The organism is Desertimonas flava, from assembly GCF_003426815.1.
Classification (GTDB): Bacteria; Actinomycetota; Acidimicrobiia; order Acidimicrobiales; family Ilumatobacteraceae; genus Desertimonas; species Desertimonas flava.
Genome location: NZ_QKYK01000014.1, coordinates 1 through 56592, shown reverse-complemented (window position 1 = coordinate 56592; position 56592 = coordinate 1). Strand labels below are relative to the sequence as shown.

The 56592-nt window shown below is 70.2% G+C and carries 58 protein-coding genes (1 of these 58 only partly in view); 31 read left to right on the top strand and 27 right to left on the bottom strand.

What is annotated here, in order from left to right; genetic code table 11:
- The 3 genes in view from DN771_RS16610 to DN771_RS16600 are tightly spaced (at most 43 nt apart) and all read right to left on the bottom strand, a layout consistent with a single transcriptional unit that may run on beyond the window.
- On the bottom strand, window positions 1-250 hold the start of the coding sequence (locus DN771_RS16610) for a hypothetical protein (protein WP_116998664.1). It extends 1397 nt beyond the left edge of the window; the window shows 250 of its 1647 coding nt (coding positions 1-250); its start codon is at window positions 248-250; the stop codon falls past the left edge of the window.
- Entirely contained in the window at window positions 247-1035 is a 789-nt protein-coding gene (locus DN771_RS16605) for an enoyl-CoA hydratase (RefSeq protein WP_116998663.1), read from the bottom strand. The genes DN771_RS16610 and DN771_RS16605 overlap by 4 nt, the downstream gene beginning before the upstream one ends.
- A 43-nt stretch (window positions 1036-1078) precedes the next feature.
- Window positions 1079-1702: a hypothetical protein gene (locus DN771_RS16600; RefSeq protein WP_116998662.1), complete on the bottom strand. Its 624-nt coding sequence runs from the start codon at window positions 1700-1702 to the stop codon at window positions 1079-1081.
- A gap of 80 nt (window positions 1703-1782) precedes the next feature.
- Between DN771_RS16600 and DN771_RS16595 the strand changes: the two genes are divergently transcribed.
- A complete protein-coding gene (locus DN771_RS16595) occupies window positions 1783-2553 on the top strand; it encodes an enoyl-CoA hydratase (RefSeq protein WP_116998661.1) in 771 nt (256 codons plus the stop codon).
- A 138-nt stretch (window positions 2554-2691) separates the two neighbouring features.
- Complete coding sequence (locus tag DN771_RS16590) at window positions 2692-3009, top strand: hypothetical protein (protein WP_116998660.1); 318 nt, start codon at window positions 2692-2694, stop codon at window positions 3007-3009.
- A gap of 48 nt (window positions 3010-3057) precedes the next feature.
- On the opposite strand, the gene DN771_RS16585 is transcribed toward DN771_RS16590, so the two are convergent.
- The 5 genes from DN771_RS16585 to DN771_RS29595 all read right to left on the bottom strand — a co-directional run bounded on the left by DN771_RS16585 (window position 3058) and on the right by DN771_RS29595 (window position 6260).
- A complete protein-coding gene (locus DN771_RS16585; protein ID WP_116998659.1) occupies window positions 3058-3693 on the bottom strand; it encodes a GNAT family N-acetyltransferase in 636 nt (211 codons plus the stop codon).
- Window positions 3693-4601: a DUF501 domain-containing protein gene (locus DN771_RS16580; protein WP_116998658.1), complete on the bottom strand. Its 909-nt coding sequence runs from the start codon at window positions 4599-4601 to the stop codon at window positions 3693-3695. The genes DN771_RS16585 and DN771_RS16580 overlap by 1 nt, the downstream gene beginning before the upstream one ends.
- A 63-nt stretch (window positions 4602-4664) precedes the next feature.
- Window positions 4665-5393, bottom strand: a complete 729-nt coding sequence (locus DN771_RS16575) for an SRPBCC family protein (protein ID WP_116998657.1) — start codon at window positions 5391-5393, stop codon at window positions 4665-4667.
- Window positions 5330-5968, bottom strand: a complete 639-nt coding sequence (locus tag DN771_RS16570) for a nucleotidyltransferase family protein (protein ID WP_162942035.1) — start codon at window positions 5966-5968, stop codon at window positions 5330-5332. Before DN771_RS16570 ends, DN771_RS16575 begins: the two co-directional genes overlap by 64 nt.
- Before the next feature lie 4 nt (window positions 5969-5972).
- Window positions 5973-6260, bottom strand: coding sequence for a hypothetical protein (locus DN771_RS29595; RefSeq protein ID WP_162942034.1), 288 nt, complete (start codon window positions 6258-6260; stop codon window positions 5973-5975).
- A 29-nt stretch (window positions 6261-6289) separates the two neighbouring features.
- Between DN771_RS29595 and DN771_RS16565 the strand changes: the two genes are divergently transcribed.
- Window positions 6290-7042, top strand: coding sequence for a C40 family peptidase (locus tag DN771_RS16565; RefSeq protein ID WP_162942033.1), 753 nt, complete (start codon window positions 6290-6292; stop codon window positions 7040-7042).
- Between the two features lie 58 nt (window positions 7043-7100).
- Here the strand turns inward: DN771_RS16565 and DN771_RS16560 are convergent, their stop codons facing one another.
- From DN771_RS16560 to DN771_RS16530, 7 genes are all read right to left on the bottom strand, one after another.
- Window positions 7101-7871: a DUF4386 domain-containing protein gene (locus DN771_RS16560; protein ID WP_116998726.1), complete on the bottom strand. Its 771-nt coding sequence runs from the start codon at window positions 7869-7871 to the stop codon at window positions 7101-7103.
- 5 nt (window positions 7872-7876) lie between these two features.
- Window positions 7877-8125 (bottom strand): hypothetical protein, encoded by a 249-nt coding sequence (locus DN771_RS16555; RefSeq protein WP_205528627.1) that lies wholly within the window; start codon window positions 8123-8125, stop codon window positions 7877-7879.
- 72 nt (window positions 8126-8197) lie between these two features.
- Window positions 8198-10870 carry a winged helix-turn-helix domain-containing protein gene (locus DN771_RS16550; RefSeq protein WP_116998653.1) on the bottom strand — a complete coding sequence of 891 codons (2673 nt, stop codon included), beginning with the start codon at window positions 10868-10870 and terminating at the stop codon, window positions 8198-8200.
- A gap of 13 nt (window positions 10871-10883) precedes the next feature.
- Window positions 10884-11687, bottom strand: a complete 804-nt coding sequence (locus DN771_RS16545) for an XdhC family protein (protein ID WP_116998652.1) — start codon at window positions 11685-11687, stop codon at window positions 10884-10886.
- Between the two features lie 10 nt (window positions 11688-11697).
- Window positions 11698-12015, bottom strand: a complete 318-nt coding sequence (locus DN771_RS16540; RefSeq protein ID WP_116998651.1) for an XdhC family protein — start codon at window positions 12013-12015, stop codon at window positions 11698-11700.
- Window positions 12008-13135, bottom strand: coding sequence for a vWA domain-containing protein (locus DN771_RS16535; RefSeq protein WP_116998650.1), 1128 nt, complete (start codon window positions 13133-13135; stop codon window positions 12008-12010). Before DN771_RS16535 ends, DN771_RS16540 begins: the two co-directional genes overlap by 8 nt.
- Window positions 13132-14052 (bottom strand): AAA family ATPase, encoded by a 921-nt coding sequence (locus DN771_RS16530; protein ID WP_227462383.1) that lies wholly within the window; start codon window positions 14050-14052, stop codon window positions 13132-13134. Before DN771_RS16530 ends, DN771_RS16535 begins: the two co-directional genes overlap by 4 nt.
- Before the next feature lie 230 nt (window positions 14053-14282).
- Here DN771_RS16530 and DN771_RS16525 point away from each other — a divergent pair, with 230 nt between their 5' ends.
- Entirely contained in the window at window positions 14283-16151 is a 1869-nt protein-coding gene (locus DN771_RS16525) for an alpha-amylase family glycosyl hydrolase (RefSeq protein ID WP_162942032.1), read from the top strand.
- Here DN771_RS16525 and DN771_RS16520 read toward each other — a convergent pair.
- Window positions 16073-16528 (bottom strand): hypothetical protein, encoded by a 456-nt coding sequence (locus tag DN771_RS16520; protein ID WP_162942031.1) that lies wholly within the window; start codon window positions 16526-16528, stop codon window positions 16073-16075. The two genes, DN771_RS16525 and DN771_RS16520, sit on opposite strands and share 79 nt — an antisense overlap.
- Before the next feature lie 285 nt (window positions 16529-16813).
- On the opposite strand from DN771_RS16520, the gene DN771_RS16515 reads away from it, so the two are divergent.
- From DN771_RS16515 to DN771_RS16505, 3 genes are all read left to right on the top strand, one after another.
- Entirely contained in the window at window positions 16814-17785 is a 972-nt protein-coding gene (locus DN771_RS16515) for an HNH endonuclease signature motif containing protein (protein WP_338032645.1), read from the top strand.
- A 101-nt stretch (window positions 17786-17886) separates the two neighbouring features.
- A complete protein-coding gene (locus DN771_RS16510) occupies window positions 17887-18432 on the top strand; it encodes a sigma-70 family RNA polymerase sigma factor (protein ID WP_205528626.1) in 546 nt (181 codons plus the stop codon).
- Window positions 18433-18572: 140 nt separating this feature from the next.
- Window positions 18573-18968, top strand: a complete 396-nt coding sequence (locus tag DN771_RS16505) for a peptidoglycan-binding domain-containing protein (RefSeq protein WP_205528625.1) — start codon at window positions 18573-18575, stop codon at window positions 18966-18968.
- Between the two features lie 17 nt (window positions 18969-18985).
- On the opposite strand, the gene DN771_RS16500 is transcribed toward DN771_RS16505, so the two are convergent.
- Window positions 18986-19420 (bottom strand): DUF1801 domain-containing protein, encoded by a 435-nt coding sequence (locus DN771_RS16500; RefSeq protein ID WP_116998644.1) that lies wholly within the window; start codon window positions 19418-19420, stop codon window positions 18986-18988.
- Window positions 19421-19497: 77 nt separating this feature from the next.
- On the opposite strand from DN771_RS16500, the gene DN771_RS16495 reads away from it, so the two are divergent.
- The 6 genes from DN771_RS16495 to DN771_RS16470 all read left to right on the top strand — a co-directional run bounded on the left by DN771_RS16495 (window position 19498) and on the right by DN771_RS16470 (window position 27493).
- The gene (locus DN771_RS16495) at window positions 19498-20766 is read left to right on the top strand and encodes a DUF2254 domain-containing protein (protein WP_116998643.1); all 1269 of its coding nucleotides are present in this window, start codon (window positions 19498-19500) and stop codon (window positions 20764-20766) included.
- A 137-nt stretch (window positions 20767-20903) separates the two neighbouring features.
- Window positions 20904-21947: a LacI family DNA-binding transcriptional regulator gene (locus DN771_RS16490; RefSeq protein ID WP_205528624.1), complete on the top strand. Its 1044-nt coding sequence runs from the start codon at window positions 20904-20906 to the stop codon at window positions 21945-21947.
- A 69-nt stretch (window positions 21948-22016) separates the two neighbouring features.
- Complete coding sequence (locus DN771_RS16485; protein ID WP_162942029.1) at window positions 22017-23300, top strand: extracellular solute-binding protein; 1284 nt, start codon at window positions 22017-22019, stop codon at window positions 23298-23300.
- A gap of 38 nt (window positions 23301-23338) precedes the next feature.
- On the top strand, window positions 23339-24277 hold the full coding sequence (locus tag DN771_RS16480; protein ID WP_162942028.1) for a carbohydrate ABC transporter permease: 939 nt from the start codon (window positions 23339-23341) through the stop codon (window positions 24275-24277).
- On the top strand, window positions 24270-25097 hold the full coding sequence (locus DN771_RS16475; RefSeq protein ID WP_116998723.1) for a carbohydrate ABC transporter permease: 828 nt from the start codon (window positions 24270-24272) through the stop codon (window positions 25095-25097). Before DN771_RS16480 ends, DN771_RS16475 begins: the two co-directional genes overlap by 8 nt.
- 8 nt (window positions 25098-25105) lie before the next feature.
- Window positions 25106-27493 carry a glycoside hydrolase family 3 N-terminal domain-containing protein gene (locus DN771_RS16470; protein WP_205528623.1) on the top strand — a complete coding sequence of 796 codons (2388 nt, stop codon included), beginning with the start codon at window positions 25106-25108 and terminating at the stop codon, window positions 27491-27493.
- A 31-nt stretch (window positions 27494-27524) separates the two neighbouring features.
- Here the strand turns inward: DN771_RS16470 and DN771_RS16465 are convergent, their stop codons facing one another.
- The 7 genes from DN771_RS16465 to DN771_RS16435 form a co-directional block, all read right to left on the bottom strand.
- Window positions 27525-28886 (bottom strand): ABC transporter ATP-binding protein, encoded by a 1362-nt coding sequence (locus DN771_RS16465; protein WP_116998640.1) that lies wholly within the window; start codon window positions 28884-28886, stop codon window positions 27525-27527.
- The gene (locus DN771_RS16460) at window positions 28886-29818 is read right to left on the bottom strand and encodes an ABC transporter permease (protein WP_116998639.1); all 933 of its coding nucleotides are present in this window, start codon (window positions 29816-29818) and stop codon (window positions 28886-28888) included. The genes DN771_RS16465 and DN771_RS16460 overlap by 1 nt, the downstream gene beginning before the upstream one ends.
- Window positions 29805-30938 (bottom strand): ABC transporter permease, encoded by a 1134-nt coding sequence (locus DN771_RS16455; RefSeq protein WP_116998638.1) that lies wholly within the window; start codon window positions 30936-30938, stop codon window positions 29805-29807. Before DN771_RS16455 ends, DN771_RS16460 begins: the two co-directional genes overlap by 14 nt.
- Before the next feature lie 32 nt (window positions 30939-30970).
- Window positions 30971-32803 carry an ABC transporter substrate-binding protein gene (locus DN771_RS16450; protein ID WP_116998637.1) on the bottom strand — a complete coding sequence of 611 codons (1833 nt, stop codon included), beginning with the start codon at window positions 32801-32803 and terminating at the stop codon, window positions 30971-30973.
- 47 nt (window positions 32804-32850) lie between these two features.
- Window positions 32851-33933 (bottom strand): ABC transporter ATP-binding protein, encoded by a 1083-nt coding sequence (locus DN771_RS16445; protein ID WP_116998636.1) that lies wholly within the window; start codon window positions 33931-33933, stop codon window positions 32851-32853.
- Window positions 33934-34108: 175 nt separating this feature from the next.
- Window positions 34109-35506: a sensor histidine kinase gene (locus DN771_RS30700; protein WP_116998635.1), complete on the bottom strand. Its 1398-nt coding sequence runs from the start codon at window positions 35504-35506 to the stop codon at window positions 34109-34111.
- A complete protein-coding gene (locus DN771_RS16435; RefSeq protein WP_227462382.1) occupies window positions 35503-36213 on the bottom strand; it encodes a response regulator transcription factor in 711 nt (236 codons plus the stop codon). The genes DN771_RS30700 and DN771_RS16435 overlap by 4 nt, the downstream gene beginning before the upstream one ends.
- A gap of 206 nt (window positions 36214-36419) precedes the next feature.
- Here DN771_RS16435 and DN771_RS16430 point away from each other — a divergent pair, with 206 nt between their 5' ends.
- A complete protein-coding gene (locus DN771_RS16430; RefSeq protein ID WP_116998634.1) occupies window positions 36420-37037 on the top strand; it encodes a LysE family transporter in 618 nt (205 codons plus the stop codon).
- Window positions 37038-37059: 22 nt separating this feature from the next.
- Complete coding sequence (locus DN771_RS16425) at window positions 37060-37680, top strand: HAD family hydrolase (RefSeq protein WP_116998633.1); 621 nt, start codon at window positions 37060-37062, stop codon at window positions 37678-37680.
- On the opposite strand, the gene pyrF is transcribed toward DN771_RS16425, so the two are convergent.
- Together pyrF and DN771_RS16415 are read right to left on the bottom strand one after the other, a co-directional pair.
- The gene (pyrF, locus tag DN771_RS16420; protein ID WP_227462381.1) at window positions 37681-38529 is read right to left on the bottom strand and encodes an orotidine-5'-phosphate decarboxylase; all 849 of its coding nucleotides are present in this window, start codon (window positions 38527-38529) and stop codon (window positions 37681-37683) included.
- Window positions 38530-38537: 8 nt separating this feature from the next.
- Window positions 38538-38951: a sunset domain-containing protein gene (locus DN771_RS16415; RefSeq protein WP_116998632.1), complete on the bottom strand. Its 414-nt coding sequence runs from the start codon at window positions 38949-38951 to the stop codon at window positions 38538-38540.
- 291 nt (window positions 38952-39242) lie between these two features.
- On the opposite strand from DN771_RS16415, the gene DN771_RS16410 reads away from it, so the two are divergent.
- On the top strand, window positions 39243-40523 hold the full coding sequence (locus DN771_RS16410) for an HNH endonuclease (RefSeq protein WP_116998631.1): 1281 nt from the start codon (window positions 39243-39245) through the stop codon (window positions 40521-40523).
- A gap of 36 nt (window positions 40524-40559) precedes the next feature.
- Here DN771_RS16410 and DN771_RS16405 read toward each other — a convergent pair whose 3' ends face one another.
- Window positions 40560-41459 carry an LLM class flavin-dependent oxidoreductase gene (locus DN771_RS16405; protein WP_116998630.1) on the bottom strand — a complete coding sequence of 300 codons (900 nt, stop codon included), beginning with the start codon at window positions 41457-41459 and terminating at the stop codon, window positions 40560-40562.
- Between the two features lie 225 nt (window positions 41460-41684).
- Between DN771_RS16405 and urtA the strand changes: the two genes are divergently transcribed.
- From urtA to DN771_RS16330, 15 genes are all read left to right on the top strand, one after another.
- Window positions 41685-43004 (top strand): urea ABC transporter substrate-binding protein, encoded by a 1320-nt coding sequence (gene urtA, locus DN771_RS16400; protein WP_116998629.1) that lies wholly within the window; start codon window positions 41685-41687, stop codon window positions 43002-43004.
- Window positions 43005-43015: 11 nt separating this feature from the next.
- The gene (gene urtB, locus DN771_RS16395; RefSeq protein ID WP_116998628.1) at window positions 43016-43915 is read left to right on the top strand and encodes an urea ABC transporter permease subunit UrtB; all 900 of its coding nucleotides are present in this window, start codon (window positions 43016-43018) and stop codon (window positions 43913-43915) included.
- A gap of 11 nt (window positions 43916-43926) precedes the next feature.
- A complete protein-coding gene (urtC, locus tag DN771_RS16390) occupies window positions 43927-45063 on the top strand; it encodes an urea ABC transporter permease subunit UrtC (protein ID WP_162942027.1) in 1137 nt (378 codons plus the stop codon).
- Complete coding sequence (urtD, locus tag DN771_RS16385) at window positions 45060-45863, top strand: urea ABC transporter ATP-binding protein UrtD (RefSeq protein WP_116998719.1); 804 nt, start codon at window positions 45060-45062, stop codon at window positions 45861-45863. Before urtC ends, urtD begins: the two co-directional genes overlap by 4 nt.
- The gene (gene urtE, locus DN771_RS16380; protein ID WP_116998626.1) at window positions 45860-46570 is read left to right on the top strand and encodes an urea ABC transporter ATP-binding subunit UrtE; all 711 of its coding nucleotides are present in this window, start codon (window positions 45860-45862) and stop codon (window positions 46568-46570) included. The genes urtD and urtE overlap by 4 nt, the downstream gene beginning before the upstream one ends.
- 10 nt (window positions 46571-46580) lie before the next feature.
- A complete protein-coding gene (locus DN771_RS16375; protein WP_116998625.1) occupies window positions 46581-46883 on the top strand; it encodes an urease subunit gamma in 303 nt (100 codons plus the stop codon).
- Window positions 46880-47206, top strand: coding sequence for an urease subunit beta (locus tag DN771_RS16370; RefSeq protein ID WP_116998624.1), 327 nt, complete (start codon window positions 46880-46882; stop codon window positions 47204-47206). Before DN771_RS16375 ends, DN771_RS16370 begins: the two co-directional genes overlap by 4 nt.
- Complete coding sequence (locus DN771_RS16365; RefSeq protein WP_116998623.1) at window positions 47203-48909, top strand: urease subunit alpha; 1707 nt, start codon at window positions 47203-47205, stop codon at window positions 48907-48909. Before DN771_RS16370 ends, DN771_RS16365 begins: the two co-directional genes overlap by 4 nt.
- A gap of 138 nt (window positions 48910-49047) precedes the next feature.
- A complete protein-coding gene (locus DN771_RS16360) occupies window positions 49048-49728 on the top strand; it encodes an urease accessory protein UreF (RefSeq protein ID WP_227462380.1) in 681 nt (226 codons plus the stop codon).
- 29 nt (window positions 49729-49757) lie between these two features.
- Window positions 49758-50477: an urease accessory protein UreG gene (gene ureG / locus DN771_RS16355; protein WP_116998622.1), complete on the top strand. Its 720-nt coding sequence runs from the start codon at window positions 49758-49760 to the stop codon at window positions 50475-50477.
- 22 nt (window positions 50478-50499) lie between these two features.
- A complete protein-coding gene (locus DN771_RS16350) occupies window positions 50500-51225 on the top strand; it encodes an urease accessory protein UreD (protein ID WP_162942026.1) in 726 nt (241 codons plus the stop codon).
- Between the two features lie 48 nt (window positions 51226-51273).
- Entirely contained in the window at window positions 51274-52563 is a 1290-nt protein-coding gene (locus tag DN771_RS16345; RefSeq protein ID WP_116998620.1) for an MFS transporter, read from the top strand.
- Between the two features lie 117 nt (window positions 52564-52680).
- A complete protein-coding gene (gene mscL / locus DN771_RS16340) occupies window positions 52681-53049 on the top strand; it encodes a large conductance mechanosensitive channel protein MscL (RefSeq protein ID WP_116998619.1) in 369 nt (122 codons plus the stop codon).
- 45 nt (window positions 53050-53094) lie between these two features.
- Window positions 53095-54720: an SGNH/GDSL hydrolase family protein gene (locus DN771_RS16335; protein ID WP_116998618.1), complete on the top strand. Its 1626-nt coding sequence runs from the start codon at window positions 53095-53097 to the stop codon at window positions 54718-54720.
- 133 nt (window positions 54721-54853) lie between these two features.
- A complete protein-coding gene (locus tag DN771_RS16330; protein ID WP_205528622.1) occupies window positions 54854-56470 on the top strand; it encodes an ABC-F family ATP-binding cassette domain-containing protein in 1617 nt (538 codons plus the stop codon).
- Window positions 56471-56592 lie beyond the last annotated feature (122 nt).

Below are 56592 nucleotides of genomic sequence, written 5' to 3'. Positions count from 1 at the left end.
GTGGCGTGACCGCCACCGAGTTCTGCCAGAGGAAGCGGTTGTCCGTGATGACCTGGGCGACGTTGCCCTCGAACAGGCTGCGGGCCTGGTTGATGTAGAGCGCGAAGTCGTCGCCGAGTCCGTGCCCGTTGCGATGGAGGCGCAGGGCCACGACGGCCGCGGCGATGACGACCGCGGCGAGCATGCCACCAGAGATCAACCGCGTGCGGTCGCGGTGCCGGGCAGGGCCGGCGTCGCCGGCTTCGCTCATTGAGTGCGGCCGCGGTCGATGATGGCGGCGCGCCGGGCCGCCACGCGTTCGGGGCTGAACGTCGTACGCAGCCAGGCCCGACCGTCCCGGGCCTCGGTCTCCCACGCGTCGTCGTCGTGGGTGATGGCCGCGTACGTGGCGCGGATCTGGCGCACGCCCGGCTGATCGTTGCCGATGATGTCGGCGGCGATGGAGCGGGTGAACGGGATCAACTCGTCGTGGGGGACGACGTGGTTGACCAGCCCGAAAGCGAGAGCCTCCTCGGCGCCCATGAAGTTCCCGGTGAAGCTCATCTCCCGCGCCCGGCGCACCCCGATCGCCTGGGGTAGCAGCACCGTGAGTCCCCATCCCGGCATCACGCCGACGCGCGAGTGGGTGTCGCCGAACTTCGCCCGTTCCGACGCGATGAGGAAGTCGCAGTTGAGCGCCAGCTCGAACCCGCCCGTGATCGCCACGCCGTTGACGGCACCGATCAACGGCTTGGTGTGGCGCGGGAACGGCCCTCGAACCTGGTGGCCACCTCGCGAGGTCTCGGTGGAACTGGAGCCGACGAGCGAGTTGCCCTCCAAGCCGAGCTCCTTGAGGTCGAGCCCGGCGCAGAACGCAGGGTCGGCGCCGGTGAGGATGATGACGTCGACGTCGTGGTTGTGCTCGGCCGCGATGATCGATTCGGCGAGGAGTCGCATCACCTCGCTCGACAGCGCATTGCGCGCCTCGGGCCGGTTGAGGGTGATCGTGGCGATGCGCTCGGCCACGTCGAGCAGCACAGGGGTACCGGCAGTCATCGAGGGCGATTCTTGCAGGCTCGACGCGTCGCGACGAGGCGGTCTACTCGGCGGTGCTGTCGTCGGCGGGGAGGAATGCGAAGCGCAGGTCGCCCAGGCGCACGAGCGTCGACGCCACCCAGCCGCCGAGCGCACCGAAGTGGTCGTCGAGCACCGACGACGTACCGTCGGCGAGCGTCTCCTCGGCCAGCTCGTAGAGCCCTTCGTAGGTGACCTCGACGGCATACGACAGCTCGATCTCGGTGGGGTCGCTGGGGTCTGGGTGGATGACCTCGACGGTGAGCCCGGCGCGCTCGAGGCGGCCTTCGCCGACGAGTGGGCTGGCCGTCGGGATCGACTCGTAGATGCGGTTGATGTCGGGGGTCTCGGCGAGCCGCTGCACGCGCAGGACGATCTCCATCTCGATCGCCGGCGGGCTCTCCAGCTCCTCGTCCACGTACCACCGGCGGTAGGCCGTCTGGCTCCAGGTCGGCCAGTCGAACGTGACGTGGGCGACCACCCGCGGGGGTTGCCCCTCACCGGGAAGGCCGTAGCTGGTCTCCCAGGTGACGTCGCCGAGCAGCACGTCCACCTGGAAGTGCTCCTCGAATGCCTGCCGTTCGAGGAACGCCGCCTCGAACGCGTCGCGGAGCGCGCTGATGGCATCGGTGAAGACGTGATCGAGCATGTGGAATTGAGGCTACTGGGGAGAGCATGGAGGCAGCGTCGGATAGGACCGAGAGAGGGTGTCCTGACAGACTCGGCGGCATGAGCAGCCCTGACTCGAGCCTGGTCCTGACCGACGTCGCAGACGGGGTCGGCACGCTGACGTTGAACAATCCCGACGAGCGCAACACGCTCACGGCCCCGATGGTCGAGCAGATCGTCGCCGCGATGGATGGTTTCGAGGCCGACGAGTCCGTGGGTGCCGTGGTGGTCACGGGGACACCGCCCGCCTTCTGTGCCGGCGCCAATCTCGGCAACCTCGCCGAGGCGGACGGATCGAGCCTCGGTCGCATCTACGAGGGGTTCCTGCGCATCGCCCGCAGCACGCTGCCCACGCTGGCTGCCGTCAACGGTGCGGCGGTCGGGGCCGGCATGAACCTCGCGCTCGGGTGCGACGTGCGCTTGGCCGCCCGGCGGGCGAAGTTCGACACCCGTTTCCTGCAGCTCGGGATCCATCCCGGCGGTGGGCACACGTGGATGTTGCGCCGGATCGCCGGGCCGCAGGCGGCGGCGGCCGCCGTCCTCTTCGGCGACGTGCTCGACGGGGCCGAGGCCGAGCGGGTCGGGCTCGCCTATCGCGTCGTCGACGACGCCGACCTGCTGGCCGCAGCCCACGACATGGCGGCCCGGGCGGCCTCGGTCCCGCGTGAGCTCGCCATCGAGACCAAGCGCACGCTGGCGACCATGGCGGGCGTCACGTCGCACGACGAAGCGGTCGCCACCGAGCTCACACCGCAGCTGTGGAGCACCCGTCAACCGTGGTTCGCCGAGCGCGTCGCGGCCCTCCAGGCGCGCATCTCGTCGAAGCGCTGAACGTCACGATCTCGTCACCAGAATCACACCCGAGGTGGCCCCTATCGGTCAGCTGCTGGGCTATGGTGAACCTGCAAGGGCCAACCAGCTCTCATCCAGGAAACGGCGTCCGAACAGGACGTAACAAGGAGGTAGAGAATGAGCCAGCGGCATCGAGATGCCGAGCTGCCGATGCAGCCCAAGCAGGAGCTTCGGGCGCACGCTCACAGCGAGCGGCACCGGATCCACGTCCAACTGTCGAACGTGGCGACGCAGGTCAGTGCCGGTCTCGACCCGGCCGACCTCCACGAACCGGGAGCGGCTTGGAAGCCCGAGCATCATCGGGATCCCGACGTCGCCCGCTCCAAGCTGGCCAAGCGCTCGCGTGCCAAGCGGCACTGGAAGACGAAGATGTGGAAGCGCCGTTCGGCGCTGCGTCAGGCTCGCGCCGCCGCCTTCAAGCTCGCCGCCGAGTAGTCGTTCGAGTCACCTCCCCGGCCCGTCGGGCCGGGGAGGCGACCGCGTTCATTGAGGGATCAACCAGGCCTCGCGCAACTCCGTGGCGCGCTCATTCCATTCCTCCACGGTGAAGCCGTACCGCATGTGGTCCTCCCACACGCCGTTGATCTCGACGAGCCGCTGAGCGATCCCTTCCTCTCGGATCGCCAGCTTCTCCATCACTCGCCTGCTCTTGTGGTTGCGCGGGACGATGCAGATCTCCAAGCGGTGGAGCCACAGCGTCTCGAAGGCGAACTCGGCCAACACGACGACGCTCTCGGCGATGAGTGACTGGCCGGCCGTGCGCTGGTCGATCCAGTACCCGATCGTGCCGGTCTGCACCGCGCCGCGCTGCACGTTGTTGAGGTTCACCTCGCCACGGAAGCGCTGATCGACGAACACGCCGAAGCCGTAGGACAGGCCGTTGGTGGCGTCGCGGTCGCGCGCGGTGCACCGCGCGGCGAACGCGCTGCGGTTCGACGTGGGGTCGAACTCGGGGAGAGGGCGACGCGGTTCCCACGGCGTGAGCCACGACTCGTTGTGCTCCCGGACCTCGCGCCATGCCCCGAAGTCCTCGAGCACGAGTGGTCGGAGCAGCACCCGCTTGCCGTACAGGCGCAGGGGAGAGGGCACCGTCGGCCGCCCGGACGGATGTCGCAGCATCACGCGCTCCTGGAGGAGAAGGTGGCGGCGTCCAGGTGGAGGCGCCGCATGAGACCGAGTGTGACGCAGCAGGTGGCCACGATCGAGTCGATTCGCGCCGGGTCGATCGCCGGGTTGTGCAGCCGGTCGGCGCGCGTCTCGGCGACGATCGTGCGGAACAGGTCCTCGAGATCGTGGCGATCGATCACCACCGCCTCGTCCAGGACCGTCGTGCCCCGCTCGACCTGGGCCAGGTGCCAGGCCTCGTCGCCGCGGAACGTCGCGCGGTCGACGCCGATGACGTCCGGGTGATCGCGGACCAGGTCGTCGACGGCGTCGCTGACGGTGCCGAGGCAGTTGGTGAGTGCCTCAGGCCGGGGCGGGTCGCCGTCGCCGAGGAACTCGGCGAGCAGATCGCTCGGGGTGGTCGCGAGTGTCGCCGAGATGTCGAAGTGACGGACGGTCACGCGGTGCTGGGAGAGCGTCACGTCGAGGCGGCCGCGCAGCTCGTCGGCCACCCACCGGCCGACCGGATCGTCACCACCGGCCAGGTGCCAGGCGTAGTGGGCGTGGAGGCACTTGACCCCCTCACGCGTGCCGCCGACGCCGCCACTCGGCCGGTGGACCGCGTCGGGCGGCACCGCTGCGTCGCGTTCGGCGGCGTAGCGATCGTGCGCGGCACGGATGGAGGCGGGGTCGATGGCCGACTCGGCGGCGCGCACACCGCCGTCCGCCTCCAGCCGGCTCACAGCCACGTTCTCACGGCGCCCGACGAGCCAGTAGCGAGTCGGCATCGGCGTGCCGTCGGCGAGCAGAGGTGCGTTGCGGATGACGACCGGGTCGCCGCTGGCATCGCGTACCACGACGTCGAAGTCCCCGTCCGGCACGCGGCCGAGCAACGCCGCGACGCGTTCACGGTCGCTGTTCATGGGCCCGGCTGCACAGTGTGACTCGGGGCTGATGTTCGTGGTGCGAACTGGACGTCGACTCGGTCAGCGCCGCCGCCGCAGCACGAACAGGAGCAGGAGGATGGCCGCGAGGGCCGGTCCGAGCCGCTTGAGGACCGCCGGTCCACCGACGCCCGCCAGGTCGACCGGCTCGGTGGCCGGGCTGTCGATCTTGCGCACCCGCGGCGCCGATTCGGCGGCCGTCGACCCGGCATCGCCACCGGAGGACGCGGCGTCCGACGCGGCTGGCGCCTCGTCGCCGTCGGCGGACGGGGCGGCGGCCGCCACCGGTTCCTCGGCCGGTGCCGGATCGCCGGTGCCCTGGTCATCGAGCATCGTGTTGAGATTGGTGGCGAACTGGGCCATCAGCTTCTTCGACACGTCGCCGACGACGCCTCGGCCGAACTGGGCGACCTTGCCGGTGATGTGGAGGTCGGTGGTGACGACGACCTTGGTGCTCGTGGGCGAGAGGCTCTCGGCCTGAGCGGTGATCTCGGCCGCAGCGTTGCCCCGGCCGCTGGTGTCGCGGCCCTCCGCCTTCAGCACTCCACGGTGGGCCTGGTCGTCCTGTTCGATGAACGTGGCCTGGCCCTTGAACTGCATGGTCGCCGGACCGAGCTTGATCTTCACGACGCCGCGGTACGTCTCACCTTCGATCTCCTGGAGTTGCGCTCCGGGAAGGCAGGGCGCGATGCGCTCGACGTCGGTGATCACGGTCCACGCCTCGTCGATCGGGCGGTTGACGGTGAACTCGTTGACGAGCTGTTCTGCCATCGGTGAAGATCCTCCAACGTGTCGATGTCCCGGGGGGAACCTTGGCACGGTACCTCACGCACGAGATCGGGTCGAAGACGCATCAGGGAGCGGGCTCCCTCGTCGCCCTCGGTCGGCAGCAGGCTCCACACCGACTCGTCGAGTGACACCGGGTGACCGCGGCGTCCGTCGTACGTGGCGATGGCGATCGGCGACACCGTTCCCGCCGCGGCCACCGCGCGCCACGCCTCGGCCGTCACCCCCGGCTGGTCGCCCAAGCCGACGACGACGCGCGTGGCACCGGCGGCTCGGGCGGCGTCGAGGCCGCAGCGCAGCGACGTCGCCTGGCCCTGGTTCCAGGCCGGATTGGTGATGACGGTGACGTCGGCGGGGTGCGTGGTGCGGACGTGGTCGGCCGTCACGACGACGACGGGGCCGATGCCCGCCTCGCGGGCGGCGTCCACGGCGCGGCGGGCGACCGTGCGCCCGTCGGGGTCGGCCACCGCGTCGAGCTTGTGCGTCGGGCCGGCGTAGCGAGTGCCGCCACCGGCGGCGAGCACCACGGCGATCACCTCGCCTGCTCGACCTGCACTCACCCCCTCATTCTGACCCGCCGCGGCCCAAGTGCCGTGACCACAAACGTTCGCACGCCACGACGGCCGGATGCCGCCGCTGGCTGCGTTGCTGCTCCTCGTGGTTGGGCAAGGCAGGCACGTCGTCGCCGCGCCTTGCCAGCGACGCCCCCGACTCGCCGTGGACGAGGCGACCGTTCATGGCCACGGCACTAGCCAACTCGATGTCGTCGCGCTCGCTATTACGAAATGATGACGGAAAGTTGTCGTTGAGGTTGATTGTGTCGTTTCCGTGACAGTAGCTTTGCGCCTTCACGACGTAACCCCGGCCGCGAAAGACCTCCAGTGTTGTTGGGTCCGGACGGCCTCTCTCAAGCCAGGGGAATCGCCTTCAACATGCAGATCACCGATCGTCATACCGGCCGGCCCGGCTCGCAGCGCACTCGCCGCAGCGCCCGGATCGCCCTCGTCGCTCTCGCCGCCGCCGCCGGTTCGGCCTTCGCTCTCGGAGGTGGGTCCGCCTCGGCGGCCCCGCTCCCCAGCGAGGTGCCCGGCGATCCGCACTCGCCGGTCGTCGCCCAGCATGCGCTGGACACGCTGACTGCGCTGGCCCGCTACCAGCGCAGCGACGACGCCGCCGATCTCGCCGCCTACCGGGACGGACTCGCCGCCACGGCGGCGGCCACGGCCACCGAGATCGGGCTCAATCATCGGGCGATGCAGCTGGCCTGGCACTCGGCAGACCGTCCGCATCAGGTGGCGCTGCTCACCGCGCTCACGCAGCTCGGAGTGGAGTATCGGTCGATGACCTCGGAGCCCGGCGTCGGGTTCGATTGCTCGGGCCTCACGTCGTACGCCTGGGGAGAGGCCGGGTTCGAGCTGAACCGCCGGAGCGGGGATCAGATCGCCGCGGCCGACGAGCGCACCCGAGACACGGTGATGGCCGGGGACCTGGTCGAGTATCCCGGTCACGTGATGATGTCGCTTGGTCTCGGCAACGCCGTGGTCCACTCGTCGAACCCCGAGAGCGATGTCGAACTGTGGGTGTTGTCCGACGGACGCGCCGACAGCGTGCGCTACGGCGACCCGACCGCATAGTCGTCGCGTTCCTGTACTGATTTCTCGTCACTCGTGGCAAGGAATCAGTACAGGAAGTTCAATCGAAGGCGACGGTGAGCGGGGTGGTGGCGCTCGGCTGCGGCGACACCGCCGTCCCGCTCGGCGCCGTCCGGAAGCCCTTGACGGTCATCCAGACACCCAGCGAGAACTCCCAGATCGCCACCGGAACGGCGAGCAGGGCGGAGGGAGCCGACACCTGGTCGTAGGCGCCGAACAGCGTGGCGGCGTCCGAGGCGAGCAGGATCGGCGCACCGATGAGGCCGATCGTCGGGATCGCGCGGGGCACCAGCCGGGAGCGGTACATGATCGTTCCGAGACACAGGGCGTTGATCGCCGACATCAGGCCAGGACCGAACAGGAACGACCAGTCGTGCACGGCGATCAGGGCGCGGCCGGTGGCGAGCAGCGAGTCGCTGTCGCCGCCGGTCGACTCGTGGCGCAGCGTGTACACCGACAGCACGGCGAGGACGCCGACGAAGATCATCGCCGCCTCCAACAGGCGGGAGGCGAGGAAGCCGAGCCCGAGACGTGCGTGGTGTCGCCGGGCGATGGAGAACAGCACGACGGCCGTGCCGACCCCGGCAAGGCCCGTGAACACCTCGAACAACGCCCCCCACAGCACGCCGCCGTCGCTCCCGCCGCCGGTGACGAAATCGGGAGTGTTGAGCACGTCCTCCCAGAGCCCGAACTTGGCCGGGATGGAGAACACGAACGTGGCGATGTAGAGCAGGCCGGCGACCAGCGCCGTCCGGCGCAGACCGCGTCCGGCCGGGATGGTGGTCGGGCCAGCGGTTGACACGGTGGACATGTCGATCATTTCCTTTCGTTGCGACCGGACGGGTCCGGTCCGAGGTCGGTCAGCGACGCCAGCGGGATGCCGAGGTCGCGCAGCTTCTGCAAGACGCCGTGGAGCGCGGCCTGGTCGGCCACGGTGCCGCGGATGACGGTGATCCCGCCGTCGTCGTCGGTGACGTCGAACCCGTCGAACCACGCGGCCCACGCCGAGCCGAGGTGTCCCCTGACCCTGATCTCGTACTGTCGGCGGTCGGTGTTCGCTGCCACTCCAGGACGGTACGAACCGACCTGGTGAGGGCGCATCACATCATCTGGTGATCGTGGTGGTGATCGTGGTCCCTACAGGTCGAGCTCGCTGGCGCGTCGCACGGCACCCCGGCGGCTGGAGACCCCGAGTTTGGAGTAGATGCTCTTGGTGTGCGTGCGCAACGTGTTGAGCGACACGTGCAGCGTGCGGGCGATCTCGGGCCCGCTGAGGTCGCCGCGGAGGAGGCGCAGCACGTCCAGCTCGCGGCTGCTCAACGGGTCGGCGAGTGGACTGGACCGGCTGGTCGTCGGGGTCGTCGACGCGGCCAGCACGTGGCGGCGGTGTTCGCCGGCCACGCCCGCCAGCGTGACGGTGCGGAGCATCCGGGCGACGGTCGGCGTCGAGTCGAGGAAGACCCGCGCTGCACGCTCGCGCGCGGCAAGCGTCAAGGCGCGTTCGAGCGACTCCACGGCGGCGGCGCGATCACCGGAGTCGGCCGATCCCGATGCGAGCAGGGTGAGGACCTCGATCAGCGGGCCGGTCCGGCCGCCCTCGTCGGCGGCATCACGCAGCCGCCGGAGCAGCTCGACGGCCGCCCCGGTGCTCTCGTCGTCCCTGCGGTGCAGGAGGAGGCGGGCCAGGGTGACGTGCTCGAACTCGTGGACGTAGGCGAGATCGTCGTTCGGGGTCAGCTGTGATCGGGCCGCCCAACGCTCGGACTCGCCGACGTCGCCCCGCATCAGCTGCGTACAAGCGATCAGGGCGGCGACCGGCCGGACGGCGGGGGAGAAGTCGGTGTCGTAGACCGCCTCGGCGTCGCGTAGGAGCTGCAGGGCGCCGTCGAGGTCACCGCGAGCCCGGAGCAGCAGGGCGGCGGCGACCCGCCGCCGGTATGCGTTCTGGGGGAGCCCGGCATGCTCGCCGAGACGGTCGACGAGCACCAGCTGCTCACCGGCCGCGTCGAGCTCGTTCTGCTCGATCAGCACGGTGGCCAGGCCGACGCGCATGTCTGCGGTGCCGCGAACCACGCCGTGTCGGCCCGCTTGCGACAACGCCGATTCGTACGTCTGCCGCGCGGCACGGAGACGGCCCTGGGTGATCTGCAGGTCGGCCATGGCCAGTGAGAGGCCGAGCACGTCGGACACGTGGCCGAGCTCGACGAAGTGTCCGATCGCGTCGCCATAGCGATCGACGGCCTCGTCGAGGTCACCCTCGGTCCATCGAGCGAGGGCGGTGAGGGCGGTGGCCGCACCACGCCGCAGGTGGTCGGCCGGTTCGGCGAGCGCGAGGGCCCGCCGGGCATGGGCGAGCGTGGCGCTGGTGTCACCGGCGAGCAATGACAATGCCGCGCGATACACGGCGACCTGTTCGGGGAGCCGGGCGTACTCGTCCTGATCGAACACGACGGGAGCCGAACGCGATGGATCGCCGGGGTCGCCGAGGTGCCGTTCGACGTCGTCGAGGAGGTCGGCCACGCCCTCCCGATCGCCCGTCGCCATCCGCGCCCCGACGAGAGCGATGCCGAGCACCGGGCGCTCGGCGAGGAGGTCGGAGGGCATCGCCTCCAGCCATCGGCGCAGCGTTGCCTCCTGCCGATCGCGGCGCATCGTGGGTGCGGCCAGCTCGACGAGTTGCGCGGCACGCCCGTGGTCGTGGGCCGACAGGGCGTGATCGACGGCCTCGGGCCAGGCGTCGTGGACCCGGTACCAGTCGCTGGCCCGGCGATGCAGCTCGGCCACGGAGGCGGGCTGTTCGGCGAGCAGGCGGGCGCGCAGGACGTCGGCGAACAGGTGGTGATAGCGGTACCACTCGCGCTGGTCGTCGAGGGAGACGACGAAGAGGTTTGCCGCCTCCAGATCGACGAGCGTCGCCTGACCGCCGGCCCGACCGGTGACGGCGTCGCACAGCGGTCCGCAGAGCCGACCGAGAACCGCCGTCTGCAGCAGGAACGACCGGACGTCAGGCGGCTGGCGTTCGAGCACCTCCTCGGCGAGATAGTCGACGACGAACCGGTCGGTCCCGGCGAACGAGTGGACGAATCGGGCGGTGTCGTCGCGGTCGCGCATCGACAGGGCCGCAAGCTGCAGGGCGGCGATCCAGCCTTCGGTGCGCTCACCCAGCGTCGCCACGTCGACCGCCGCCAGATCGAGCCCCATCGAGCCGTTCAGGTACGTCCCGGCCTCCTCGGTCGTGAACCGCAGGTCGGCGCCGCGCACCTCCAACAGCTCGCCGCGCGACCGGAGCCGGGCCAGCGGCCACGGCGGGTCGGCCCGGGACGCGACGGCGATGCGCAGCTGGGGCGGCGCGTGCTCGACCAGGAACCGCATCGAGCCGTGGATGTCGTGGTTGTCCACGAGGTGGTAGTCGTCGAGGACCAAGCCGATGCCGACGGGGAGGGTGGCGACGTCGTTGACCAGCGCCGAGACGGCAGCGGTGAGGGCGTCGGGCATCGACGCCAGCGTCGACAGCGTGGTTCGTCCGAGCTCGGGCGCCACCGTCCGCACGGCGGCGACGACGTAGTGCCAGAACCGGGGCGCGTCGTTGTCGTCGGCGTCCAGGGACAGCCAAGCCGTCGGATGCCCCCGCTCGGCGCGGGCGGCGACCCAGTCGGCCAGCAGTGTCGTCTTGCCGAACCCGGCCGGGGCCGACACCAGGGTCAGCGCCGGCTGGTTGGCAGGCTCGAGGCGCTCGTCGAGCCGCGGCCTGGGAACGGTGCCGCGGCGTCGCTGCGGGGCCTTGAGTTTGGAGGCCAGCAGCAGGCTCATCGCGGCGTCCGGGTCAGTGAATGGCGCCGGACGCGTCCTTGAGGCTGGGGGCGTTGTGGCCGGTGCGGCGGGCGATGATCTCGGCGCAGATCGAGATCGCCGTCTCCTCCGGCGTGCGGGCGCCGAGGTCGAGACCGATGGGCGACATCAGGCGGTCGAGCTGGGCCGGATCGGTGACCCCCGCCTCGGAGAGGCGCTGCAGCCGCTTGTCGTGGGTGGTCCGGCTGCCCATCACCCCGATGTAGCCGACCTTCGTGGCGAGGGCGCCGACGATGGCCGGCACGTCGAACTTCGGGTCGTGGGTGAGCACGCACACGGCGTCGCGCTGGCCGAGCGTGACGCCCCGCTCGTCGAACACGGGCGACGGCCAGGACACGATCACCTCGTCGGCCATCGGGAAGCGCCGCCGGGTGGCGAAGACCTCGCGGGCGTCGCACACGGTGACCCGGTACCCGAGGACCTTGGCGACCTTCGCCAGCGCGGCGGTGAAGTCGACGGCCCCGAAGATCCACATCTGGGGCGGGCGGGCGTGGGACTCGACGAAGACCCGCACGATCGGCGCCCCTTCGAGGTCCTCGGGCGTCGTCTCGCCGCCGGGCCCGTAGTGGCGGACGCCGGAACGGGCGGCCTCCAGTTCGGCGAGCGCGTCGCGGGCGACGACCCGGTCGAGCTCGGCGTCACCGAGCGTGCCGAGCGGCTCCTGGCCGGGCCGCACCAGCAGCTTGGCGCCGCGGTGCGGTCCGTCGATCACCGTGGCCAGGGCCACGGGCTCGTTGGTGCGGATCGCCGCGGCGAGGATGTCGAAGAGTCCACTCATCGTGTGCCCGTCACCAGTCCAGCGCTTCGACGAAGAGACGGATCGTGCCGCCGCACGTGAGCCCCACGGCGAACGCCTCGTCGTCGGAGTAGCCGAACGTGACCACTCGGGGTTCGGCCTCGCCGCTGAGCACGGCCAGGGCCTCCGACACGACGGCGCCCTCGACACAGCCGCCGCTCACGCTGCCGGCCACCTCGCCGTCCTCGCTCACCGCCATCGCCGCGCCGGGCAGGCGCGGCCCCGATCCCTCCACGTCGACGACACGCGCCAGCGCCACCCGCTTGCCCGCCGACCGCCACCGATCGATGTCGTCCAAGATCTCACGCACGGTTGAGAACCTCCGTCAGGTTGTCGAGGGCGTTGAGGGAATGGCCTTCGATGAACTCGTCAACGTAGGGGAGCGCGGCCGCCATTCCCCGCGCGAGCGGCGCGTAGCCGGGCGACACCTTCAACGGGTTGACCCAGATGATGCGGTGGGCCACCCGCGAGAGGCGCTGCATCTGCTCGGCGAGGAAGTCGGGATCTCCGCGATCCCAGCCGTCGGAGAGGATCACGACGTCGGCACCGCGCGCCATGCCCCGACAACCCCACTGATCGTTGAACGTGGCGAGCCCGTCACCGAGACGCGTCCCGCCCGACCAGTCCTGCACCCGGCCGGCCGCTCGGCGCAGCGCGAGATCGGGATCGTGCGAGCCGAGCTCGCGGGTGATCCGCGTGAGCCGCGTGCCGAGAGCGAAGGCCTCGATGCGTTGGCGACCCGAGACGGCGGCCTGCACGAAGCGCAGCAGGGCCCGGGCGTAGGGCTCCATCGAGCCCGAGATGTCGAGCACGAGCACCACGCGACGATGCTTGGCGGCCGGCTCCCGGTAGCGGCGCTCGAGCGGGTCGCCACGGGTGCGGATCGCCGCTCGCACGGTGCGCCGCAGGTCGGGGCGACGCGACCGCCGGCGGCTCGCCGTGAGTCGCAGCGACCGGCGGGGGGAACCGGTGACGCGCAGCCGCGTCATCCACTGATGGGCTTCGGCCAGCTCGGTGTCCGAGTAGTCGGCGAAGTCCCGGTCCCGCAGCACCTCGGCGACGCTGAACCGGAGTTCCAGGGTCTCGTCGTCGCTCGGCGTTCCCGGCGCGTCGGCCCCGTCCTCGTCGTCGCTGTCGACCGCCAGCGTGACGGTGACCTCGGGTTCCTCGACCGTCTCGGTGGGCCCGGTGGCCGCATCGAAGAAGACACGGAACGCCCGGTCGAACGGCTCGACGTCCTCCGGCCGGCGCACCAGCGTGGCCCGGGCGGTCCAGTACACCCGGTCGCGATCCTCGATGCCGACCACCCCGAGCGCCTCCGTGAACGCGACGACGCTGCTCACCGGTGTCGCCACCCCGGCGCCGCGCAGCACGCGCCCGAACGCGACGGCGATGCGCTCGGGCGCGGCGGACGTCGCCGTGTCACTCATTTGCGGTCGAGGGCCCGCTTCACGATGTCGGCGAAGCCGTGCTGCTCCACGCGCTCGTGGTCCTCGCGGTACTTGAGGACGGTGCCGAGCGTGGTGGCGACCGACTGCTCGTCGAGCTGAGTGACGCCGAGGCGGCCGAGCGCGGCGGCCCAGTCGATGGTCTCGGCGACCCCTGGTGCCTTGTAGAGGTTGAGCGACCGGAGCGCCTCGACGGCGGCGGCCACCTGGCGGGCCAGTGCGCCCGAGACCTCGGGCAGCCTGAGGTGGACGATCGCCACCTCGCGTTCGAACGACGGATGCTCCACCCAGTGGTACAGGCAGCGGCGCTTGAGGGCGTCGTGCACGTCGCGGGTGCGGTTGCTCGTGAGGATCACGAGCGGCGGCGTGTCGGCACGGACGACACCGAGCTCGGGGATCGTCACCTGCCAGTCGGACAGCACCTCGAGCAGGTAGGCCTCGAACTCGTCGTCGGCGCGGTCGATCTCGTCGATCAACAGCACGGGCGGCTGCAGCCGCGGCTCGATCGCCCGGAGGAGGGCCCGCTTCACCAAGAAGCGCTCCTGATAGAGATCGGCCTCGAGGGCGTCGCTGGTGCGGGCCTCGGCCTCGCCGCTGGCCTCGGCGGCGCGGAGGTGCAGCAGCTGGCGGGCGTAGTCCCAGTCGTACACGGCCTGGGCGGCGTCGATGCCCTCGTAGCACTGCAGGCGGATGAGCTCGCCTCCCGTCCATGCGGCGAGGACCTTGGCGACCTCGGTCTTGCCGACTCCGGCCTCGCCCTCGAGGAGGAGCGGCCGACGCAGGGTCATCGCCAGGAAGATCGCCGTGGCCAACCCCTCGTCGGGCAGGTAGCCGTGCTTGGTGAGGGCGGTCGTGACCGCCTCGACGGAGGAGACGTCGGCGGCCTGGGATTCAGTCACCGCGCCGAGGCTACTGGCCGCCCTCCCGGCACCGGAATGCTCACCTCGCGTCCTGTATTCCGGCGCGGCTCGTGGGGATGTTTCGAGGGCTGGATCGTGACGGTTTTCGTCACGATCCAGCCCTAGATCACCGAATGGCACGATCGAGCCCCAGATTCTCGACGTGTCCAGCTACAGGAGCGCCCGAAAACGCAACAACCGGCGCTGCCGGGCCGCTACCGTCGCTCGCCATGCCCGGAGACGACCTCGTGACGATCCGCGTCCACGCTCCGGCAGCACGGTCGGTGCTGCTGGCGCTGTTCGACGAGGCGGGCGCCGTCGAGCACGAGCGGCGGGCGCTGCGGAGGGACGGCGACGTGTGGACCGGTACGGTCGCCGCCGGAACGGTCTACGGGCTCGTGGCCGACGGACCCGGAGGGCGGTACGACCCGTCCAAGGTGTTGCTCGACCCGTGGTGTCGCGAAGTCCGGTTCCCGCCGGCGTTCCGTCGGGCTGCGGCCGCGGGCCGCGGGGTGTCCAACTCCGGCGAGGGGCCGCTGGCGGTGGCCCGCCGGCCCCGCTCGGCAGTGTCGCAGCCTCGGTGGTCGACACGGGCGCCGATGGTGTACGAGGCTCACGTGCGCGGCTTCACCATCACCGATCCCGATGAGGTACGACCCGGCACGTTCGCCGGCATGATCGGGCAGCTCGACCGCCTCGTCGCCCTCGGTGTGACGGCGATCGAGCTGATGCCGGTGCACCAGAGCGACCCGCAGGAGGGCAGCTACTGGGGCTACATGCCCCTCGCCTTCGGGGCGGTCGAGCACGGCCACGCGGCCGGCGAGCCGCACGACGAGCTGTCTGAGCTCGTCGCCGCGGCCCACGCTCGGGACATCGAGATCTGGGTCGATGTGGTGTTCAACCACACCACCGAGGTGGATGCTGCCGGTCCCACCTATCACCTGCGTGGTCTGGCCGACGGCCACTACTACGCCCTCGACGAGCATGGCGGGTACATCGAGACCACCGGCTGCGGTCACGACGTCGACACGTCATCGGAAGCGTCGCGGGCGTTGATCATCGAGTCGCTCGACCGGCTCGCCGATCTCGGCGTGGACGGGTTCCGCTTCGACCTGGCACCGGTCGTCGTTCGCCACCGGCCGTTCGCCGCCGAGCTGGACGCCTGGGCGGCGAGGCGCGGCGTCCGGATGATCGCCGAACCGTGGGACGCCGTCGGCACGCACGAGCTCGGCCGGGCCTGGCCAGGGTCTGGATGGTTGCAGTGGAACGACCGCTACCGCGACGACGTCCGCGGATTCCTGCGAGCCGAGCCGGGCCTGATCGAGGTGCTGCAACAGCGGATCCAGGGGAGCCCGGACCTCTTCGACTCCGCGATGGAGTCGGTGAACTTCCTGACGTGCCACGACGGCTTCACGCTCTACGACCTGTTCGCCTACGACTGCAAGCGCAACGAGGCCAACGGCCACGACAACGGCGACGGTGCCTGGGACAACCGGTCGTGGAACTGTGGCTGGGAGGGTGACGAGGGAGCGCCCGAGGCCGTCATGGGGCTCAGACGCCGGCAGCTCCGCAACGCGTGGACGTTCCTGGCGATGTCGCACGGGGTGCCGATGGTGGCGATGGGCGACGAGTTCGGCCGGACCCAGGGCGGCAACAACAACGCCTACAACCAGGACAACGTGACGTCGTGGGTCGATTGGGCCAGGCGCGAACGCTTCACCGACCTCGAGCGGTTCGTCGGCGAACTGCTCGCCCTGCGCCGGCGCCACGCGGTGCTGTCGCAGGACCAGTGGTGGGGCGACGACGTCCGCTGGTACGGCGTCGACGGCCCCGCCGATGTCGGGCCCGAGTCACGGTCGCTGGCGTGGTGCATCGGCGATCTCTACGTGATCGCCAATGCGTGGTGGGAGCCGCTCACGTTCGCCGTGCAGGAGCCCGGCCCGTGGCAGCGCGTCGTCGACACCTCGTTGCCGGCGCCCGACGAGATCGTGGCTGCGGGCGTGCCGCTCGACGGCGCCGACTATTCGGTCGGCCCGCGGTCGGTCGTCGTGCTCGACAGGTCGCCCGCCGGCTCTGGGGCGGCGTCGACCGACGGATAGTCCGCGTCGGGATCGGGAGTCGAGATCGACTCGACCTCGATGTCGACGACCTGCCCGGCGCGATGAATGCGCGCCAGCGCGCCGACCTCGGACAGCGCATCGAACAACGGGTACTTCCGCGCGTCGAGCGTGCGTCGCCCGAAGCCGAGCTCGGCCTTCAGGTCGGGGCGGCCGTACTGGCGCAGGATCGGCGTGATGAGCCGTTGCGCCGGATCGGCCGGCAACCCGAGCGCCTCGCCGATCGCGTCGATCGCCACCTCGACCGTGTCGTCGGTGAGCAGGCGGAGCCGGCGCTGCTGCTCGGGGTCGGCCCCGACCACGCTCACGCGCGCCGTGACCACGTGTCGCGGGGGAGCGGGCTCGAGCCGAAACCTCATGGGCGCGAGTCTGCCGCGTGACGCCGCGCGGCGGACACATCGTCTCGGCCCGGCCGATAAATGCGATGTCGCGCGAAACATCATTCCAAAATCTGTGATCTGTGATGAGTCGACCCCGACCAGTTGTGCGACGCCGAGTTGGATGCGGTGATCGTGTCGGCGGTCCGGCTCGGGCACCGCACCGACGCGTTGGCACGACGGGTTGCGCCGCGTTGGGAACGCCGTGCGGTGTGGGCCGTGGGCCGGCACCGTCAGGCGGCGGGACGGTTGGCGACGGTGGCGAACGTGCCGCGTCGCGAGGCGGGCCGGGTGTTGACGCAGGGCCGGCAACTCGTGAACATGCCGCAGGCTGCGGCAGCGCTGGGAGCGGGGGAGATCTCGATCGATCATGTCGATCGTCTCGCCGCGTGCACCGCCCGCCGTCGGGCCGAGTCGTATCGGCGTGACGAGGCTGACCTGGTCGGCACGGCCAGGACGAAGCGGTTCGAGCGGTTCGTCACCCATGCCGCCTACTGGCGCAACGAGACGGACGCGGCGGTGGGTGATGATGGTGACGAGCCGAACAGTGACCGGCATTTCGGGTCGCGGCCTGGGGTGTTCGGGGAACGACGGTTCTTCGGTGATCTCGACCCTGTCGGTGGTGCCGAGGTCGCCGCCGCGGTCGAACGGATCGCCGGCGAGCTTGCCGCCATCGACGCGAGGCATGCGGGCCGGACGCGACGCCCGAAGCGGGTGTTGCGGGCCGACGCCCTGGTCGAGATGGCCAGACGTGCCTTGGCGGTCGCTCCCGGCAGCCGCAAACCCAGGCCGCTGGTCACGGTGGTCATCGGTCAAGCCGAGTTCGCTCGGTTGTGTGAACTGTCGGACGGGACCGTCATCACGCCCGGTCAGCTGATCCCGCATCTGGATGCGGTCGATGTGGAGACCATGGTGTTCGACGGTCATTTCCGGGCCATCGAGAAGTCCGATGCCCGCACGTTCACCGGGGCGTTGCGCCGGGCGATTCAAGTGCGTGATCGGCACTGTCGACACCCCGACGGTTGTGACGCCCCGATCGACGTGTGCGATGTCGACCACATCGTGCCGGTCCACGCCGGCGGAGACACCTCGCAGGACAACGGCCGGTTGATGTGCCGGTTCCACAATCGCATCACGCCCACCTACTGCACCCCACCACCAGCCGACCCCGACCTCGACACCCGAACCCACACACCGAACCTGCTGCCCAACCCGCCACCCACCGAACCCGCCGCATGAAACGGTGCCAGTCGCCCCGACCAGGAACCGACCGACCAGCACCGGCGGACTGCTGTCACGGAGGTTGTCCGGTGTCGCCCCCAACGACCAGACTTGAAGCTGTGAGCACGGATGATCAGCTGCGGCACCTCGCCGCGGCAGCGGCCGAGGGCGACGGCGCCGCGTTGGCCGAACTGGTGCGACAGACGCAGCCCGCGGTGTGGCAGCTCTGCACCGCGCTCGGCTCCCACGGCGAGACCGAAGACCTCGTCCAGGACACGTATCTCCGCGCGGTGAAGGCACTGCCGACGTACCGGGGCGACGCGCCCGTGCGGATCTGGCTGCTCGCCATCGCCCGGCGGACGTGTGCCGATCACGTGCGCAAGCGGCAGCGCCAACGACGTCTGATGCAGCGCTTGGAATCCGAGGCCGCGGCACGCCGCGCCGACGCTCCACCCGTCCATGGACTCGCCCCCGCGGCGACCGACGACCTGCTGGCCGCCCTCGATCCCGACCGCCGGGAAGCGTTCGTGCTGACCCAGCTCGTCGGGCTCAGTTACGAGGAAGCCGCCGGCGTCGTCGGTTGTCCCATCGGCACCATCCGGTCCCGCGTCGCCCGAGCCCGCGCCGACCTCCTCGGACTCGTCGAACTCGCCGCCGGCCAGTAGCCCGGCGCCGCGCGAGGCGGTCGTCCGGCGCACGGGTCGCGGCGCCGCCGTCGACGACGCCGCTGCCGATGTACGACCTGCACACGCCGTCCACGTGCAGCGTCGGACAGACGCTTCGCCAGGGAGATGCAGGGCCGTCCGTGAGCTGTCTTCAGCAGCGTCTTGACGAGATCACTCCGGGCGCCGACGTGGACGTCGACGGGGTGTTCGACGCGGAGACCGACAGTCAGGTGCGGCTGTTCCAGGCCGTCCACGGCCTCACGGTGGACGGGATCGTCGGTCCTCAAACGGCCGGGGTGCTCGACATCTGGAACCCGGTACCGGCCACGACCGCGGTCGTTCCGGTCCAGGCAGTCGTCGCCGCCTCGCCGCGCGGCAACTGCAACCCCAACTACACCGGCTGCGTCCCGAACGATTCCGACGTCGACTGCGCCGGAGGACGAGGCAACGGTCCGTCGTACACAGGCCGCGTGGAAGTCATCGGTCGTGATGTCTACGACCTCGACCGAGACGGCGACGGGATCGCGTGCGAGTAGCCGCCGGCCAATAGCCGTCAGAAGCCGTCCCACCCGGGGCGGCTGGAGGCCTGGCGGATCCACTCGCGGAGTTGGGTCTCGTCGACCTCGCCGTCCTCGCCGATGTGGAGGTACCGGGTGTCGGGGTCCTTGGAGGGCTCGGGCGGGGGCGGGTCGAGGCGAGCCCCGTTGAGGAACGTCACCTTCACGTACTTGGCGAAGCAGTGGAAGCTGAGGAACCAGGCGTGCTCGTCGGTGCCGTAGAACGGCGAGTTCCAGCGGACCGCCTTCTTGACGTCCGGCACCACCTCGACGATCAGGTCATCGAGGCGGCGGCCCACGTCGTGCTTCCAGTCGGGCATGGCGCTGATGAACGCCTGCACCGGCTCGTCGCCGTCGCCCTTGGGGATCTGCGGATTGCCCCCGGAGAGCCGGACGGGCTCGGACGACTCGGTCTTCTTTGCGGCGGCCATGCGCACGACGCTACGCGACGCGTCGTTACGGAATCACCGCAAGGGGTAGAGACCGGGCATGCGCGTACAGGCACGACATGCCTGAGCTGAACCTCAAGCAGGCCGGCTCGCGTCTGTGGTTCATTCCCGTGATGTGCGTGCTCGCCGGCGTCGTCATCTCGCTGTCGACCATTGCCGTGGATCGTGCGGGAGAGTTCGAGGTCCTGCCGAGGTGGCTGACGGGTGGGCCCGACGCGGCGGTCGGCGTGCTGACCACAATCGCCGCGTCGATGGTCTCACTCGCCGCACTGGTGTTGACGATCACGATGGTCGTCGTGCAGTTGGCGATGGGGCAGTTCTCCCCGCGCATCGTGCAGACGTTCCTCAAGGACAAGCCCAGTCAGCTGGCGATCGGGCTGTTCGTCGCCACCTTCGCGCACGCGATGCTCGCCCTCCGGGAAGTGTCGACCGACGGAGACGGCCAGGTGCCCGGAGTCGCCATCGCGACCGCGTACGTCCTCGTCCTCGTCAGCATCGCGATGTTGGTCATCTACGTGAACCACATCGGCCGCTCGTTGCGGGTGTCCTCACTCATCGAGCTCGTCGGCGACGACGTCCGACGCCTGATCGACCAGGAGTACCCACCGCAGGAGAGCGCCACCGAGCCGGATACCGACCTGATCCTCGTCGAGGAGTCGGCGGTGATCACCGCCATCGACATCGATCGCCTGGTCGCCCTGGCCGAGGACGCGGGGTGCGTCATCCATCTGACCGCGGGTGTCGGGACGTTCCTCCCAGCAGGCTCGGTGCTCGCCCGTGTCTCCGGCGACAGCACCGCGCTCGACCGCGACGAACTCCGATCGGCGCTGCGGGCCGACCTGGAACGTACCCAGCGCGAGGACGTCGCCTACGGGTTCAGGATGCTGGTCGACGTGGCCGAGCGGTCGCTGTCCGATTCGCCCTTCCTCGACCCGACGACGGCGGTGCAGTCGATCGATCGGCTCCATGACGGGATGCGGCAACTCGCCGTGCGCGACCTGGGCGATGGCACGTACCGCGACCGGCACGGTGTGATCCGTCTGACCGTCCCGACGATGAGCTGGGACGGCTACGTGCACCTGGCGTTCGACGAGATTCGCCTCGCCGGCTGGGCCTCGCCGCAGGTGAGCCGCCGTCTCGTCGCCGCCCTGATCGATCTGATCGACGTGGCACCGGACGACCGCCGGCCGGCATTGCGGGAGCAGCTGGACCTCCTGCGGGAAGCGGTGCAGGGCAGCTCCCGGGCCGAGGCCGACCGGCGATTTGCGCTCGAGGCCGACATGCAGGGCATCGGATCGGGCACGGCCAGCGGCGGCATCTCGAACTGACCGTCACCGGCGAAGACGGCCGGTCAGCCGAATGGAGGGCTTGACGCCGGCCGCCGGCGATGGCAAGTTATTGCAAACGTTCTCGACAACGATTGCGAGATCGATTGCATAACGCGTGAGCAGGGGGTTCGCGAAGCGTGGAAGCACTGGCCGGACGGGCGACGATCGAGGACGTCGCGGCGCGCGCCGGAGTCTCGATCTCCACCGTTTCGCGAGTGGTCAACGCCCGGTACGGCGTCGCCTCGGCGACCGTCACTCGCGTGCAGGCGGCGATCGAGGAGCTGGGCTACGAAACCAGTCTGATCGCCCGCAGCCTGCGCCGCGGTCGCACCAACGTCATCGGTGTGCTCGTCGCCGACATCGAGCCGTTCAGCGCCGAGGTGCTCAAGGGCATCGCCGCCGCCCTCCGAAAGACGGAGTACGAGTTGATCGTCTACTCCGGTGGCCATCACCACGACGACGGCTGGGAGCAGCTCTACCTCTCGCGGCTCGCCGGCACGCTCACCGACGGCGCGATCCTCCTCACGCCCACGGTCGTCGACGTGACGACGTCGCAGCCGGTGATCGCCGTCGACCCGCACCTCGACGGGTCGCGGTTACCGATCGTCGACACCGAGAACCTCGAGGGTGCCATCACCGCCACCCGCTACCTGGTCGAGCTCGGCCACCGCCGCATCGGCTTCATCGGCGGTCGTCCCGACCTCGAATCGGCGCGGCGCCGCGAGCAGGGCTACCGAACCGCCCTCGAGGACGCCGGCATCGTCGTCGACAGCAGTCTCATCACGTCGGGAGACTTCACCGCAGCCGCGGCGGAAGGCCCGGCCCACCAGCTCTTGTCACGACCGGACCGGCCCACGGCCATCTTCGCCGCCAACGACCTGACCGCGATCCAGACGATGCGCATCGCCGCCGACCTCGGGATCGAGGTGCCGCGCGACGTGTCGATCATCGGATTCGACAACATCCCGGAGTCGGCGTTGACCGACCCACCGCTCACCACGATCGACCAATCGCTCCACGCCGTCGGCGAGGCGGCGGTGCGTGCGCTCATCGAGCGCATCGAGCACCCGGAGCGGTCCGATTCATCGGCTGGGGAGCCGATGCACATCACGCTGCCCACGTCACTGGTCGTGCGGCAGTCGTGTGCGGCGCCATCCGGCGCCACCACAACCACGGGCTGACAGTCCACAGCACCACACGGGGGTACACACATGTTCAAGCAGAGCAGGCGACAGCGGCGGTGGGTCGCGGTGGGGGCGACGGCCGCATGTCTCACCGCCGCCCTTGGCGGCGGGATGGCGGCGGCGAGCGGCGAGGAGGAGGTGACGATCACCTGGTGGCACATCACCAACAACGATCCCGGCATGACCGACTGGCAGAACATGGCCGACGCGTACATGGCCGAGCACCCCAACGTCACGATCGACATCACCGTGATGGAGAACGAGGCCTTCAAGGCGGCGATTCAGCCCGCCATCCAGGCCGGTGACGTGCCCGACCTGTTCCAGTCGTGGGGCGGCGGGGTGCTGCTCGACCAGGTCGAGGCCGGTGCCGTGCAGGACATCACCGAGGCGGTCGCACCGATCATCGACACGCTGAACCCGGGCGCCACGTCGCTCTACAACGTCGACGGCGTGCAGTACGGCCTGCCCTTCAACACGAGCATGGTCGGCTTCTGGTACAACGTCGATCTCTTCGAGCAGGCCGGGATCACCGAGACCCCGACGACATGGGCCGAGCTCCTCGAGGTCATCCAGACGTTGAAGGACGCCGGCATCACGCCGATCGCCGTCGGCGCCGGCGACAAGTGGCCGGCCCACTTCTGGTACTCGTACCTCATGGTGCGCCTCGGTGGCGCCGACGTGATGAACCAGATCGCCGCCGACAACAACTTCGACGTGCCGGCGGTCGTCCAGGCCGGTGTGCACGTCGCCGAGCTGGTGGCCCTCGAGCCGTTCCAGCCCGGCTTCCTGGCCGCGCCGTGGGACGCTCCCGACGGCGAGTCGGGCGCGATGGCGAGCCAGAGCGCGGCGATGGACCTGATGGGCCAGTGGGCCCTCGGTGCGTTCCGCAACCAGGCCGGCCTCGCCGACTCACCCGATGAGCCGCTGCCGTTCCGCATCGGTTGGTTCCCCTTCCCCGAGGTGGAAGGCGGCGCCGGCCTGCCGACCGACGGCTTCGGAGGCGCCGACGGGTTCGTGGTCGGGGCCGACGCCCCGCCGGAGACGGCCGACTTCCTGACGTTCCTCCTCAACACCGAGAACCAGCGGACGTGGGCAACCAGCGGCAGCGGCATCCCGGCCAACATCGAAGCGACCGCGGCGATCACGGAGACCCCGGCCGCCGATGGCCCCGTGATGGCGACCGTGCTCGAGGCGTTGAACGCCGCGACGTTCCACCAGCAGTTCCTCGACCAGTTCTACACGGCCGAGGTCGGGGCGGCCGTCAACGACCAGACGGCGCTCCTGTTCGCCGGTGAGACCTCTCCCGAAGAGGCGGCGGCGGCCATCACGGCCGTCGCCGGCGGGAGCTGACGGCCGTCACCGACGTCGACGTGCGGGTGGAGGGCCGCGTGGGCTCTCCACCCGCCAGGGCCTCGCGCTCGAGGCGGCGCAGCCGCCTCGAGCGCGGGATCTCGTGGCGCGCGGTCGCCCTGTTCCTCTTCCCGGCGGTCGCCCTCTACCTCACGTTCGTCGTCTACCCGATCATCCAGAGCGTCCGTTACAGCGTCTACGAGTGGAACGGCCTGGCGCCGCTCACCAACTTCGTCGGGCTCGACAACTTCCGCCGTGCGTTCTCCGACGAGCTGTTCCTCGACGCCATGCGGCACAACGGCGTCATCATCGTGCTGTCGCTGGTGCTCCAGCTGCCCGTCGCCCTCGCGCTCGCGCTGCTGCTCAACGCCAAGCTGCGCGGACGCAGCGCGCTGCGCGTCCTGTTCTTCGCGCCCTACGTGCTGTCCGAGGTCGTGACCGGCGTGGTGTGGCGCCAGATCCTGCGGCCCAACGGCCTCGTCGACCAGACGCTTACCGCGGTGGGCGCCGAGGGGTTCAGCCGAGAGTGGATCGCCGACCCCGACATCGTGCTCTACAGCCTCTTCTTCGTCATCTCGTGGAAGTACTTCGGACTCCACATGATCCTGCTCCTCGCCGGCCTCCAGCAGATTCCCAAGGAGCTGACCGAGGCGGGGATGATCGACGGGGCGACGGCGTGGCAGCGGTTCCGTCACATCACCCTGCCGCTGCTCGGCCCCACAGCGCGCGTGTCGGCGTTCTTGTCGATCATCGGGGCACTGCAGATCTTCGACATGGTGTGGGTGACCACCAAGGGCGGGCCGATCGGCGCCAGTTCGACGATGGCGACGTTCCTCTACGAGCAGTTCCGCAAGAGCCTGTTCGGTTACGCCAGCGCGGTGTCGATCGTCATCTTCGGCCTGTCGCTCGTCGTCGCCCTCGCCTACCAGCGGGCGGCGATGCGGCGTGATCTCCAGGGGACCGGTCTCGTTGGCTAGCTCACGCATCCTCCGCAGCCTCGGGCTCTACCTCGTGGCCTTCGTCGTGCTCGCCGTCATCATCGTGCCCCTCACGTTCTCGGTGCTCGGCGGGTTCCGCACGAACATTCAGCTCGTCGAGAGCCCGGTCGGCTGGCCCGACCCGTGGGTCGGCAGCAACTACACGGCAATCCTGCGCTCGGGCGCGTTCTGGCGCCAGGTGCGCAACAGCACCGTGATCGCCCTGCTGACGGCGGGCATCGTCCTTCCGGCGGCGTCGCTCGCCGCGTACGTCATCGCCCGCTACCGGTTCCGCGGTCGCGAGGCGGTGTACGGGCTGTTCACGCTCGGCCTGCTGTTCCCCGTCGCCGTCGCCATCCTGCCGCTGTTCATCACCCTGCGGCAGATCAACCTCCTGAACAACCCGTTCGGTGTGGCGCTGCCGCAGGCGGCGTTCGGCCTGCCGCTGTCGATCGTCGTGATGCGCCCGTTCTTCCGGGCGATCCCGCGTGAGGTGCAGGACGCGGCATCGATCGACGGGTGCGGTCCCTTCCGGTTGTACTGGTCGGTGATGCTCCCGCTGTCGCGCCCGGTGCTCAGCACGATCGCGGTGATCACGGTGGTGGGCAGCTGGAACGGCTTCTTCCTGCCGTTGCTCGTGCTCACCGATCCCAATCAGCACACGCTTCCCATCGGCGTGAACAACATCTCGGCGCAATACTCGACCGACTACGCCAGGGTGCTTGCCTACACCACCCTGGCGATGGTGCCCGCCCTGTTGTTCTACGCCTTGGCCGAGCGACAGATCGTCAGTGGCCTCACCGGGGCCGTGAAGGAGTGAACAGCGTGGTGACTACCAACGACGACGCGAGCTACCGCGATCCGTCACTGTCCGTGGGCCAGCGCGTCGCCGATCTGCTCGGCAGGATGACGCTCGCCGAGAAGGTGGCTCAGCTCGGCAGCGCGTGGGTGTTCGAGCTCGCCAAGCGCGACGAGCTTCGACCCGAGGCCGCCGATCGGTTGGCCGACGGCCTCGGGCAGGTGACGCGGATCTCGGGGGCGAGCAACGCGGACGCCGTGACGGCCGCCCGCGTCGCCAACGCGATCCAGCGGTTCCTGGTGGACCACACCCGGCTCGGCATCCCGGCGATCGTCCACGAGGAGGTGTGCGCCGGCCTGATGGCCCGGGACGCCACCGTCTTCCCGCAGCCGATCGGCCTGGCCAGCACGTGGTCTCCCGAGCGGGTGCAGGAGATGGCTGACGTGGTGCGCCGCGAGATGCGGGCGATCGGCGCCCACCAGGGCCTGTCGCCCGTGCTCGACATCTGCCGCGATCCACGCTGGGGTCGGACCGAGGAGACGTTCGGCGAGGATCCCCAGCTCGTCGCCGAACTCGGGCTGGCGTTCGTCGCCGGGTTGCAGGGCTCGGAGCTCGCTACGGGCGCCGTCGCCACGGCGAAGCATTTCGTGGGGTACGGCGCCTCGCAGGGCGGGCTCAACTGGGCGCCGGCGTTCGTGCCCGCCCGCGAGCTGCGCGAGGTGCAGCTGTTCCCGTTCGAGGTCGCCGTGCGCGCCGGCGGGCTGCGCTCGGTCATGAACGGGTATCACGAGCTCGACGGCATCCCGTGTGCGGCCAACGCCTCGCTGCTGACCGGCGTGCTCCGGGAGGAGTGGGGCTTCGACGGGTGCGTCGTCGCCGACTACTTCTCGGTCCGGCAGCTCGAGGACTACCACCACCTCGCCGCCGACGGCCGCGAGGCGGCGGCCATCGCCTTGACCGCCGGGATCGACGTGGAACTGCCATCGACCGATTGCTACGCCGGCGACCTGATCGCCGCCGTCGAGTCGGGACGGCTGGGCCTCGACGTCGTCGATCGGTCCGTCGCCCGGGTGCTGCGGACGAAGTTCGAACTGGGATTGTTCGAGCGACCGTTCGTTGACGAATCGGCGACGGCGATCTCGGCCGAGGTCGGTTCCTCGGCGGCCGCCCGATTGGCCGACGAGCTCGCCGCGGCGAGCCTGGTGCTGCTCCGCAACGACGGCGTCTTGCCGCTCGACCCGGCGACCCTCCGCCGCGTGGCCGTCATCGGGCCCAACGCCGACGACGACCGCATCCTCCACGGCGACTACAGCTACGCCGCGCACGTGGAGTCGCTCCGGGAGATGCGCTCGACCGACAACACGTTCAACGTGCCCGTCCCCGACGACCTCGACCTCGACGAGGTCGTACTGCCCGCCGGGACGGTCCGCTCGGCCCTGGCCGAAGTGCTGACCGGCGTCGAGATCGGGTTCGCCCAGGGCTGCACGGTCAGCGGCTCGGGAACCGACGGCATCGCCGACGCCGTCGCCGAGGCGGCCAGAAGCGATGTCGCCATCGTCGTCGTGGGCGACAAGTCAGGGCTGACCAACGACGCCACCGCCGGTGAAGCACGCGATCGGTCGTCGCTCGACCTGCCCGGGGTTCAGGAGCAGCTCGTCGCCGCGGTCGCGGCGACGGGCACGCCGCTCGTGCTCGTCCATCTCGGTGGCCGCCCCGCAGGCAGCGTGGCGGCTCACGAATCGGCGGCCGCGGTGTTGGAGGCGTGGATCCCCGGACCGAGTGGGCCAGCGGCGATCGCCGCCGCCCTCGTCGGCGAGCTCAACCCGGGAGGCAAGCTGCCGCTGTCGTTCCCGCGCAGCGCCGGTCACGTGCCGGTGTACTACCGGCAGAAGCGCTCGGGGGGACGGTCGCACTGGAAGGGCGACTACGCCGACGCGCCGGTGTCCCCGCTCTACGCCTTCGGCCATGGGTTGTCGTACACGACGTTCCGTCTCGAGCCGGCTGTCGTCGGCCCGACCACCGCCCGGCTCGGCGACGATGTCGTCGTGACCGTCGACGTCGCCAACACCGGCGACCGCGACGGCGACGAAGTGGTGCAGCTCTACATCCGTGATCCGCGAGCGCGGATCACGCGGCCGCTGCTCGAGCTCAAGGCGTTCGCCCGCGTCCCAGTGCCGGCGGGGGCGATGCGCCGCCTGCGCTTCTCGGTGCCGGTCGCCCAGCTCGGCTACCACGACGAGGTCGACGGGAACGTCCGCTACGTCGTCGAAGCCGGAGAGATCGAGGTGTTCGTGGGGTCGGCGAGCGACCGGCTGGCGGCGGCGGGCTCGTTCCAGGTCGAGACCGGCAAGATGCCGGTGGTCGAGGTCACCGACAAGGCGTTCCGATCGACGGTGGAGATCGATCCGCCGACCTGACGTGACCAACCCACCGACGATGGTCGCCGGGTCAGAGCGGAAAGTGGCAGGCCACGAACTGGTCCGGTGACAGCTCGCGCAACTCGGGCTCGTCGACGGCGCAGCGATCGGCCGCACGCGGGCAGCGAGTGCGGAAGCGGCAACCAGACGGCGGTGCGAGGGGTGACGGCAGGTCCCCGGTGACGGAGATCGCGTCGCGCGGGTCGATGCTCGGGTCGGTGATGGGGATCGAACTGACGAGGATCTCCGTATACGGATGCCGGGGGCGGTTGAACAGGTCGTCGGGAGACGCCACCTCGCACACCTTGCCCAGGTACATCACGACGACACGATCGGAGATGTTCTTCACGACGGCGAGGTCGTGGGCGATGAAGACGAGCGAGATGCCGTACTTCACCTTGAGGTCCTCGAGCAGGTTGAGCACCTGGGCCTGCACCGAGACGTCGAGCGCCGACACCGGCTCGTCGCAGATGATCACCTCGGGGTCGAGGATGAGCGCCCTGGCGATCGAGATGCGTTGGGCCTGACCGCCGGAGAACTCGTGCGGGCGACGGTCGAGGGCGGCGTCGGGATCGATGCCGACGTCGTCGAGCACCCGCCGCACCCGTTGCTCGGTGTCGGCCTCGAATGCCGCCCGCGCCCGGCGCAGCCGGATGGTGCGGGGGATCGCCGAGACCGGCATGAGGACCGTCAGGATCGTCCAGATCACCGCCCCGCCCACGAACAAGAGAGCGATCGGCGACAGGAGGCTGAGTGCCACACCCATGATGACGTTGCCGATCGTGGCCGCGACACCCCCGTCGCGCACCCCGTCCTCGCCCTCGGTCCCGATTGCCGTTGCCGCGATGCGCAGGACCAGCCCGACGAAGAACGCAGACAGCAGGACCCCGGCCGCCTTGCTCACGATGGGATGGCGCCAGAGGCGGACCATGCGCGGCACGAACCAGTGCCACGCCCGGATGACGGGGGACTGGGGGAACCGGTCGAGGTGGCGGATCACCAGGGGCTCGCCGACGATCTCGCGGATCGTCCGTCGCGGGTTGAGCGACGAGATGGCGTCCTGGAAGATCATCTGCAGCTTGGTGCGCGCCTCGCGCAACTGGTCGGTGGACAGCGACGCCATGTCGACACCATTGAGATGCACCGAACCGCTCGTCGGCGGCGGGACCCGCATGATCGCCTTGCCCGTGGTCGACTTCCCGCAGCCCGACTCGCCGACGATCCCGAGCGTCTCGCGGTCGGCGAGGTCGAAGCTCACGTCGCTGACGGCGTGGACGGTGCCCCGCTGACTGCCGTACTCGACGACGAGATGTTCGACCTGGAGGACGAGGTCGTCGTCCCCCATGGTCCCGGCGGTGCGCTCGCGCAGGTGTGCGGTACCGCTCCCGGCCATCAGATACCACCCTCCTTCACCTCGGAGCGCGACCGCAATCCGTCGCCGACGAAGTTCAGCGAGAAGATCGTCAGCGACATGAACAGGGCCGGGAAGATGACCATGTGCGGGGCCTGGTCGAGCTGCGACCGTCCGTTCTGGATCATCAGACCCCAGCTGACGCCGGTGACGTCTCCGACGCCGAAGAACGCCAGCGCCGCCTCGGCCAGCATCAAGGCCGCCAATCCGATGAGCGCGAACGAGACGATCGCCGGGATGACGTTGGGCAGGATCTCGCGGAGGATGATGCGCTTGTTGTGAGCGCCGAGCGTGCGCGACGCCAGCACGAAGTCACGGTCCGACCAGACCATGGTCTGCGCCCTGGTCACGCGAGCCACGCTGGGGATGACGAGGATCGCCAGTCCGACGATCACCCACGCCGTCTGGGTCGTCGGCGATGCCTTGCCGGGCGGCGCGAGGAAGGCGATCAGCGTGAGCAGGAGCACGAGCGGAGGGATCGACAGGATCACGTTGAACAGCGCCGACGTGGCGAGGTCGACACCGCGCCGGTAGTAGCCCGAGATCAGGCCGAGCACGGCGCCGATCACCACGCCGATGGCGGTGGAGAGGAACGCCACGGTCAGCGAACGGCGGGCGCCGTAGATCGATCGGCTGAAGACGTCCTTGCCGATGTTGTCGGCCCCGAACCAGTGCGCTGCTGACGGGCCACTCCTCGACGCCCCCGAGAACGTCTGGTTGGGGTCCTTCAGGGGGAGCAGGTCGGCGAGGGCGGCAGCGAGCACGATGGCCACGAGCCAGGCCACGGCCAGCCAGAACCCGACGCCGAGCCGGCGACGGCGATAGGTCTCCTCGGCCACGGTGACCGGGACGGTGGCATCGACGATCTCGGCCGGCGCGTCGGCCGCGACCGTCGGTGTGTCAAGCGCGGACATGGCGGACCCTCGGATCGAGCACGCCGTACAGCGCGTCGACCAGGAAGTTGATCAGGATGAAGCCGACGGCGATCACGACGACCACGCCCTGCACGACGAGGAAGTCCTTCTGGGCGATCGCCGTCCCGATCGTGGTGCCGAGACCGGGCAGGTTGAACAGCGTCTCGATGATGAGCGCACCTCCGATGAGGGTGGCGGTGTTGAGACCGAACACGGTCATCAGCGTGAACGACGACGGACGCAGGGCGTGGCCCCACAGGATGCGCCGGTCGGGGACACCCTTGGCCTTGGCCGTGGTGATGAAGTTCTCCTGGAGGGTGGCGATCATGTCGGATCGCAGGACCCTCATGTACGCCGCGGCCTGCCCGAGGGCGAGCGACATCGTCGGGAGGAACATGTACTTGAAATGTTCCCACGCGCCCTCGCCGAAGGGCTGGTAGCGGGCGCCGGGGAAGATCTCCCAGCCCACGCGTACGCCTTTGATCGTGAAGCCGTCGAGAGCGAAGATCAGCACGAGGACGGCGGCGATCACGAAGTTGGGGACGGACAGGGCGGCGAGCGCCACCATGCTCGAGACCTTGTCGCCCCGCCGGTTCGCCCGGTAGGCGGCGTACACGCCGAGTGGCACGGCCAGGACGAGGGCGACGATCTGCGTGTAGAGCATGAGCTGCAGCGTCACCGGCAGGGCGTCGGCGATCGCGTCGGACACCGGTTGGCCGCTGCGGATCGGGGAGTTCCCGAGGTCGCCGCGGAGGGCGTCGCTGAGCCAGAGGATGAAACGGGTGTGCATCGGCTCGTCGAGGTGGAACTCCTTGACGATCCGGTCGACCCCGGCATCGGTCGCGCCGGGACCGAGGATGTTGAATGCCAGGTCGCGGGTGTCGCCCCGGCTGTTCTGCAGGAAGAACGTGAAGAAGGTGACGGCGAGAAGGGTCGGGATGACGAGGGCCAGTCGCTTGAGCACCTGGGTGCCGTTCACCGCCACCGCCCCGAGGACGATGAGGGTGAACGACACCAGGCACATCCACAACAGCGGAAGGCCGACGAAACCGCCGACCACGAGGACGGCCACGGCCGCGATGGCCGTGACCGCCCCCGGGTTGCGGAACGCTGACTTCATGCAGCTCCTCGTCTCCAGCGTCCTGCTCGGGCTTACTCGCAGACGCCCTCGTTGCACCAGATCTGGTTCATCCGGTGCCGTCCGGAGAACGCCAGCCCGAGGCCGGGCTCGTCGGAGCCGGGGATCGCGTTGGTCTCCACGCCGTTGACGTAGGGCTGCGAGATGACGCCCCAGATGGCCCACGAGGTCCACAGGTTGTACACCTGCTCGCCGAAGATGCGGTTGACCTCCTCGGCAGCGGCGACGCGGGCCGCGGGATCGGGGTTCGTCCGCAGGATCTCCAGCTGGGCGTCGATGTCGGGATCACGGAAGCGACCGAAGTTCAGAGCCAGGGCCCCGATGGGCGCCGCCGAGGCGCTGTGCCACCAGTAGTTCTGGGTGTCGGGGTCGATGCCGCCGTGGTTGCGCCAGGCGAAGGCGTTGAACGTGCCGACGAGGGCGAGACCGATGTACTGGCCCTGCTCGATCGGCTCGATCGTGGCGTTGACCTGATCGCCGAACACCTCTTGCCACATCGAGATCATCAGCGTGTTGGTCTCGACGTTGAACGGGTCGTTCGTGGTGTTGAACGAGAACTGGATCGAGTCGGTCCCCAGCTCACTGAGGCACGTGTCCATCTCGCCTTGGGCCTGCTCGGGATCGTAGGTCGGGTACCCGCTGTCCTCGAGGTAGCCGATCATGTCCGGGGTGAACGGACCGGTCGCCGGGGTGCCGAGCCCGGCGCCGCGCTCGTCGATCAGTCGCTGCTGGTCGGTCGCGAACGCGAGCGCCCGGCGGCAGTGCACGTTCAGCAGCGGGCTGTCGGCGTTGGTCCCCTCGGGGTCGATGTCGCCCTCGGCCACGTTGAGCATGATGTAGTTCGTGTCGCCGTAGCGGCTCGACGACGTCACCTCGAGCTCGCCGGCGTCGAGGAACTGGGCGATCTCGTCGGTGTTGGACGAGTGGATGACGTCGAACTCGCCGGACTCCACCGAGTTCGACCGGCTGTCGATGTCGACCGACACGACCCCTTCGATCGAGTCGAGGTACGGCAGGCTCTCGCCGGTCACGCCGTTGGGGCCGCGCCAGTAGTCCTCGTTGCGGACGAGGCGGAAGCTGTTGCCGTTGCCCGGCGAGTACGACTCGAACACGAACGCGCCGAGCCCCACCGGCTGGGTCGGGTCTCCCTCGGCCGGCGTGGCAGCGAGCTCCTCGTCGTACACCAGGTTGCCCTCGAGCCGCTGCGGGATGTCGGGCAGGCTGCGCAGCCAGTCAGGCGAGAACATGTAGGCGCACTGGCGCTCGGTGAACCCGCGGGGCAGGACGACGTTCGGCGTGTGGAGCGTCACCGTGACGGTCTGTCCCTCACCCTCGACCGACGCGATCGTCGTGAGGGCGGCGCCCGTCAGGGCCGAGCCGCGGCAGCTGTCGATGTTGAACGCCACGGCCGGGCCGTCGAGCGGCGTGCCGTCGTGGAACGTCACGCCCTCGCGGATGTTGAACGTCCAGACGGTGTAGTCCTCGTTGGCCTCCCACGATTCGACCAGCATCGGGGCGATCTCGCCCGTGTCGGTCGCCGCGAACAGCGGGTCCGACACGGAGTCGAACATCACGTAGCCGGCGGTCGCCGTGCTCGTGCGATAGGGCGCCCAGCCATTGGCCGAGTCGGCCTCGATGCCGTACACGAGGTCGCCGCCCTGGACGGGCTCACCTTCGTCACCCACGTGGTTCTCGCCCGGTCCCTCCAACACCGGGGCGGAGGCGTCACTGTCCGCTTCGGTGCCCCCCGGCGGCTCTGTCGCCGCGCCGATGGTGCTCGACGCGGTCATGGCGAGCGCCGCCGTGAGGCCGGCGAGGAGCGCTGCCGTTCGCTTGCTCCGTCTCATTGTCTTCCCCCTTGTCGACGGACCCGCGGGCCCGTTGTGTTGTTGGATCACGACGATGCCGAACTGTCGAGCATCGCCAGGGCCTGCGGCCGGCCCTTGTCGAGATTCGATTGCAATGCTGCCGCATTCTCGGGTGTGCCGAGCGGCAGGTGGCAGGCGAACCGGTGCCCCGTGCTCGATGCCTCCTGGAGCGTCGGCTCGTCGATCTCGCACTGCGGTTGTGCGTAGGGGCAGCGCGGGGCGAACTTGCACCCGGGCGGGGGCGCGACGAGATCGGGCGGCCGTCCCGTGATCACGCGCAACCGCGTGTGGCTGGGGTCCTCGATCTTGGGGATCGAGCGGAGCAGCGCTTCCGAGTAGGGATGCCGCATGCTCGAGAACAGCACGGTCGTCGGCGCCTGCTCGACGATCCGCCCGGCGTACATCACGGCGATCTCGTCGGTCCGGCCAGCGACCACGCCGAGGTCGTGGGTGACGAGCACCATCGTCATGAACCGTTCGGTCTGCTGGTCCTGGAGCAGGTTGAGGATGTCGGCCTGCACCGTCACGTCGAGCGCGGTCGTCGGCTCGTCGGCGAACAGGAGCCGTGGGCCGCAGGCCAGCGCCAGGGCGATCATCACGCGTTGGCGCATGCCGCCGGACAGCTGGTGCGGATACTCGTGGAACCGCCGCTCGGCTTCGGGGATGTTGACCGACCGCAGGAGCGTCACCGCCGTGTCGTGGGCGCCGCTGCGGTTGAGCTTGAGGTGGCGCCGCAGTCCCTCGGTGATCTGCTTGCCGATGGTCATCACCGGGTTCAGCGAGCTCATCGGGTCCTGGAACACCATCGCCAGGTCGGGCCCGCACAGCTTGCGCATCTCGTTGTCGTCGAGGCCGATCAGCTCACGGCCCATGAACGAGATGCGGCCCGTCCGCCGGACGTTCTCCTTGGGCAGGAGGTTCATCACCGAGCGGGAGAAGATCGTCTTGCCCGAGCCCGACTCGCCGACGAGACCGAGCGTCGTGCCCCGCTTCAGCGTGAGGTTGACGCCGTCCACCGCGCGGACCCGGCCACGCGGGGTGAGGAAGTGCGTGCGGAGGTCCTCGACGTCGAGGATGGTCTCCGGGGGAGCAATCGCTACCGCCGCCATCGGCCGTCCCCGTCGCGCCGGCCCCGCCCGGCATGCGCCCTGTGTCCTACGTCACTCCGCACGAGAGCGCAACGTAACCCAAACTTGACATCAACGTCGGGTCGGAGCCGTCGGGCGTCATCTACCTGGACAAACGTCGCTCGGGCCACCCCGACGAGGCGGAGACGGTGTCCGGCTAGTGCCTCGGCGCGCCGACCGTCGGCGGGGGCATGGGGCGGGGGAGCGTGACGGTCACGGTGGTGCCCGAGCCGACCTCGCTGGCCACGGTGACGCTCCCGCCGTGGGCGGACACGGCGGCGTCGACGATGGCCATGCCGAGCCCGCTGCCACCGCGGGCCCGGGCCCGGCCCGGGTCGGCGCGGTAGAACCGCTCGGTCACCTTGGCCGCGACATCGGGGGGCATACCGGGACCATGGTCGGTCACGGTGACCACGACGCTCGAGTCGGTGACCCGGGCCGCCAGGTCGATGGGGGTGCCGGGCGGGGTGTGCACGAGGGCGTTGCCGACGATGTTGGCGACCACCTGGCGCAGCCGGTCCTCGTCGCCGTTGGCCACGGCGGGCGCCGGAGCGTCGACGGTGACGCGGCGGTCGGGCTGGACAGCGCGGGCGTCGGCGGCGGCATCGGTGACGATGCGGGCGAGGTCGACGTCACGGCGCTCGAGCGGACGGCCCTCGTCGAACTTGGCGAGCGACAGCATGTCGTCGACGAGGCGGGACATGCGCACGGCCTCGTCCTCCGTCCGGCGCATCGCCTCGGACAGTTCGTCGCCGGTGCTCAGCCCGCCGAGCCGGTACAGCTCGGCGTAGCCGCGGATGGTGGTGACCGGTGTCCGCAGTTCGTGCGACGCGTCGGCGACGAACTGCTGCAGGCGACGCTGCGACCGTGTTCGTTCGTTGAAGGCACCCTCCAGTTGCTCCATCATGTGGTTGAGCGCCTGGCCGAGCTGCCCCGCCTCGGTCGACGGAGGCAGGTCGGGAACGCGCTGGCTGAGGTCACCGGCGGCGATCGCCGCCGCCGTCGCGGTCATCTGCTTGACCGGCTTGATGCCGAGGCGAATGACCCACCACGAGACGAGCCCGAGCACGATCGTCGTGGCGCCGAGGGCGATCGCCTCGACGGCGATCAGCCGCCGCACGGTCTCGCGCACGTCGTCGAGCGGCAGCCCGACGATCACCCCCTCGGTGGACGCGATCGCTCTCCACTGCTGCCCTCCGTCTCCGGTCAGCGTGCGGATCGAATGGTTCGCCAGCATGTCGGCGAGCGCCTCGCAGTCGAGCTCGGGCAGCTCCTGGGTCGACGAGACGGCGGGGTGGTACCCCCACTCGAAGGCGCCTCGCTCGCAGTTGCCCTCGATGTAGTCGGCGAGTCGCGGGCGCGGCGGCGCCGGACGGTTGGGGCCGTCGTAGCTCGCTCCGGGCGTGGCCACCGCCTGGCGCAGGTTGTCGTCGATCTGGTCGGTGAGGTGCCGGCGGGTGAGCGACGTGACGGCGAAGGCGACGAGCACCAGCGTCACCACCACCACCCCCATCCCGGCGAGGACGCGGGTGCGGAGGGAGAGGCCGCCGGTCACGTCGGTGGGCGCAGCACGTAGCCCACGCCGCGGACGGTCTTGATGAGGTCGGGTCGGGTCTCGCCGTCCGGGGTGTTGTCGAGCTTGCGGCGCAGGTAGCCGACGTAGGTCTCGACGATCCCGTCGTTGCCGCCGAAGTCGTAGTGCCAGACGTAGTCGAGGATCTGTGCCTTCGACACCACGCGACCCTGGTTGAGCATGAGGTACCGCAGCAGGTTGTACTCGGTGGGTGAGAGCGAGATGTCCTGGCCGCCCCGCACGACGCGATGGGCGTCGTCGTCGAGGCTGAGGTCGGCGCACGTGAGCACCGCCGTCTCCGTCCGGGTCTGGCCCGCCCGTCGCAGCACTGCCGTGATCCGGGCCACCAACTCCTCCAGGCTGAACGGCTTCTGCATGTAGTCGTCGCCGCCGAGCGTGAGCCCGCGGACGGCATCGGCGGTGGTGTCACGGGCGGTCAGGAAGAGCACCGGCGTGTGGTTGCCGGCCTGGCGCATGCGCCGGCAGACCTCGAAGCCGTCGAGGTCGGGCAGCATCACGTCGAGCACGACCAGATCGGGTACGTCGGCACCGGCCGCTGCCGTGACGGCGGCAAGAGCGTCCCGGCCGTTGGCGACCGAGGAGACCCGGAAGCCGTGATGGCTGAGCGCGGCGACCAGCATCGTGCGCAGGTTGTCCTCGTCGTCGACGATCAGGAGGTGCGAGGTCACGGGCTCATTGTGGCCCCCGACGCTGAGAGCTTGCTGAGAGCCGGTAGGTGTCCGTGACGTGACGAAACTCCCGTCGCCGAGGGCCGGCGGTCCCGCCACACTTGCACCATGAACCTGTGTCTGAGCGATCGCCCGAGTGCCGAGCCGATGGCCGCCGGGCGCCAGCAGACCACCGTCAGCGAGGAGCGACGACCCGCCACCGTGCGATGATCCGCGCCGTCCTGTCGGGCGCGGTCGCCGGCTACGGGGTCGCCGTGCCGGTCGGTGCCATCGGAGCGCTGATCGTCCTGACCGGCGCCCACCGTGGGCTCCGGGTCGGCGCGGCCGCCGCCGCGGGTGTCGCGGTCGTCGACGCGCTGTACGCCACCGTCGCCGTGCTGTTCGGCGCGATCCTCGCGTCCCGCATCGAACCGCTGCGAGTGCCGTTGCGGGCCATCGCCGCAGTCGTGCTCCTCGCCATCGGGGTCCGGCTCGTGGCCTCGGGCTGGAGGCAGACAGCGGCCGACCCGGCCGCCGTCGTCCCGCCGACCGCGCGGCGGGCCTTCCTCACCGTCGTCGCGCTCACCGCCGTCAACCCGGCGACGCTGCTCTACTTCACGGCGCTCATCGGCGGCTCGTCGATGAGCGAGATCGACCGGACGGCCGAGCGCCTGGCGTTCGCCGGCGCCGTGGGAGTGGCGTCGGTGAGCTGGCAGTTGGTGCTCGCCGCGGCCGGAGCGTCGGCCGGATCGGTGCTGACCGGGCCCGCCGGTCGGCGTTGGAGTGCCGTGGCCGGTGGTGCGGTGGTGACCGCCCTCGCCGTGAAGACGGTGGCCGGGGGGTGAGCGTGGCCGTACCCTCCGACACATGCCGTCTCCCGAGCCGTCTCGACGCGTCGATGCCGTGGTGTTCGATCTCGGCGGGGTCATCCTCGACCTCGCCGGGCTCAAGGCGTTCCTCCAACGCCACCGGCTCGACCTCGGCACCTTCTTCGCCAAGGCGCTCGGATCGGGAGCGCACTTCGACTTCGAACGGGGAGCGCTCGACACCGACTCCTACGTCGATGCCTTCCTGGCCGAGACCGGGGTCGTGCTCGATCGCGCCGAGTTCATCGCCGAGTTCGCGGCGTGGCCAGGCGACCTGCTTCCCGGCGCCGCGGAGCTGGTCGCCGAGGTCCGGGCGGCGGGCGTGACCACAGCGACGTTGTCGAACACCAACGTCATCCACTGGACGACGCCGTTCTGCGAGACGACGATCCTGCCGATGTTCGACCGGCACTTCCCGTCGTACCAGCTCGGCCTGGCCAAGCCCGACGAGGCGATCTTCCGGCGCGTGGTCGACGAGCTCGGCCTCGACGCCGGCCGCGTGGCCTTCTTCGACGACAACCTCGTCAACGCCGAGGCGGCTGCAGCCGTGGGGCTCGAGGCGCACCATGTGCAGGGCCCCGACGAGGCCCGGGCGGTGCTCGCCGAGCTCGGCGTGCTCTGATCAGGCGACCGGGGCGGCGTTGATCGCGTCGATGGTGCGCAGCGCGGCAGCACGTGCTGCGTCGGCGAAGTCCTCGCCGCTCGAGGCGTAGAGAACGTCACGAGACGTGCTCATCAGCAGCCCGGTGCCTGCTCCGGTGGACCCCGCGGCCACCGATGCGACGACGTCGCCTCCCTGGGCGCCGACGCCCGGCACGAGGATCGGGAGGTCCCCGGCGATGGCGCGAACGCTCCGCAGCTGCTCGGGCCACGTGGCGCCGACGACCAGGCCGCACTCGCCGTGCTGCGACCACCGTGTGGCGACCATCTCGGCGACCCGTTCGTAGAGCGGCCGGCCTCCCACGTCGAGATCCTGCAGCTCGCCGCTGCCCGGATTGCTCGTGCGGCAGATGGCGACCACGGCTCCCTGCTCGAGCATCGGCAGGGCGGCATCGGTACCAAGGTACGGGTTGTAGGTGACGGCATCGGCGCGATAGCGGCCGAAGGCCTCCCTGGCGTAGAACTCGGCAGTGGAGCCGATGTCGCCCCGCTTGGCATCGAGCAACACAGGAACGTCCGGGTAGTGCTCGCGGATGTGTGCGCACACCGCTTCGAGCGCGCCCTCGGCGCGGTGAGCGGAGAAGTGGGCGATCTGCGGCTTGAACGCGCACACGAGGTCGGCGGTGGCGTCGACGATGGCGATGCAGAACTTCTCGATCGCGTCGGGGGCGCCGTCGAGCGGGCGGGGGAGACGGGCCGGGTCGGGATCGAGCCCCACGCACAGCATCGATCCCGAGCGAACCCACGAAGTGGCGAGCTTGGCGTGGAACGTGCCGTTCATCGTGATGTCCTCCGTCACGTCGTCCGTCATGTCATCGGTCATGTCGTCTTGGAGGCACGGAAGCCGTCCGCTTCGGCCGCCTCCGTCGTGCGGTACCACCGGTCGGCGTTGGTCCGCTCGTACACACGACCACCCGGCACGTGGTAGATGCCCGAGCGGACGTTGACCTTGATCGGGAACCCGTCGGGCGCGGTGTGGCCGTCGCCGCCCTCGACCCAATCGGCGGCCGTCTCGCTCGTGGCGCTCTCCGTCGTGCGCACGCGGTTCAGCGTGACGACGGTGGCGGTGACGTCCTCGGTGACGGTGTCATCGGCGCCGGGCTCGGAACGGGCCTCGGCCCGACGAGGGCTCGGCGACGGTCCGCCCGACGGCGAGGGGCGGCCGGCGCCACCGGGTGGAGTCCCACCGCTGCCGCCGCCCGACGTGCCGAGCGCCTTGAACGCACCGGCCACGAGCGAGGCGAGGACGAGCGCGCGGCGCGCCCAGCGCAGGCGTCGTCTCCACGTCGCCAGCGTTGCCGTCGCCGACCGTCGACCTGATCCTCTTCGACCTGATCTGCGGGGGCGCCTTCCGACCATCTGGGCCAGGGTACCTGCTCGGCTCTCGGCGGGCCCGGAATCCCGGCTCCGCGGCGCGCTGACTGGGTCGTTCAACACTCTGATGGGTGGCAACAATTGTGCCGCAAACAAATAAATGTAAGAACAGGTGTTGTGTCCATGTTGATGGCGTGCTAGGGTCCGTGCATGGGGATCTGCGACACTCGGGAAGAGCGTGAGGCGCTCGCCGTTGCCGGACACCTCAATGCTGCCCATATCGAGCTCGTCGCTCTGGTTCGGCACCTCGAATCAACGGGAACATGGGCAGTCGATGGCGTCCGATCCGTCGAACATTGGCTCGGCTGGCAGCTCGGGCTCTCGTCGGCCGAAGCCGCCCGGGCGGTGCGCGTCGCCGCCGCGTTCGACACGCATCCCGTGCGGTGCGGCATGTTCACCGACGGACGCCTGTCGATCGCCCAGGCCGCGTTGGCCGTCACGGTCGACGCCACTCGCGACGCCGAACTGGCCGAGGTCGCGGCGCACTGCACCCTGTCGCAGCTGCGGGTCTTCGTGAAGGTGATGAAGCTCGCCGACACGCCGCGTCCGGCCGAGGATCCCGAACCGCGCCGCGAGTTCTTCGAATTCGGCACCGACACCGACGGCTGGCTGAACGGCCGATTCGGACTCGAGCCCGAACACGGTCAGCTCGTCAAGCACGCGCTCGAGCAATGCCGGGACGCGCTGTTCCACCAGCGGAGTGCCGACCCGCCGGCCGACCCCGTCACCGACCGCGAGGTGGTCGCCAACCCGAACACGCCTCCACGCGTCCGTTGGGTCGACGCCCTCGCCGAGATGGCCCGACGGGGCCTCGACGGCGAACCCTCCGAGCTGCGTCGTGACCGCTACCGCATCAACCTGTTCATCGACCTCGACACGATCATCGACGGTGTCGACGGTGTCGACGGAGGCGATGGGCCGTCCGCCTGCTGGATCACCCGCGACGGCGTGCCCGGCTGGCTGACCGAACGGGTCCTGTGCAACGGCAACGTCACCCCGACGTTCATCCGGGACAGCAAGCCGGTCTCGGTCGGCCGGACACAGCGGATCGTTCCCGAACGGACCCGCCGCCTGGTGCTGCACCGCGACGGGCACAAGTGCCGGGTCCCGTGGTGCAATCGCACGCGCTGGCTCGATGTGCACCACATCGTGCACTGGGCCGACGGCGGACCCACCGACACCTGGAACCTCGTCGGCGTCTGCGACCGCTGCCACACCGCGATCCACCAGGGGTACTTCACCATCGAGGGCAACGCCGACGATCCCATGGGGTTGACGTTCCGGGACCGCTTCAGACGCATCATCCCACTCCATCCCACGCCGCCCAAACCCGGGGCCCCACCGCCGCCGACCCCGGTGGAGTACCGCCATCCGTACGGCGAACGGCTCGACCATTCCGAGATCTGGGTGAACCCTTCACGCATCGCCTGACCCGACGCCACGCGCGTGTCGTGTCGCGGGCAAGGCTCAGGTCTCGAGGGGGAGGACCTCCGCGGCCGCGACGGTGAGATGGGTCTGCCAGGCGTCGACGGATGCCGGCTCCTTCATCGAGACGATCACGAACTTGGTCGTGCCGACGTCGACGAAGCGCTTGATCGCGGCGCGGACCGCATCCCAGCCGACGGGGATCAGGTCGGCCGGATCGTCGAGATCCGGACGCCGCTTGGCCAGGCCGGCGAGTACGGCGTCGGGCACCGAACCGAGCGTGTAGGGGATCAGCACGCCGTAGTGATCGTCATCGATCGACCGTCCGTGGTCGGCCGCTGTTTGCTCGATCACCGCCCGCCCCGCCTCGGCGTCGGCCGGGGTGACGAACGAGGGCAGCCAGCCGTCGGCGAGGCGCCCGACGCGGCGCAGCTCGGACGGAGCGAACCCGCCCAACCACACGTCCAGCCGCCGGGGGACCGGCTTGACCTGCAGGCCGTCGTAGTGGAATCGCACACCCTGGTGCACGACCGGTTCACCGCTCCAGCACTTGCGCATCACGGTCATCGCCTCGTCGAACCAGCCAGCCCGTTCGCCGCGGGTGACGCCGAACGCCTCGTGCTCGCGGCCGTCGGCGGCGCCGAGTCCGAACGCCGGCAACAGCCGCCCTCCCGACATCACCGACAACGTGGCCATCTCCTTGGCGAGCACGACCGGATTGCGGCCCGGCAGCACCATTACCGCCATGCCGAACTTGAGCCGGGAGGTGCGGCCGGCGGCGTAGGCCATCGCCACCACCGGGTCGGGCGCCTCCCCGGTGATCCGCTCGGACACCCAGAGGCTGTCGAAGCGCAGCTCCTCGATGGTGTCGACGACCTCTCCGAACTCGGGCCCGTTCAGCCACGTCCGCACCCCCAGCCCGACACCGACGCGCACCTTCATCGCGTCGACCGTAGTCGGGTCGATCTGCTGAGTTCGACACGAGTACTCACATCGTTACGGCGCGGATGTGCCGAGCGGCGTTCCGCCTTCTCGACTCACGGCGTTCACATGACGGCCATCGTCCGGCAACACCTCCTACCTACCGTCGGCGCCGGGCACCCGTGGTGATGGACGCCACGGCGAGAGATGACGACGGGGACCGTCGCATCAGAAATGAGGAAGCAGATGGCAGGACGGCGAACCCTGGCGCGACTGGTCGCGGCCGGGCTGGTGGCCTCGGCGGTGACCGCCGCGGCGGCGACGGCAACCAGCGTGTCGGCATCGTCGGAGGACCCGATCACGGTCGGCGTGCTCCACTCCCTGAGCGGCACGATGGCGATCAGCGAGGTCGCCGTGCGCGACAGCACGCTGCTCGCCATCGACGAGATCAACGCTGCCGGCGGCGTGCTCGGGCGGCAGATCGAAGCCGTGGTCGAAGACGGTGAGTCGAAGCCCGAGGTGTTCGCCGACAAGGTCCAGCAGCTCCTCTCCGACGACGGCGTGTCGGTCGTCTTCGGCGGGTGGACGTCGGCGAGCCGCAAGGCGATGAAGCCGGTGGTCGAAGGCCTCGGCGGCCTGCTGTTCTACCCGGTGCAGTACGAGGGCCTCGAGGTCTCACCGAACATCTTCTACACCGGCGCGACGACCAACCAGCAGATCGTCCCGGCGCTCGACTACCTCGTCGAGCAGGGTCTCACCAAGGTGTTCCTCGTCGGCTCGGACTACGTGTTCCCCCGCACGGCCAACGCCGAGATCAAGGCCTACGCCGAGGCCAACGGCCTGGAGATCGTCGGCGAGGAGTACCTGCAGCTCGGCGACACGAACGTCCAGACGGTCGTGCAGAAGGTGCTCGACGCCGAGCCGCAGGTGGTGTTCAACACGCTCAACGGCGACACCAACGTGGCGTTCTTCAAGGAGCTCAAGGCCAAGGGCAACACCCCCGACCAGATCCAGACGATCTCGGTGTCGGTGGCCGAGGAGGAAGTGGCCGGCATCGGCCTCGAGAACATCGAGGGCCATCTCGTGTCGTGGAACTACTACCAGACGACCGACAACCCGCGGAACGAGGAGTTCGTCGCCGCCTTCAAGGCCGCCTACGGCGAGGATCGGGTCACGTCCGACCCGGTGGAAGCCGGCTACAACTCCGTCTACATCTGGGCGGCCGCGGTCGAAGCGGCCGGGACCCTCGACGTGCCGGCGGTCATCGCCGCCGCCGCCGGTCTCGAGCTCGACACACCCGAGGGCCCGCTGACGGTCCACGCCTTCAACCATCACGTCTACAAGACGGCCCGTATCGGGGTCGTCAACTCCGAGGGTCTGATCGACGAGGTCTGGAACTCGGGTGAGCCCATCGAGCCGGATCCGTGCCTCGACACCTACGAGTGGGCCGCCGGCCTCGCCGACGGCGAGGCCCGGCAAGAGTGCGACGCCGCTGCTGCGGCGGCTCCCGCCGGGTCGGATGATCCGGCGGCCAGCGAGGCAGCACCGGCCACCACGGAGGGATAGGGCGAGCCGCCGTGGAGACCGTCCTCAACCAGTCGTTCATCGGGGTCAGCCAGGGATCGATCCTGCTGCTGATCGCCCTCGGTCTGGCGATCACGTTCGGCCAGATGGGCGTCATCAACATGGCCCACGGTGAACTGATCATGGCCGGCGCGTACACCCCGTACGTGTTGCAGGCCAAGGTCGGGTTGTTCGCCGGTCTCAGCGGTGTCGCCTACATGACGGCGTTCCCGGTGGCCTTCGTGGTCGCCGGGGCGCTCGGCCTCCTCGTCGAACGGCTGCTGCTCCGGCGCATGTACGGCCGGCCGCTCGACACGCTCCTCGTCACGTTCGGCGTGAGCCTCGTGCTCCAGCAGTTCGCCAAGGACCGATTCGGCGCTCAGCCCGTCGACGTCAAGGTCCCGACGTGGCTGCGGGGCAACGTGCACGTCGCCGGCGTGACGATGACCCACACCCGGCTGTTCATCATCGCCGTCTCGGCGGTGGTGATCGCCGGGGTGTGGGCCTACATGCACCGCCTCCCGCAGGGCCACCGGATGATGGCGGTGGTGCAGAACCGCCAGCTCGCCGCGGTCAGCGGCCTCGACACCGGGCGGGTGGATGCCACGACGTTCTTCATCGGGTCGGGCCTCGCCGGCGTCGCCGGCGTGACGATCGGCCTGGTCGGCTCGGTGGGCTTCACGATCGGGTCGAACTACATCGTCGACTCGTTCCTCGTGGTGATCGTCGGCGGCCTCGGCAAGCTGCGCGGCGCACTCGTCGCCGCCTTCGCCATCGGCCTCGCCAACAGCTATCTCGAATACGGCACGTCGGCCACGATGGGCAAGGCCCTCGTGTTCGCCCTCGTCATCGTGTTCCTCCAGGTCCGCCCCAACGGCCTGGTCACCCTTCGCACGAGAGGCCTGACGTCTTGACCACGACGGTGGTGACTGCGGCCGCCGAGCCTGCGTCGCGGCCGGTGTCACGGCTGCTTCCCGTCGTCGGCAGCGCGTGGGCGCGGCGGGCGGCGTTCGTCGCCTTCGCCGCCGTGATCTGGTTCCTGCCCGACCTGCTGCTCGACGGCTCGTCCGACATCCGGCTCTGGGCCGAGTTCCTCTGCTATGCCACGCTGGCCATCGGCGCCGACATCGCGTGGGGGTACGGCGGGATGCTCGTGCTCGGGCAGGGTGTGTTCTTCGGCATCGGCGCCTACTGCATGGCGATGTACCTGTCGTTGGCCAACATGCCCGACGGGTCCGAGCTGCCCAGCTTCATGTCGCTCTACAGCGACTTCGACACGCTGCCGTGGCTGTGGCGGCCGTTCGACAACCTCGCCGTGACGCTGTTCCTGGCCGTGGTCATCCCCGTGGCGATCGCCAGCGGCCTCGGATTGCTCGTCTTCACCCGACGTGTCCGTGGTCCCTACTTCGCCCTCCTCACGCAGGCGACGGCGCTCGTGTTCACGCTCATCCTCATCGGCAACCTGCCGCTGACCGCCGGCTTCAACGGGCTCACCGACTTCACCATCGTGTTCGGTCGCAACAAGTACGAGGACGGGACCAACCTGTGGCTGTACCGGGTCGCCGCCGGCGTGCTGTTCGCCGTGCTCGCCGGGGCCCTGATCCTCGTGCGCAGCCGCTTCGGCCGCCTGCTCGTCGCCGTGCGTGACGGCGAGGAACGCGTCCGGTTCCTCGGCTACAACCCGGCCGTCATCAAGACGATCGGCTTCGCCACGTCTGCCGGCATCGCCGGCATCGCCGGGGCGATGGCCGCGCCGATCATCGGCATCGTCGCCCCCAACCAGTTCGGCATCGTCCCGTCGATCCTCGTCGTGTGCTGGGTCGCCGTCGGCGGCCGCGGCACGCTGTGGGGCGCCGTCCTCGGCGCCCTCGCCGTCAACTGGCTGCGCGACACGGTGTCGAGCGCCCGGCCCGACGACTGGCAGTACGTCCAGGGCGGACTCTTCATCGTCGTGCTGGCGTTCGCCCCCGGCGGCCTCGTCGGCATCGTCAGATCGGTCCGGACGAGGATCGTCGCGTGGCGCTCGACATCGGCGTCGGCTCCCGCGGGGGTGGAGTCGTGAGCGCCCTCCTGCACATCGACGGCGTCTCGGTGACGTTCGACGGCTTCCGGGCGATCGATCACGTCGACCTCTCGGTCGACGACGGCGAACTGCGCTTCCTCATCGGCCCCAACGGGGCCGGAAAGACCACGCTCGTCGACGTCGTCACCGGGCTCGCCCGGCCGAGCGCGGGGCGCGTCCTGTTCGACGGGTGCGACATCACCGGGCTTCGCGACTTCCGGCGCGTGCAGCTCGGCATCGGGCGCAGCTTCCAGACGCCGACGGTGTTCGACGCCCTCAGCGTCGTCGACAACCTCGATCTCGCCGCCTCGTTCCGTCGCCCGATCCCCGCCTTGCTGCGTCGCCGCCGCGGCGTGTCGTCGCTCGTCCAGGACACGATCGATCGGGTCGGGCTGGCCGCCGCCGCCGACCGGCCGGCGGCCGTGCTCAGCCACGGGCAGAAGCAGTGGCTGGAGATCGGCATGCTCCTCGTCCAGCAGCCCCGGCTGCTGCTGCTCGACGAGCCGGTGGCCGGCATGAGCGTGGAGGAACGCGAGGCGACCGGGCAGCTGCTCCGCGATCTCGCCGGCGATCACACGATCGTCGTGATCGAACACGACATGGCGTTCCTGCGGCGCTGGGCCCACACCGTCACCGTGCTGCACGAGGGCAAGGTCCTCGCCGAGGGCTCTGTGGCCGAGGTCCAGGCCGATCCCGTGGTGCGCGAGGTCTACCTCGGCCGGGCCCGTGACGAGCGCTCCGGCGCCGTCGCCGTGCCGGACGGCTCCACCGTCCCGCTCGATGTGGAGGGCGTCGCGTGAAGCTGGAGATCGACGGCCTCACCGTCGCCTACGGACGCACCCAGGTGCTGTTCGGCGTGGATCTCCACGTGCCGAGCGGCGCCCTCGTGTGCGTCATGGGTCGCAACGGCGTCGGCAAGACCACGCTGCTCAACGCCGTCACCGGGCTGCTGCCCATACGCTCCGGTCAGGTGCGCCTCGACGGCACCGAGATCGGCCGGATGTCACCGTTCAAGCGGGCCCGCGCCGGCATCGGCTACGTGCCCCAGGGCCATCCGGTGTTCCCGCACCTCACGGCCCGGCAGAACCTCGAGGTCGTTGCCAAGGCGGCGGGCAGCCGGGCCGGCGGGAGCGTCGACGAGCGCGTCGACGAGGTGCTCGAGATCTTCCCCGCCCTCCGGCGGCTCCTCGGCCGGCCGGCCGGCCTCCTCAGCGGCGGCCAGGCGCAACAGCTGGCCATCGCCCGCACCCTGACGACGCGCCCTGGCCTGCTCATCCTCGACGAGCCCACCGAGGGCATCCAGCCGTCGATCATCATGGAGATCGAGGACGCCATCGCCCGCCTGCACGCCACGACGGGCATGACGATCGTGCTCGTCGAGCAGTACGTTGAGTTCGCCATGCGACTCGCCGACGACTACGCCGTGATGGAGGGCGGGACCATCGTGGCCGCCGGCTCCACCGCCGATGCGGACGCCGAGGCCCTGACCGGCCTCCTCGCCATATGAGTGCGTCGCGATGAGGCTGACAGCCCGCGAACAGGAGCGGTTGATGGTCTCGCTCGCCGCCATGGTCGCACGCGACCGCAAGGCGCGTGGCGCCGTGCTCAACCTGCCCGAAGCGACGGCGCTCATCAGCTCGTTCGTGCTGGAAGGCGCCCGTGACGGCCGCACCGTCGCCGACCTGATGGCGGCCGGCCGGCACGTCCTCACCCGCGACGACGTGATGGACGGCGTCCCCGAACTGCTCCCCGAGGTCCAGGTGGAAGCCACGTTCCCCGACGGCACCAAGCTCGTCACCATCCACGAGCCGATTCAATGAAGCCAGGGGAGATCTTGTTCGGGGAGGGGGACGTCGAGTTGTTCGGCGGGCGGGAGATGGTCGAGGTGGAGGTCGTCAACGCGGGGGACCGGCCGATCCAGGTGGGGTCGCACTTTCACTTCGCCGAGACCAACCCGTCGCTCAGGTTCGACCGTGCCGCGGCGCGCGGGTTCCGGCTCGCCATCCCGGCCGGCACGTCGGTGCGCTTCGAGCCCGGCATCGACCAGACGGTCACACTCGTCGCCATCGCCGGCGACCGCATCGTGCCGGGACTTCGGGGCGAGACCGCGGGTCCGCTCGACTCTCCAGCGGCCGGCCGATGAGGATCGAACGCGCCCGCTACGCCGCCCTGTTCGGGCCCACCGCAGGCGACCGCATCCGCCTCGCCGACACCGACCTGCTCGTCGAGGTCGAGCGCGATCTGGCGGGCGTCGGCGACGAGGCGGTCTTCGGCGGCGGCAAGGTCATCCGCGAATCGATGGGTCAAGGCCGCGCCACGAGGGCCGAGGGCAGCCCCGACCTGGTCATCACGGGCGCCGTGATCCTCGACCACTGGGGCGTCGTCAAGGCCGACATCGGCATCCGGGACGGGCGCATCGTCGGCATCGGCAAGGCCGGCAATCCCGACACGATGGACGGCGTCGACCCGGCCCTGGTGATCGGCCCGTCCACCGAGGTGCTCGCCGGCAACGGGCGCATCGTCACCGCCGGCGCCATCGACAGCCACGTGCACTTCATCGCCCCGCAGCAGATCGACGAGGCGCTCGCCGCCGGTACCACCACCCTCATCGGCGGGGGCACGGGCCCGGCCGAGGGCACCAAGGCCACCAGCCTCACCCCCGGTGCGTGGAACCTCGCCCGCATGTTCGAGGCGCTCGACGGCCAGCCCGTCAACGTCGCCCTGCTCGGCAAGGGCAACACGACGTCGCTCGACGGCCTGCGCGAGCAACTCGCCGCCGGCGCGTCGGGGTTCAAGCTCCACGAGGACTGGGGCACCACGCCGGCGGCGATCGACGCCTGCCTCCGCATCGCCGACGAGCAGGGCGTGCAGGTGTCGATCCACACCGACACGCTCAACGAGGCCGGCTACGTGGAATCGACGCTCGCCGCCATCGCCGGGCGGACGATCCACACGTACCACACCGAGGGGGCGGGCGGCGGCCACGCTCCCGACATCATCACGGTCTGCTCGCACCCCAACGTGCTGCCGTCGTCCACCAACCCGACGCGCCCGCACACGGTGAACACGCTCGACGAGCACCTCGACATGCTGATGGTCTGTCACCATCTCAACCCGCAGATCGCCGAGGACCTGGCGTTCGCCGAGAGCCGCATTCGCCCGTCCACCATCGCCGCCGAGGACATCCTCCACGACATGGGGGCGATCTCGATGATCGGCTCCGACAGCCAGGCGATGGGCCGTGTCGGCGAGATCGTCATCCGCACGTGGCAGACCGCCCACGTGATGAAGGTGCGGCGTGGCTCGCTGCCCGGCGACGGGCCGGCCGACAACCACCGGGCCCGGCGTTACGTCGCCAAGTACACGATCTGCCCGGCCGTGGCCCACGGACTCGACCACGAGATCGGTTCGGTCGAGGTGGGCAAGCTGGCCGACCTCGTCCTGTGGGAGCCGGCGTTCTTCGGTGTGCGGCCGCACGTGGTGCTCAAGGGCGGCTTCATCGCCTGGGCCCAGATGGGCGACGCCAACGCCTCGATCCCCACGCCCCAGCCCGTGTACCCGCGGCCGATGTTCGGTGCCGCGCCGCGTGCCGCGGCGGCCACCAGCGTGAACTTCGTCGCCCCGCTCGCCGTCGACGACGGCAGCCTCGACCGGCTCGGCCTCGCCAAGCGAGCGGTCGCCGTGACCGACTGCCGCCGGCTCACCAAGGACGACCTGCCCAACAACGACGCCCGCCCCGACGTGCGCGTCGCCCCCGACACGTTCGCCGTCACCATCGACGGCGAGCTCGTCACCGAAGCCCCGGCCACCGAGCTCCCCATGGCCCAGCGCTATTTCCTCTTCTGATGCGTTCCCTACAGGCGGGTCGCCGAGGCTCAGTGGCCACGCAGGCCGGCGCGCCGGCACCCTCCGCTGGCGCTCCGGGCGCCTACCCGTTCGAACCTCGGGACGCTCGCTTCGCTCGCTGTCCTCCGGAGTCTCGTCGTGATTGACTCGCTGCTGGGTTTGCTGTTGCTGGGCGACGGGAGGTTCCCCGCGGGCGGGCACGCGCACTCGGCGGGGGTCGAGGCGGCGATCGCCGACGGGCGGGTGACCGACGAGGCATCGCTCGAGGCGTTCGTGGCGGCGCGCCTGGCCACGGTGGGGCTCGTCGACGCGGCGATCGCCGCCGCCACGCTGACCGGTCCGCTCGACCTCGACGCGCTCCGCGCCGTGGACGCGGAGGCCGACGCCCGCATCCTCGTGCCCGCGCTGCGGCGCTCGTCGCGGCGACTGGGCCGCCAGCTCGCCCGGGCCTCCGGACGCTGCTGGCCGGACGCCGTGTTCGTCACGCTCGCCGAGGCGTGCCCCGACGGCGCCCACCAGAGCGTGGCGATCGGCTGTGCCGGCTCGGTGATCGGCGCCTCGGCGGACCAGATCGCCGCCCTCGCCCTGCATCACGCGGCCACGACGCCGGCCCAGGCCGGCGTGCGCCTGCTCGGACTCGACCCCGTGGGTGTGGCGGCGATCGTCGCCCGCCTCGCCCCGCTGTCGGCCGCCCTGGCCGCCGACGCCGTCGCCGCCGCCCGCGGTCCGCTGACCGGCCTGCCGGCGTCGTCGTCGCCAATGGTCGACATCGCCGCGACCGCCCACGCCGCGTGGGAGACGCGGCACTTCGCCACCTGAACGCACAGAGCAGCAGAAAGAGAAACACCATGGGAGCGCATCACGGACCAGACCACCCCCACCGGCACCCGCCGGAGGGTGCCGCCTTGCGGGTCGGCATCGCCGGTCCGGTCGGCAGCGGCAAGACCGAGCTCGTCGCCTGCCTGTGCCGGGCGCTCTCCGACCTCGACGTGGTCGTGGTGACGAACGACATCTTCACGCGCGAGGACGCCGAGATCCTCCACCGGCGCGCCGTGCTCGAACCCGAGCGCATCGTCGCCGTGCAGACCGGCTGCTGCCCGCACACGGCGATCCGCGACGACATCAGTGAGAATGTCGAGGTCGTCGAGGAGCTCGAGCGGCGGTTCTCGCCCGACGTCGTGCTCGTCGAGTCCGGTGGTGACAACCTCACGGCGTGCTTCAGCCGGGCGCTCGTCGACGTGCAGATCTTCGTCATCGACGTCGCCGGCGGCGACAAGGTGCCGCGCAAGGGCGGCCCCGGCATCGAGACCTCCGACCTGTTGGTGATCAACAAGAGCGACCTCGCGCCGCACGTCGGGGCCGACCTCGAAGTGATGGCCGCCGACGCCGCGGCCAAGCGCGGCCAGCTCCCGTTCGTCATCACGTCCCTGCGCGACCAGCCCGACGCCGCCGCTGTGGCGGCCTTCATCCGCAGCCGCCTGCGCTCGTGGCCCGCCGATGCCCACGAGTACGAGCACGACGACCACGAGCATCGCGACCACGACGGTGCCGGTTCCCTGGCCCGCTGAGCGGCAGGGGAGCGCGTCGTCGATGGAGGCCCGATCCCGCATCGTCGTCGAGTCGATCGCGGGGCGGCTGCGCGTCGCCGAGCTGCGCTCCGAGCCGCCGCTGACGCTGCGGCGGACCGGGCCCGCCGAGATCTCGATCGTCGGCAGCGCCGCCGCCCCGCTGGGTGGGGACCGGCTCGCCCTCGACGTGGTGGTCGGCGCCGGCGCGTCGCTCGTCGTCCGCAGCGTTGCCGCCTCGTTGGCCTATCCGGGCGTGAGCGGGGACGAGTCGACCCTCGACGTCAGCGTCACCGTGGGACCGGGAGCCGCCCTCGACTGGGCCCCCCAGCCGACGGTGGCCGTCACCGGCTGCCGCCACCACGCACGGTCCTCGATCGCGCTGGCCGACGAGTCCTCGCGGCTGCGCTGGTGCGACGTCATGGTGCGGGGCCGATCGGGCGAACGGTCCGGGGCGATGCGACAGCGCCTCGACGTGGACCGGGCGGGCCGGCCGTTGCTCCGCAACGAGGTCGCGATCGGCGGTAACGCCGGGATCGATGACGCGTCGTTCGGTGACCACCGCGTCATCGCCGGGGCGGTGCGGGTCGGTGAGCAGGCCGGCGCTGCCGCGGCGGGAACCGACGGTCTGGTCGCCTGGGCCTGCCATCCGCTGGCGCCGGACGCCGGCGCGTGGACGGTCCTTGGCCGCAACCTGGCCGGAGTCCGTGCCGCGCTGGATCGGGCGGAGGCCGCCACCCGCAAGGGCTGACACAACGGATGGCGGGCGTCGAGCGGTGGCGCCGTACGCTCGTCGCCGATGCCGCCCGCGCCACCCGCCCGACCGCCGTCGGCGCTCGACGTTCTGCGGGACCGCTCGGCCGGCCGCTACCTGCTCGGGTCGACGATGTCGGGAGTGGCGATGTTCCTCCAGGCCGCCGCTCTCGGCAAGCACGTCTACGACATCACCGACAGCGAGTTCCTCCTCGGCATGCTCGGCCTCGTCGAGTTCGCCCCGGCGTTCCTCCTGCTGCCGGTCACCGGCTCGGTCGCCGACCGCTTCGATCGGCGCCGCGTGGCGGCCATCGGCTTGTCGGTCGAGGCGATCACGGCGATCGCCTTCGTCCTCTATGCCCTCACCGATCCGACGAGCGCGGGGCCGATGTTCCTCATCGCCGCCGTCTTCGGCACGGCCAGGGCGTTCGTGTCGCCGTCCAACCGGGCGATCCCGCCCCTCGTCGCCCCCGACGGCGGTCTCGCCCGTGTGATGGCGGTGTACGCGGCCACCTGGCAGATCGGGCTCATCGCCGGCCCGGCGAGCAGCGGGCTGCTGTACGACGTGTCGCCGGCCCTGCCCTACGGGGCGGCGGCCGCCTTCTTCCTCCTCGCCGCGATCACGATCGGCACGGTCCGAACTCGCCGTCCGCAGATCCGGACGTCGGCCGACGTCCAGCCGTCGTTCCACCACGCCCTCGAGGGGCTGCGTTTCATCCGCGGACGGCCGGTGCTCTTCGGCGCCATCGCCCTCGACATGTTCGCCGTGCTGTTCGGTGGTGCCGTCGCCCTGTTGCCGGCGATCGCCGAGGACCGCCTCGGCGCCGGCAACGTCGGTTACGGCTGGCTGCGCGCCGCGCCCGGGATCGGCGCCGTGGTGTTTGCCGCCGCCATGGCGATCCGCCCGATCCGCCGGCGCGTCGGCCGCGCCCTGCTGATCGTCGTCGCCGTGTTCGGTGCCGCGACGGTGGTGCTCGGGCTCACGCGCAACTACGCGATCGCCTTCCTCGCCCTCGTCGTGCTCGCCGGTGCCGACGCCATCAGCGTCTTCATCCGCACGACGATCGTCCCGCTGGCGACACCGGACGACATGCGCGGCCGGGTGTCGGCGGTGGAGAACGTCTTCGTGGGTGCGTCCAACGAGGTGGGCGCGTTCGAGAGCGGCGTCGCCAGCTCGCTCCTCGGCGTCGGCCCCGCCGTCGTGCTGGGCGGTGTGGTCACGATGGGCGTCGTGGCGGTGTGGTCCGTGGCGTTCCCGGCGTTGCGCGACATCGACCGCTTCGAGGACGTCGACGTCGGTCACGTCCGGCCCATTCCGGTGCCCGCCGACGGGTAGCCGCAGGGGCGCCAGATCCGCGAGTGGGTCACCGGCGGTGTGATTCACTGGATCTCGGCCCGGAGGCTTCCGGGTCCACGTGCTGCGCCATCCTGCGCCAGACAAGGAGGACCGGTCATGCTCCAGGAGTTCAAGGACTTCATCAACAAGGGCAACGTCATCACCATCGCCGTCGGCTTGGTGATGGCCCTCTACTTCCAAGAGATCGTCAACGCCGTCCTCGACGGGGTGATCAACCCCATCATCGCCGCCATCTTCGGCAAGTCGAACTTCACCGAGATCGGCTTCGACATCGGCGACGCCCGCATCTCGATCGGGCTGGTCATCGACGCGTTGATCAAGTTCGTCCTCGTCGCCTTCTTCCTGTTCCTCATCGTCAAGGCCTACAACAAGTACGTGGCCAAGCCCGAGGAGGAAGTGACCGCGGAGACCGAGCTGTCACTGCTCAGCCAGATCCGCGATCTGCTGGCCCAGCGTCAGAACTGACGACACAGCACGGAGGCGGAACGCTAGGTTCGTCGGCGATCCGCCATGATACGACTTCGACGCCTTCCCTCCTTCGCCGCGCTCGTCCTCACGGCCGGGGTCGTCGTCGCCGGTTGCGGCAACGACGACCCAGGCTCGACGGTCGAGGCCAGCCCCACCGTCGCCAACGTCGGCAACCTGCCTGACACCAGCGGCGCCGTGGCCTCCGGCGCCGCAGCAGCGGCGCCGGCCGTCGTGGAGCTGCCCGGCGGGACACTGCCGCCCGGCGACACCGAGGCGCCGGACACGGCCGCGGCCACCGAGCCGGTCGCCGAGACCGAGGGCGCCGAGCCGACTGCCGCCGGATCGTCCGTCGAGTCGTCGGTCCCGGTGACCGCCGTCGTCGTCGACCCGTGCGCCGTCGAGGGCTCCGTTCCCGCGTCCACGGTCAGCGAGTCGACCGTCCCGGAGTCGACCGTCCCGGAGTCATCCGTTCCCGAGTCGACATCGACCGAGTCGACGTTGACCGAGCCGACGTTGCCGGAGTCGACGTTGCCGGAGTCGACGTTGCCGGAGTCCTCGGCCCCCGACTGCGCGCCTGCCACCACCGACACCGGCGCGTCCGCCACCGAGGTGTCGACGCCCGGGACCGAGGCGGCCGGCACCGACGTGTCGGGGTCGGCGGCGAGCGAAGCGGCAACCGACGAGACGGCGACCGACGAGACCGGCGGTTCCGACGCCGCCCGACCGAACGCCCTGGCGTCGGCGCGTGACCGCTGGGAGGCGTTCGCCGCCGACGCCGACCCCGAGACCTTCGCCGGGGGCGCCGACACGGCCGATCTCGTCGACGACAACCGTGTGCTGATGATCGGCGACTCGATCATGGCGTCGACGTCGTCGCGGTACGGCGGCGAGGCCTGCCGCCAGCTCGAGCCGGCGGGCTGGGCCGTCGAGGTCAACGCCGAGACGGGACGGTTCATCGACTTCGGCATGCGCGTGCTCGACGACCGCCTCGACGCCGGCTTCGACGTCGCCGTGGTGATGCTCGGCAACAACTACGGCGCCAACCCCGACGTGTTCGAGGACGGCCTGCGCGACATCGTCGACGAGCTGATCGACAGCGATCCCGGCATGCCGATCATCCTCTACACCGTCACCATGTACCGGCCCGACCGGGCCGAGGTGAACGACATCGTCTACGAGGTCGCCGCCGAGCACGACAACATCCGGGTGATCGACTGGGAGACCGAGACCAGCGAGGACCCGAGCCTCGTCGGCGGCGACGGCCTGCACCTCAGTGACTCGGGCCGGGCGCGGATGATCGAGCTGCTCGCCGAGGAGCTGGGTGACGCTCCCGATGGCAGCACCGGCGACTGCCTCGGCTCCGACTTCACCGACGACTCGGCCACGAGCGGCACCGGCACCACGCTTCCGGGCCAGGCGCCGTACACCAACCCACCGCAGTGGACCAACCCGCCGCAGAACACCCGGCCGCAGCCGACCAACCCGCCGCAGACGCAAGCGCCCCAGCCCACCGAGCCGCAGCCGGAGCCGACGAACCCTCCGGCGACGAACCCTCCGGCGACGAACCCGCCGCCGACGAATCCTCCCCAGACCAACCCTCCGCCGACGAACCCGACCGACCCGCCGCCTCCGCCGCCCCCGCCGCCTGATGAAGGTGGCGACGGCTGACCGTTCACACATCCGAGTACTGAAGGGCGCCCGAGTACCGGGGGACCAGTATCGGGGCCCTCGGCACTCGGATGAGACAACGGCGACCGGTAACCCGGTTGGAACCGGTCGTTCGAGCGGCCAACCTTGACGGGTGCTTCAGGCCCAGGGACTCTCGGTGATGGTCGGCGGCCGGCTCGTGGTCGAGTCGGTCGACTTCACCGTCATGCCCAAGGACAAGGTGGGCCTCGTCGGTCGCAACGGCGCCGGCAAGACCAGCCTCTTCAAGGTGCTCGGGGGCCAGGCCGAGCCGTTCGCCGGGCGGGTCATCCGCAAGGGGAACTTCGGCTACCTGCCCCAGGACCCCCGGATGGGGCCCGACGCCGATGCCCGCACCGGCGTGTGCCACGTGTTGTCGGGCCGCGGCATCGACGAGGCGATGACGCGCATCGAGAAGCTGCGCATCGCCATGGAGGAGAACCCCGACGAGCGGGCGATCCGCCGCTACACCCGGGCCGAGGAGGAGTTCCAGGCGAGTGGCGGGTACGCCGCCGAGAGCGAGGCCCGGGCCATCGCCGCCGGCCTGGGTCTCGACGCGTCCCGGCTCAACGGCCCCATCGGCGTGCTGTCGGGCGGCGAGCGGCGCCGTGTCGAGATCGCCCGCATCCTCTTCGCCGGCAGCGACGTGCTGTGCCTCGACGAGCCCACCAACCACCTCGACGTCGACGCCAAGGAGTGGCTGCTCGGTTTCCTGCGCCAGTATCGCGGCGCCCTGCTCGTGATCAGCCACGACCTCGAGCTGCTCGACGAGGCGATCACCCGCGTGCTGCACCTCGACCGTCCGGCCGAGGACGCCACCGGGCACATCGTCGAGTACCGCGGGACGTACTCCCAGTACGTGCGGGGGCGTCGCGAGGACGAGGAGCGCCAGGCGAAGATGGCCGCCCGCCAGTCGAAGGAGATCAACCGCTTGCAGACGGTGGTCGATCGCTTCGGCGCCAAGGCCACCAAGGCGGCGATGGCCCACAGCATCGAGAAGCGCATCGCCCGGCTCGAGGCCGGTCGCGTCGACGCGCCCAAGCACACCAAGACGCTGCGTGTGAAGTTCCCGCCGCCACCGGCCGCGGGCAAGACCGTCATCGAGGCCGTCGGCCTCTGCAAGGCCTACGGCGGCCCGCCGATCTTCGAGGACGTGGCGTTCGACCTCGGCCGGGGCGAACGGCTGCTCGTGCTCGGCCTCAACGGTGCCGGCAAGACGTCGCTGCTGCGCATCCTCGCCGGGGAGACCGACGCCAATCTCGGGACGTTCACGTTCGGCCACAACGTCACCGCCGGCTACTACGCCCAGGAGCACGACAACCTGCGTGGCGACCGCTCGCTGCTCGACAACATCCGCGCCGAGGTGCCGCCGGGCGTCGTGCTCACCGAGACCGAGCTGCGCGGCATGATGGGCATGTTCGGGCTGTCGGGCGAGAAGGTCTTCCAGGAAGCCGGCACGCTGTCGGGCGGGGAGAAGACCAAGCTGGCGCTGTCGATGCTGATGGTCGGGCGCAACAACCTGCTGCTGCTCGACGAGCCGACGAACAACCTCGACCCGGCGAGCCGCGAGTCGGTCGCCGACGCCCTCAGCGACTGGCCCGGGGCGATCATCTTCGTCAGCCACGACACCGAGTTCGTCGAGCGGCTGGCGCCGACCAAGGTCCTCCTGCTGCCCGACGGCGAGCTCGACTACTTCAACGCCGGCTGGCTCGACCTCGTCGCCCTGGCGTGACCGGGTAACAGATGGTGCCTGCCTGCCCGCCAGCGGTGAGTGCAACACCTTGAGCCTTGGAGGTGTTGGTGATGGCACGGAGTCGTGTTCCTGATCGGGTTCGCCGGTTGATGGTGCTGACG

What these genes read in the sequence shown, in the direction of transcription:
- DN771_RS16605 (WP_116998663.1), bottom strand. Translation starts at nt 1,035, where the DNA reads ATGACTGCCGGTACCCCTGTGCTGCTCGACGTGGCCGAGCGCATCGCC.
- DN771_RS16600 (WP_116998662.1), bottom strand. Translation starts at nt 1,702, where the DNA reads ATGCTCGATCACGTCTTCACCGATGCCATCAGCGCGCTCCGCGACGCG.
- DN771_RS16595 (WP_116998661.1), top strand. Translation starts at nt 1,783, where the DNA reads ATGAGCAGCCCTGACTCGAGCCTGGTCCTGACCGACGTCGCAGACGGG.
- DN771_RS16590 (WP_116998660.1), top strand. Translation starts at nt 2,692, where the DNA reads ATGAGCCAGCGGCATCGAGATGCCGAGCTGCCGATGCAGCCCAAGCAG.
- DN771_RS16585 (WP_116998659.1), bottom strand. Translation starts at nt 3,693, where the DNA reads ATGCTGCGACATCCGTCCGGGCGGCCGACGGTGCCCTCTCCCCTGCGC.
- DN771_RS16580 (WP_116998658.1), bottom strand. Translation starts at nt 4,601, where the DNA reads ATGAACAGCGACCGTGAACGCGTCGCGGCGTTGCTCGGCCGCGTGCCG.
- DN771_RS16575 (WP_116998657.1), bottom strand. Translation starts at nt 5,393, where the DNA reads ATGGCAGAACAGCTCGTCAACGAGTTCACCGTCAACCGCCCGATCGAC.
- DN771_RS16560 (WP_116998726.1), bottom strand. Translation starts at nt 7,871, where the DNA reads ATGTCCACCGTGTCAACCGCTGGCCCGACCACCATCCCGGCCGGACGC.
- DN771_RS16550 (WP_116998653.1), bottom strand. Translation starts at nt 10,870, where the DNA reads ATGAGCCTGCTGCTGGCCTCCAAACTCAAGGCCCCGCAGCGACGCCGC.
- DN771_RS16545 (WP_116998652.1), bottom strand. Translation starts at nt 11,687, where the DNA reads ATGAGTGGACTCTTCGACATCCTCGCCGCGGCGATCCGCACCAACGAG.
- DN771_RS16535 (WP_116998650.1), bottom strand. Translation starts at nt 13,135, where the DNA reads ATGAGTGACACGGCGACGTCCGCCGCGCCCGAGCGCATCGCCGTCGCG.
- DN771_RS16525 (WP_162942032.1), top strand. Translation starts at nt 14,283, where the DNA reads ATGCCCGGAGACGACCTCGTGACGATCCGCGTCCACGCTCCGGCAGCA.
- DN771_RS16520 (WP_162942031.1), bottom strand. Translation starts at nt 16,528, where the DNA reads ATGAGGTTTCGGCTCGAGCCCGCTCCCCCGCGACACGTGGTCACGGCG.
- DN771_RS16500 (WP_116998644.1), bottom strand. Translation starts at nt 19,420, where the DNA reads ATGGCCGCCGCAAAGAAGACCGAGTCGTCCGAGCCCGTCCGGCTCTCC.
- DN771_RS16495 (WP_116998643.1), top strand. Translation starts at nt 19,498, where the DNA reads ATGCCTGAGCTGAACCTCAAGCAGGCCGGCTCGCGTCTGTGGTTCATT.
- DN771_RS16465 (WP_116998640.1), bottom strand. Translation starts at nt 28,886, where the DNA reads ATGGCCGGGAGCGGTACCGCACACCTGCGCGAGCGCACCGCCGGGACC.
- DN771_RS16460 (WP_116998639.1), bottom strand. Translation starts at nt 29,818, where the DNA reads ATGTCCGCGCTTGACACACCGACGGTCGCGGCCGACGCGCCGGCCGAG.
- DN771_RS16455 (WP_116998638.1), bottom strand. Translation starts at nt 30,938, where the DNA reads ATGAAGTCAGCGTTCCGCAACCCGGGGGCGGTCACGGCCATCGCGGCC.
- DN771_RS16450 (WP_116998637.1), bottom strand. Translation starts at nt 32,803, where the DNA reads ATGAGACGGAGCAAGCGAACGGCAGCGCTCCTCGCCGGCCTCACGGCG.
- DN771_RS16445 (WP_116998636.1), bottom strand. Translation starts at nt 33,933, where the DNA reads ATGGCGGCGGTAGCGATTGCTCCCCCGGAGACCATCCTCGACGTCGAG.
- DN771_RS16430 (WP_116998634.1), top strand. Translation starts at nt 36,420, where the DNA reads ATGATCCGCGCCGTCCTGTCGGGCGCGGTCGCCGGCTACGGGGTCGCC.
- DN771_RS16425 (WP_116998633.1), top strand. Translation starts at nt 37,060, where the DNA reads ATGCCGTCTCCCGAGCCGTCTCGACGCGTCGATGCCGTGGTGTTCGAT.
- pyrF (WP_227462381.1), bottom strand. Translation starts at nt 38,529, where the DNA reads ATGACGGACGACGTGACGGAGGACATCACGATGAACGGCACGTTCCAC.
- DN771_RS16410 (WP_116998631.1), top strand. Translation starts at nt 39,243, where the DNA reads ATGGGGATCTGCGACACTCGGGAAGAGCGTGAGGCGCTCGCCGTTGCC.
- DN771_RS16405 (WP_116998630.1), bottom strand. Translation starts at nt 41,459, where the DNA reads ATGAAGGTGCGCGTCGGTGTCGGGCTGGGGGTGCGGACGTGGCTGAAC.
- urtA (WP_116998629.1), top strand. Translation starts at nt 41,685, where the DNA reads ATGGCAGGACGGCGAACCCTGGCGCGACTGGTCGCGGCCGGGCTGGTG.
- DN771_RS16375 (WP_116998625.1), top strand. Translation starts at nt 46,581, where the DNA reads ATGAGGCTGACAGCCCGCGAACAGGAGCGGTTGATGGTCTCGCTCGCC.
- DN771_RS16370 (WP_116998624.1), top strand. Translation starts at nt 46,880, where the DNA reads ATGAAGCCAGGGGAGATCTTGTTCGGGGAGGGGGACGTCGAGTTGTTC.
- DN771_RS16365 (WP_116998623.1), top strand. Translation starts at nt 47,203, where the DNA reads ATGAGGATCGAACGCGCCCGCTACGCCGCCCTGTTCGGGCCCACCGCA.
- ureG (WP_116998622.1), top strand. Translation starts at nt 49,758, where the DNA reads ATGGGAGCGCATCACGGACCAGACCACCCCCACCGGCACCCGCCGGAG.
- DN771_RS16350 (WP_162942026.1), top strand. Translation starts at nt 50,500, where the DNA reads ATGGAGGCCCGATCCCGCATCGTCGTCGAGTCGATCGCGGGGCGGCTG.
- DN771_RS16345 (WP_116998620.1), top strand. Translation starts at nt 51,274, where the DNA reads ATGCCGCCCGCGCCACCCGCCCGACCGCCGTCGGCGCTCGACGTTCTG.
- mscL (WP_116998619.1), top strand. Translation starts at nt 52,681, where the DNA reads ATGCTCCAGGAGTTCAAGGACTTCATCAACAAGGGCAACGTCATCACC.
- DN771_RS16335 (WP_116998618.1), top strand. Translation starts at nt 53,095, where the DNA reads ATGATACGACTTCGACGCCTTCCCTCCTTCGCCGCGCTCGTCCTCACG.